This window comes from Roseinatronobacter bogoriensis DSM 18756, assembly GCF_004366635.1.
In the GTDB taxonomy this organism is placed as follows: Bacteria; Pseudomonadota; Alphaproteobacteria; order Rhodobacterales; family Rhodobacteraceae; genus Roseinatronobacter; species Roseinatronobacter bogoriensis.
Genome location: NZ_SORN01000005.1, coordinates 149,504 through 206,520, shown reverse-complemented (window position 1 = coordinate 206,520; position 57,017 = coordinate 149,504). Strand labels below are relative to the sequence as shown.

The window sequence follows — 57,017 nt, the reverse complement described above, 5'->3', positions numbered from 1 at the left end:
AATCGACCCTTTCAAAACTGCTTGCTGAAAAGCTGGCGGGTGCAGGCACTGTCACGCGCGCGGCGAAACTGCGCGTGGGCTATTTCGCCCAACATCAGGTTGACGAGTTAGAACTGGACGAAACACCGCTGCAACATTTGCAGCGCGCCCGCCCGGGAGAGGCACCCCCAAGGCTGCGTGCGCGACTTGCGGGTTTCGGGCTGATGGCTGAACAGGCAGAAACCGTGGTCGCGCGGCTTTCAGGTGGGCAGAAGGCGCGACTATCGCTGCTTCTGGCTACACTTGACGCACCGCATATGCTGATCCTTGATGAACCGACCAACCATCTCGACATCGAAAGCCGCGAAGCGCTGGTTGAGGCACTGACCGCCTATACCGGGGCGGTCGTTCTGGTCAGCCATGACATGCATCTTCTGTCGCTGGTCGCAGACAGGCTTTGGCTGGTATCCAACGGCAAGGTTACGCCCTATGACGGCGATCTGGAAAGCTATCGCAATTTTTTGCTGTCCAGCACCACAAAACCTGTGCGAGAGAAGCCTGCATCAAAACCCAAACCGCGCGCCACACGGGACGAGGTGAGCGCGCTGCGCAGTGAATTGCGAAAATGCGAGGGGCGCATCAGCAAGCTGGAGGATATGCGAGACAAGCTGGCCAAAAAGTTGGCCGACCCGTCGCTGTATGACGACTCTCGCCTGAGCGAGTTGCAAGTCTGGCAGGCCAAATATGCCGAAGTCATGGAAGGGCTGGACCGGGCCGAGGCACTCTGGATGAAAGCGCAAGCCGCGCTGGATGACGCACAGGCCGAGTGATCTGGTACTGTTACCTGTCGCCAACTGCTGCCATCAGTGACATCCTTGGTGTTTGCAACCTGACATAAGATACCCGATGACTGCTTGGAGGGCGTTGCGGACGGTGGATGGTTTCGACAAGCCGCGCAGCGACGGGCCGCGGTGTGGCGATCCACGGTTGAATCTGTAGCGCTTTATGCTGCCCAAGTCCTTGAGAGATCTGATCTGAGTGCTGGGGGCAGCCAAATCGCCGTGCCGTGGGGGCGGCCCTTTGAGTCGCGGCGGCCTTCGGCCTTGATTCCGCGCAACTGATGCCCGCAAAGTCCCGCATCGCCCCTCTCGCGAAAACATTACATAGGGCGCGGGAACCATTCCTCAGGCGTTACCCCCTAGCCAATCATCATCTGCGCATCCCCTTTGCGATTGTAGTAGCGGCATAGCCGCTGCAAGGCGATGCGCAGAACGATTTTACCTGATCGTGCAGACCATCCCATCGCCTGCTCTGCGGCCTCGACCCCTTCCAGACGACAGCAACAGCGCAGCGCCATATCCCCCAGCCCCGGCCCCAGATCCCGCAACACATCCAGAATACGCTGACGGGCGGCTTTGGTCCCCGAAGGCGCAATGTTCGGCCCCGGCACCTTGCGGCGTTCCAGCACATCCATGAGGCCCTGCGCATCTTGCAGCGTCAACCCATCCAGTTGCGCCAAAACGAAATCTTCGCGCAACCGCTCGGCGACCTGCACAAGGTCCTGCTCCAGAAAAGGTCGCCCATTCTTGTCCCGCCGCCGCGCGAGGACTGTCACAGGGCTTTCTACGCCCCCATATCGCACACGTCTTGCCGGTTGGTTCTCTGGCGTCACAGCAGGTTCGAATGCAAGGCCATTTCTGTCGCAGTAGCGACGCAAGGCCAAGCGTCCGGAAGGGTTTATGACATAACTGACTACCCGCCCCTGCTTGCGGCAGGTTATCCAGTCATTCAAGGCCATGACTTCGGCCACACATCTATTCATGACCGATATGCGTTGCGCAATTCCATCGTTATCTTCGCATGTGATGACCGCTTTGGGCAAATCAGTCGCCACGATCAACAACGCTCCCTCAAGTGTCAGATGCCGCAGGTTCAGCATCGCGTCCTGTTCCAGTTGCGCATGGTCATGCGGCGCATCATCGTCGCGTGAATGGGGACTCATTGCTGTGCTATCCTTTTCCGGTAAGCGATCGGGCATATCGCGCAGCGCATGGTCAAGCCGGCGCAGCGCATCGTCCACCAGCGGATCATCTCGACGGTTTTCCAGATGGCGGACCTGCCGCAACACCGTCGAGGCATGGCACCCGTGATCTTTACCAAGTGCGCGCAATGACTTTCCCGCAGCCACATGGGATAGATACAATCTGACACCAACCGGAACCAAGTCTGACAAACTCTGAACGTGGTTTCGAACAAGTTCCCCTTCACTAAGACTCTGCGCAGCCATCTACACGCGCACCCCCTCAAATACACAACCTTTGATTGCCAAGGTTACCAGTTTGTTAACCAGCCTTTTGACACTCCCAGAATGGTTACAAATTCCTAAATCCAGTTGAATCGACCGCGCGGTGCTTTTGTTTTTCGCGCAACACCCCGAATGTCGTGCGATACTCCGAGGGCTATTTATTAAGGAACAGATATATGCATTTTGCGATTTCGACCTTGGACACGCTTATCCGCCCTCGCCTTTTGATTGTAGCGGCACGCCATGCATTGGGTGACTACAACCGCACCACCCGCCTTGCCCGATTGCTTGGATTGCCAATGGCGCAACAGCTTCCGGCACCACGCGTCGTCATGACCCGGTTGCTGGAGCGTGAACGGGTTCTTGAACATGCACGCCGCGCCCATGACGCCAGTTGGAGTGCGGCAGAACATGTTGCGATCATCACAGCGCTCCTGCACGAAGCCCTGCTTGACACACAGCAACCGCCCGAACAGGTCTAGGGGTTTGTGCCTTGTCTATGTGATGGACTAGGCCCGAATGTCGCGCTCTATATTGTCGGGTGCGGCCTGTGCCATCGCCTCCAGCGCCATGTCGATGACCTCCAGCCCGGCGGTGCGACGATGGGCATTTTCCGACAGCACCCGCCGCCAGTGGCGGGCACCCGGCTTACCCGCAAACAAGCCAAGCATATGCCTTGTGATCGAGGCGAGTTTCGTCCCCTCTGACAGCTCTCGCGCGATATAGGGCCGCATCGCCTCCAAGGCAGTGTGAACTGTTGCAACAGCGGGTTGGCCATAAATCTCTTCGTCAGCGCCCAAAAGCAGATCGGCAGGGCGTTGATATGCCGCGCGCCCAATCATGACACCATCCAGCCCTTGGTCCAGAAATGCCCTCGCCTGCGAAAGGGACGTGACACCGCCATTCAAGCTGATCCGCATGTGGGGAAAGCGCGCCTTCATCGCCAGAACCAGAGGGTAGTCCAACGGCGGGATTTCACGGTTGTCCTTGGGCGACAAGCCCTGCAACCACGCTTTTCGCGCATGGATGATCACATCCGTTATGCCTGCATTCACCAGCACCTCCAGAAAGCGCGGAAGCGTTTCTGTGGGGTCCTGGTCATCCACCCCTATGCGACATTTTACTGAAATACACGCCGGGCTTGCCGCGATCATTGCGGCACAAATCTCGCCCACAAGTTCAGGCTGCGTCATCAGAACGGCCCCGAAACACCCTGACTGCACACGATCAGACGGGCAGCCACAATTCAGGTTCACCTCCTGATACCCTGCATCCCAGCCTATGCGCGTGGCCTGTGCCAGTTCCTGAGGGTCCGACCCGCCAAGCTGCAACACCAGCGGGTTTTCGGCCGGGTCATGGCTTAACAGATGCAATGCGCCACCGCGCACCAATGCAGGCGCAGTCACCATCTCGGTGTAAAGCTGCGTATGTCGTGACAACTGACGGTGAAAATACCGGCAGTGTCGATCTGTCCAATCCATCATCGGCGCAACAGACAGCAGCGCAGCATTGGTGGTCACGTGCAATGGCATCAACTGGTCCTTTCTGCGTTCCGATATGCGCACTGGGCCTGCAATGCAAACACTATCGAGGCGACATTTTTCGCCCCCCTCCCCCATGCAGCGAAAGCTGTGAATGGCCGCGATCGCGTCGCACCACGAGCAACGCGGATCTTTTCAGACGAAGTGTTTTAGCCCGGTGAGGCTAGCGCCGCTTCGATTGACTGCCACAATACCTCGACCGGCTCCACCCCGACTGACAGGCGGATGAAGCCATCCGCCACATCGTCGCCCCAGCGCGCACGGCGTTCGCCCGCACTGTGGACCCCGCCAAAACTGGTGGCCTGTTCGATCAGATTGCACCGCGCGAGGAAGCCTTCCGCCGTTGCGGCATCGGCCAGTTCAAAGCCGATCAGAAAGCCGCCATTGACCATCTGCCCCCCCACGGCCTTGTTCGAGGGATCACCCGGCAATCCCGGATAACGTACAGCGCGCACATCAGGATGCTTCGTCAGGCGTTCCGCGATGACTGCTGCCGAAGCACACATCCGGCTCAGGCGGACTTCGAGTGTTTCAAGCCCACGATGGACCAGATAGGCCTCGAACGGACCCGGAACTGACCCGGATAGCCGCCGCCAGTCCGCCACCCGCGCCATCAGCACTGTGTCCCGGCCCGCAACATGCCCGAATAGCGCATCAGAATGCCCTGCGGGGGCTTTGGTATCAGCGGCCACAACCAGATCGGCCCCAAGGTCCAACGGGCGCTGAAGGAGCGGGGTCATGGTGGTGTTGTCAACGATGACCCGCGCGCCTGCGGCATGGGCGCGGGTCGCAATGTTTGAAATGTCGATCGTGTCAAGCCCGGGGTTTGACGGGGTTTCAATATAGATGACATCGAAACCTGTAAAATCTGCGCTTTCCATGTCAAGGGTTGGGACAGGCACGACCTCTACCCCATAGACCTGCAACATGTCGCGGCCCAGAAGCCGTGTGACATAATAGCCATCCGAAGGGATCATCACACGCGCACCGGCCTTGAGGCAACACAGAAGCGCCGCCGTAATCGCAGCCATTCCCGACGGGAAGGAAACCACTTCGGCCCCCTCAAGGATCGCAAGCTGTGCCTCTACCGCGTCCCAGGTGGGCTGGCCTGCACGCCCGTAGGAATGCACGGCCCCCTGCGTTTGTGGCAGGTGGAACGTGGTCGCGACCGATATCGGGGGCACCACGGGTTCCCCTAATGCGAGGCCCGCTTTGCGGTGGTGAAGGAGATGTGCGATGCGCGCGTCGGTCTCGGCCGTCATTGTGCTTCCTGCGGGTTGTTCACTGAAAAAGAATGCCATTACCTGACAGTATGAATGGCTTTGCGGGTGCCTGCTGAACAAGTAGCGGCTTGCCTCGTGCCACTCAACCCTTTGTTTCAGCCCCATTTGCGGCGCAAAGCCAACGCCCGGTTGAAACATGAAATGCTTGATCTGCCGGATAATTTGGTGAACGTGTTACCAAATGACAGGCTTTGCGCGGGACTCTGCATTCGCCCCCCTGTTTTTGCAATCCGTCTGCTGGGGGCCATAGATGTCAGAACATCTGGTTTTTGATAGCCGCTATTCATGGGCACGGTTGGCTGTAACGCTGGCGATTGCAACCATCGGCAATGTTGGCATGTGGTCGGTCATTGTTATCATGCCGGCTGTCCAGGCAGAATTCGGGGTGTCACGTGCGGATTCGTCCTTGCCCTACACCCTGACCATGCTGGGCTTTGGGTTGGGCAATCTGCTCATTGGCCGCGCAGTTGACCGGTTTGGTATTTCCACCGCCCTGATCGGGGCGAGTCTGCTGTCGGGCATAGGGTATCTGGCCGCAGCGGTAAGCCCGTCCATTCTGATATTATCTGTCGTGCATTTCGTTATCGGGCTGGGGTCTGCTGCAAGTTTCGGGCCATTGATTGCCGATATTTCTCATTGGTTCCAGCGCCGCCGCGGCATCGCTGTCGCTGTGGCGGCCAGTGGAAATTACCTTTCAGGCGCAATCTGGCCGATGGCGCTGGCGGGGGTGATGTCAGACAGTGGCTGGCGCGCGGTATGTCTGGCGCTGGCGGTGATCGTGACTGTTTTGCTGATCCCGCTCGCCCTGCTGCTGCGCCGTCGGGTGCCGGAACTCAGCATGGCAGCGGCGTCGAATTTCTCGTTGGCGAACCGCGCGGCCTGTGGCCTGTCCCCCCGCGCGCTGGCTTGGCTGCTTGCCTTGGCAGGGCTGGGCTGCTGCGTGGCCATGTCCATGCCACAGGTGCATATCGTCGCGCTTTGTGTCGATCGGGGGTTTGGTCCTGCCGTGGGCGCCGAGATGCTGTCCCTTATGCTATTGGGCGGCGTCGTATCACGGCTGATATCGGGGCTGATTGCTGACCGGCTGGGGGGCGTGCTGACCTTGCTGATCGGATCGGTGCTGCAAATGCTGGCGCTGTTTCTTTATCTGCCGGCGGGCGGGCTTGCTTCTCTCTATGTGGTCAGTCTGGTGTTCGGACTGGCGCAGGGCGGCATCGTTCCCGCTTATGCGCTGATCGTGCGCGAATACATGCCAGCCCACGAAGCTGGCGCGCGTGTGGGCTTTGTCATCATGGCAACAATCCTTGGAATGGCCCTTGGCGGTTGGATGTCTGGCTGGATTCACGACATCACCGGGTCTTATCAGCTGGCATTCCTGAACGGGATTGTGTGGAATGCGCTGAATATTGCGATCATGCTTTTCATCCTGACCCGCACGCTGCGCCCGGGCCGCAACCTCTCTACTGCGGCGTGATGAAGAACGCTCTTTCCCTCCCCCGGGACAATGACGCACGGCGCAACGCCGTCCCTATATCGCTCCGGCGAAAAGAATGCCGGAGCGATATGGCAGGATCATGAAGGCACCGCTCTCAAAGGCTCAGAACAGAATGGACGGCAGCCAAAGCACCAATCCGGGGAAGATGAACAGCAGGGCTATCGCCACAATTTGCAAGCCGACAAAAGGAATCGCCCCCTTGTAGATCATCCCGGTACTGACAGAATTCGGGGCCACCCCGCGCAGATAGAACAACGAGAAACCAAATGGCGGCGTCAGGAAGGATGTCTGCAGGTTAACCCCGATCATAACCCCCAGCCAGACAGGATCGACACCCAGCAACAGCAATGTCGGCGCAGTAATTGGCAAGACAATGAAGATGATCTCGAATGTGTCCAAGATGAAGCCCAGCACGAACATGATCAGCATGACCACGATCATGGCCCCCATTGCGCCACCGGGCATCGAGGTCAGGAACTCGCGCACAAGATTATCACCGCCCATCTGCCGGAACACGATCGCAAAGACTGAGGCCCCGAAAAGGATGATAAAGATCATCGACGTGATGACCGCCGTGCGGCGCGCGACTTCGGTAAAGACCGCAATCGACAAGCGCCAGCGCAGCGCCGCCAACAAGGTCGCCCCGACAGCCCCGACCGAGGCTGCTTCAGTCGGGGTCGCAATACCACCAAGGATGGACCCCAGCACAGCCGTGATCAGCAACAAGGGCGGGACAAGAGCAAAGATGATCTCTTTCCACAGCCCCTTCTTCTCTTCTGGTGGAACGGGCGTTGCAGGGCAGCTTTCAGGATCGAAAATCGCTTTATAGACGATGTAGGAAATATATAGCGCGACCAGCAACAGGCCCGGAATCATTGCACCCGCAAACAGGTCACCCACTGACACAGTTTTTGGAGCGAAATTGCCAAGGCTCATCTGGACCTGCGAATTCATGCCCGCGATCATATCGCCCATGAAGATCAGCACAGTTGACGGCGGAATAATCTGGCCCAGCGTACCGCTTGCACAAATCGCCCCGCTGGCAAGCTTGGGGTCATACCCTGCACGCATCATCGCTGGAAGCGAGATCAGCCCCATCGTCACCACGGTCGCGCCCACCACCCCGGTCGAGGCCGCGAGCAATGCGCCCACAAGGATAACCGAGATCCCAAGCCCGCCGCGCATGTTGCCGAACAAACGCCCCATCGTGGATAGCAACTGTTCGGCGATATTGCTGCGCTCCAGCATGACGCCCATGAAAATGAACAAGGGCACTGCCACCAGCACCTCATTGATCATGTAGCCCGTATAGCGCCCTGCCAGCGCGCGCAGGTTCGACATGTCGAACACGCCGAAATACAGGCCAAGATAGGCAAACAGCACCGATGTGCCTGCCAAGGTGAAGGCCACTGGAAAGCCGATCAGCAAAAAGCCGATCACCGCAAAGAACATCAGCCCGGCAAGGATTTCGCCTATCAGCACAGGATCCATGTCAGACTGTCTCCGTATCGTATTTGTATTTGTAATCGTCCGGCACCAGATCGTAGCGACCGGCAATGATCAGGATCGACCGGATGGCCATAGCAATGCCCTGCAACGCAATGACGACGGCAAGAACCAGAATGAAGGTTTTCAGAACCCACAGGCCCGGCATCCCCCCCGGATTGGCCGATGCCTCTCCCAGCCGAATGGAGCGCTGCACGAAAACCAGCGAATAGCTCCAGACGACCCAGGCAAACGGCATAAGAAAGATGCACACGCCCAGCAGATCGAGCCACGCCTTGCGCAAGGTCGAGGCGGGGCGATAAAAGATATCCACGCGCACGTGATCGTTGCGATATAGCGCATATCCCGCAACGGCAGTGAACATCACCCCGTTCATCCACGGATACAGGTCTTGCATCCAAAGGCGCGTGTTCAGGAACACATAACGTTCAACCACCACCCAAAAGCACACCAGCACAATACCCACCGAAAGCCACATGAACACATTTCCTATGGCACGGTTCATCAGGTTTATCAGGCGCATCAGGTAGGAAAGCGCTGTCATGTCATCCTCCGGAAAGCGGGGTCTGTTGAACAACAGGCCCCGGATCACGTCCGGGGCCATGCCTTTTATATCCGGGTATCAGCTACAGCCGACAGGCCCGCCGATCAACCAAGATCTGAAACATCAAAATACTTCAGACGCGCCTGTGCGAATGTCAGGTCGGTATTTTCGGTGCGCGAGCGCAGCAGATTCAGGTTCTGGATAAAGCTTTCCGCCGTCGCCTTGGTCTTCGCATCAGAGCTGTCGAGTATCTCGACCAGCAATTCGCGCGATGCCGCCGCACCTGCTTCCAGAATGCTTTCTGGCCAGTCGTTGTGAACGATCACGCCGTGGTTCTCGACCATATCATTCAGTGCAATCGGGTCATTTGCATAGAATTCGGACGGAACCTGATCGTATTCGGCCTGACATGCATCACGGATGATCGCTTGCAGATTCGAAGGCAGTTCCTGATATTTCGCCTTGTCCACGACCAATTCGGTTGCAAGGCCCGGCTCGATGAAGGACGAGGTGTAGTAATGCTTGCGCACCTGATGGAAGCCCAGCGCGCGGTCATTATAGGGGCCCACGAATTCAGCCGCATCCAGCGCGCCCGACTGTAGCGCCGCAAAGATTTCGCCACCGGCAAGGTTGGTGACCGAGGCACCCATCTTCTGCCAGACCTGACCACCAAGGCCCGGTGTGCGGAACCGCATGCCCTGAATGTCATCAATCCCGCCAAGCTCGTCAGAGAACCAGCCGCCCGCCTGCGTGCCGGTGTCGCCTGACAGGAACGCTTGCAGACCAAAGTCGTCATAGATGTCGTCATACAGTTCCTGACCGCCCAGATAGCGCACCCAGGCCGCCAATTCGCGCGAGGTCATGCCAAACGGCACCCCTGTGAAGAACGACAGACCAACCGACTTGTTCTGCCAGTAATAGGCAGCGCCGTGGCTCATTTCTGCCGAGCCGTCGATCACGGCATCAAGGGATTGAAGCGCCGGAACCATTTCACCTGCGGCAAAGACTTCTACAGTCATCGCACCATCGGCAGCTTCGTTGATCCGGTCAGCAACACGCTGCGCGCCGGTTCCCAGACCGGGGAAGTTCCGCGGCCAGGTGGTGACCATGCGCCATGTGATGCGCCCCTGCGCAACTGCGGGTGCTGCCAGAGTGCTGGCCGCTGCCGCGCCGCCACCAAGCGCCGAGGTTTTCAAAAAAGAACGACGATCCATGTATTCCTCCCATGGGATGTTTTTTTACTTGTGCCCGACTGCGGGCCGGGATTTGATTAAAAGCACAGTGTGAGGGCAGAGTGAACCTTTTTTTCAGGCATTTTCATCAGGAAATTGCGCAAAATTCACACATTTCAAAGCGATAATTTCAAAACCCGTTCGAAACGCACTAAGTTGGCCGCTGGCGCATTTCCCGACCTCGAAGATTGACCCAATTGGCCAGCAGGATCACAGCCGCCCCCGCAAAAACCAGCGGCTCCAACGGCTCGGCATATAGCCAGACACCGACAAATGCGATAACCGGCAAACGTAGAAATTCCATCGGCGCGACTGTCGAGGCAGGCGCAAGCCCCAGCGCAGACGACAGCGCGTAATGCGCACTTAGCCCCGTAAGCCCGACCACCACCAACCAGCCCCATATCGCTGGCGAAGGCCATGTGAAACCGCCCCACTGGGCCAGAATAAACCCGAAGAAGGTTTGCGACAGCGTCATCCAGAACAAGACACAAATCACACTATCCGTGCGCATGATGCGTTTGGTCAGCATCATGTTCATGGCAAATCCGATTGCGCATAACATCCCCGCTAGATGACCACTCGTCAAAGGTTGAACGCCGGGCTGCGCAACGATCAGGATGCCCGCAAACCCCAGCAACGCCACGAAAAGGCGGCGCATCGTGAATCTCTCGCCCAGCACCAGCGGGGCAAGCAGCGCCACCCAGATCGGCATGGTGAATTCAAGCGCCACCAGTTGCGACAAGGGGATCACCATGATCCCGTAAAACCACAGGTTCTGACCTGCAAAATGAAACAGGTTGCGGGTCAGGTGCAGCACCGGGCTGGTCGGCTTAATGGCCTTTGCAAAGCCTTGATCGGTCTTGCGCAAGGTGATCAGGACAATTGAAAGCACAATCCCGAACCCGATAAGTGACCGCCAGAACATCAACTCGAATGAGTCCAGTTCCTGCTGGATCGCGCGCCCGGCAATGGCCATGGCCGTAAAAGATGCAATCGCACCGCACATCCATAGTGCGGCCAATGCGGGCTTTGCGTCGGGTGTTGCCTGTTCAGACTTCACGTTGTTTCGCTTTCAAACCCATAAATACGCGCCCTTTCCCCCAACATGGTGCTAGCGACTTTGACTCTCACTAGAGCGCACATGCCCTATTGATCTACCGCAACGCAATGCCGCCCTTCCCCATGGTATGATTTTTCACACGAAGAGAGGGGGGGATTTTTAGATGATCAATGAAAACGACATTCTGGACATGACATGTCTGACACGGGCGCAGATAGATGCGATCTCGGACCATGAACATATGGACACCGTCAGCGCCGCAGAACTGGGCGAGTACCTCATGCATATCCATCACGGCCCGCAAAAGGTTCAGAAAATGATCTGTGAAGATATCGCTGATGCCTTGCACGAAGGCAATCTGACCCAGGCAAGGCAACTCTACAAGGCGCTGAAAGAGTTTCTGGCCGATCACCCGGAAGCGTTGCGCGGCAATATTTAGTGTTCTGCACATGTCACGGGAAACCCCAAGACTGCTTGGAGTCCTGCGCCGATTTTGAGCAGCGCGGAGTCAAGGGCGCCAGCCCGCCGCGCATCGTCGGGCCGCACCCACGGCACGGCGATTTGGCTGCCCCCAGCGCAACAATCTGATCTTTCAGGGACTTGGCCAGCATAAAGCGCTACAGAGCAAGCCTTGGATCGCCGCACCGCGGCCCGACGCTGCGCGGCTTTGCGCCCGGTTTGGTTATGTCCCCTTTGTCCCGCAAAACCGACTTTCGCACAGGCATCGCATGTGGCACGCGAACCCTTCGTCAGGTGGCAAACACCAGCTGGCGCTGAAAATTCGGCGTCAACTTGGTTCGAGAGCGGTCGCGAAAGCAAATTGTGTCAAGGGCTTGCTTTTGGTGCTCTGCAATTTGGGCGATGATTGCATCCATTCAAGCAATCCTGCCGCGATGGTCCGGAAAACACATAAAAAGCCCGATGAAGCGCGCTGGTTTTCCCGAAATGGGATCAGTTGCCGGAGGCCACACTCTTTTCGTGGCAATCTTTTCGCGGCAATGTCGTGGCCAACGTAACGCGAACAGCCTTGCCCATCGGCGCGGTGCGGTCGCCAGCCGTGTAGAGTCACCGCATTTTAACTACAATCCAAATTACTTCCGCTAAAAAATGTAGCAGATTCACAAGAAGTTAAGAAGTCCATGGCATCAATCCCGATATCCTTTGGGGAGGAACTCTGCACTTGCCTAGCCACGATCTGTCCACCGGGATCGTCGCTGGTGATCAGAGAGATGCGGTGTGCTTCATTTCTGGCAATCGGATCTGATGAACCTGGCGGATACGTTGAGTAGCTTTTCAATTTGGAGATTCAAATTGCAGAATTTTCGCCTGGGTATAGGCGCCCGACTGGGCGCTGGCTTTGGTGTTATGGTCATCCTGATCGTCGCGATGACTGTTACCTATATCGGCAATGTGCACGGCTTGAATGCCGATCTCACGCAGATCAACGATGTGAACGCTGCAAAGCAGCGCTATGCGATCAATTTTCGAGGTTCGGTTCATGATCGAGCCATCGCGATCCGCGATGTCGCCATGCTTGAGTCGCGTGACCGGGCTGCGGCCGTCGATGAAATCGCTTCACTGGCAGATGATTACAGCCGCAGCGAGACTGCGCTAACCCAGATGATGCACAAGAGTGGCGGCGGCACTGCACTTGAGCGCGATATTCTGGAACGGATCGAGCGCATTCAGGCGCAGACAAATCCGCTTGTAGAGCGGATCATAGCGCTTCAGAGCGCAGGCGACACCGAAGCAGCCCTTGAGACACTTGCGCAGGTGCGTCCGCTTTTTGTGGCCTGGTTGTCGGCAATCAACGAATTCATCGACCTGCATGAGGCCGAGAACCAGCGCATCGGGGCAGAGGTGCGTGGCACGACTGAGGCATTTCGCTCTGTGGCACTGGCCAGTCTTGCGGTTGCCGTGGCGTTGGCTTTGATCACGGCATTCCTTGTCGGGCGGTCCATCCTGCGCCCGGTCGGGGGCCTGTCCGCGACCATGGCGCAGATGTCAAAAGGCGACTACACGCTCAAAGTGCCTTTCCTGACCCAACGCGACGAGATCGGTGACATGGCAAGGACGGTCGAGTTGTTCCGTCAGGCGCTGATCAAGTCCGAGGAGGTTCAGGCCAGCCAGCTTGCGATGCAGGAAGACGCCCGAAAAAAGGCCGAGAGCGAGGCCGCGCGGCAATCGCGCGTTGTGCGCGACATTTCCGCAGGTTTGACGCGACTGGCCGATGGCGATCTGACGACGCCCATCACCAGCCCTGCCGATGATCCTTTCCCTGCGGAATACGACGCCTTGCGCGCCGCTTATAATGAGGTGGTTGAGAGGCTCGCAGGGATTGTGTCGCGGATTGGGGCTGTCACAGTCTCGGTGAGGGCCGGGTCGGGCGAGATCAACGCCGCCGCGCAGGATCTGTCTGCGCGCGCTGAAACACAGGCCGCCACGCTGGAGCAATCCGCAGCTGCGCTTAACGAACTTGCCGAGAGTGTGCGCTCGACCGCGCAGCGCGCCTCGGACGCCGAGAAAGCAAGCCAGAACAATCGCAGCCATGCCGAAAGTGGTGCGCAGATCGTTCGTGACGCAATTGGCGCCATGCGCCGGATTGAGAAGAGCTCCGAACAGATCACGCGCATTATCGATGTCATAGATGATATCGCATTTCAGACCAATCTACTGGCGCTCAATGCCGGTGTTGAGGCTGCACGCGCAGGTGAAGCTGGGCGCGGCTTCGCCGTCGTCGCCTCTGAGGTGCGTGGTCTGGCGCAGAGGGCTTCGGACTCGGCACGCGAAATCAAGGGGCTGATTCAGGAAAGCGCCACTCAGGTCGAAGCAGGTTCCACCCTTGTGGAGCGGACCGGCGAAAGCCTCGAAGACATCCTGATGCGCGCGTCCGAAGTTTCCGAACTGGTCGCGGATATCGCCGGGGCCGCCTCGGAACAAGCGACAGGGCTGGCTGAAATCAACACAGGGGTAAACCAGCTTGATCAGGTGACGCAGCAAAACGCGGCTGTGGCTGAAGAAACCACCGCCGCCGCGACATCACTGCTGCAAAAAGCCGAAGACCTTACGCAAGAACTGTCCGGTTTTCGCACCGGCGGTCAACCCGGCATTCACTTCGCCGAAGTGATCGACATGCGCACACAGACCAAACGGCCGTCCGCCCGAAGCAGCAAAGACAAGCAAGCTGGCGACCCTAGCACCAAGACGGCGCTCAACAAGGGCCCATGGGAGGACTACTAAGACGGTTTGATTGATTTTCTGTCGTGAAGGTTTGTCACTACCGCGGCGGGGCGCGTTGAGCGTGCCCCGCCTGCATCTGTTCAAACAGGCGTTGTCCGTGCCTGCAGAACGATCAGTGTGTCCAGACCTGCCGCCTGTTTGTGGCAAAATTGTCGCCATAGCCACCGGGGCGCAGGTTTGCGCGGCGCGGCTTGGGGGCGATAACGTTATATTCTATGCCATGGGCGCGCGCATAGGCTTCGGCAGCCGCCTGATCGTCAAAGCGCAACTTGACTTGCGCATCCATGTCACCAGAACTTGTCCACCCCATCAACGGGTCGATCTGACGCGCCTGTGATGGCGAGAATTCCAACACCCATGATTTGGTCTTGGAATTCCCCGATTGCATGGCATTGCGGGCGGGCTTGTAAATACGTGCGCGCATCGGTGCTGCTCCTAGCGAATTCGGGGTCTTATGAAAAAAAATCATGTCAAAGGCAAGGGTGCAGACAGGAAAGGGTCGCCCGAAAGGAGGGAACGAGGAAAAAGTCTTCCGGGCTGCGGCCTTTTCCTGCCTGCCAACCAAAGCTAGGCCGCGCCCCAAAAGGCGACAAGTAGTTTCGCGGGCAAAACGCAACTTTCTGAACGGATTGCATTTTTCACAGACGATTGTGACTCTGAACGCAGTGTGAGCACATCCCTCGTAACCCAACATTCATTGCCTTCAGCCAAGCTCGTGTGACGGGATGACAGGGAAGAAGACGCCACCCGACCACAAGCCGAACCAGCTTTCACCCTGATGCATCTCATGAACGCATAACTCCACTAACCGGTAAAAACTTTTGCGATCTATCAACGCCTCCAGCCCCGCGCGGATCATGATATATGGCGACGGCTCGCCGCTCTCGGGGTCGCGCGTCACGCGGATGGGGTGCGCCTCGCCCGCCTCTGCCTCTTCGCCCAGATTGGTCACGAACACCAACTGCTGCGCGCGCCCCTCACCCTTTACTCGAAAATCAACCGCGACAAAGGGCGCATCATCGACGCGGATTCCCACCTTCTCGACCGGGGTGACCAGATAGAACTTCCCCTCTTCAAGCTTCAGGATGCTGGCAAACAGCTTGACCAGCGCTGGCCGCCCGATCGGCGTCCCCTCATAGAACCAGGTCCCGTCCCGTGCGATCCGCATGTCGATATCGCCACAGAATGGCGGGTTCCATAAATGCACAGGGGGCAGGCCCTTGCCTTTTGCAGCGGCACTTGCTGCCTGTGCCAGCGCATCGGGTGTCGGTGTCACGGTTTTTTGTTCACTCATGATTTTTGCCATTGGCTGCCTATGCGATATGTCTAATCTGACATATAAGCTGCAAATGCAGAAATTCACCCGATGAGGAGCGCGCATGAGCACCGAAACCGACCTGATCGCCGAGATCGAAGCCCTGGGCGAAAAACTGGCCCTTGCGCGCGCAAGCATCAACCGCCGCTTTATAGGTCAGAAAAACGTGGTTGACCTGACACTGACGGCCATGTTGTGCGGCGGTCATGGCTTGCTGATTGGCCTGCCGGGTTTGGGCAAGACGCGGCTTGTGGACACATTGTCCACAGTCATGGGCCTGAAGGGAAACCGCATCCAGTTCACGCCCGACCTAATGCCCGCCGATATTCTGGGCTCAGAGGTGCTGGATGTGGCCGATGATGGCAAACGCGCCTTCCGCTTTATCGAGGGGCCTATTTTTTGTCAGCTTCTGATGGCCGATGAGATCAACCGCGCCAGCCCGCGCACACAAGCCGCACTGTTGCAGGCCATGCAGGAAGGCGAAGTAACTGTCGCAGGCGATCATCACAAACTGGAACGCCCGTTTCATGTGCTTGCGACCCAGAACCCGATCGAGCAGGAAGGCACTTACCCGCTGCCCGAAGCACAGCTTGACCGCTTTCTGGTGCAGATCGACGTTGAATATCCAGACCGCGCCACCGAACGCGATATCCTGATTGCCACCACTGGCGAGGGCGAGGAGAGCGCGCATGAAGTGTTTACCGGCGCCGAACTGATGGCCGCCCAGTCGCTGTTACGCCGTATGCCTGTGGGGGAAAAAGTGGTTGAGGCCATTCTTGATCTGGTCCGCGCCTGCCGCCCGGATGAGCCAGAGGCGCATGACGCTGTGAAAGGGGCGGTCAGTTGGGGACCGGGGCCGCGTGCGGCGCAAGCGCTTATGCTGACGGTGCGCGCACGCGCACTGCTGGACGGGCGGCTTGCCCCATCGGTCGAAGATGTGGCCGCAATGGCCCGCCCGGTTCTGAGCCATCGCATGGCACTTGGGTTTGCGGCCCGCGCGCGGGGCGAAAACCTTGGCACGATCATTGACCGCGTCGCAGCAACCGCAACCCGGATGGAGGTGGCGGCTTGACGACACCCGCTGCCCTGCGCACCCAAGCCGAGGCGCTGGCCGCCCCCCTGCCCGCGCTGCTGGCGCAGGCAGAGCAACTTGCCGCGTCGGTCTTGCCCGGCGCACATGGGCGCAGGCGTGCGGGAACAGGTGACGAATTCTGGCAGTATCGTCAGGCGACATCGTCTGACGGCGGCGCGCGGATCGACTGGCGCCGCTCTGGCCGCGCGGATGTTCATTTCGTGCGCGAAACCGAATGGCAAGCGGCGCAATCCGTAACCTTGTGGGTTGACCGCTCGCAGGCAATGGGGTTCAGCGGCGACAAGTCCCGCCAACCAAAAGCGGCACGTGCACAACTTTTGGGTCTGGCCCTTTCCGTGCTGTTGCTGCGCAGCGGCGAGCGGGTGGGGCTGCTGCCGGATATGCCCCCGCGTTCCGGCCGCGCGCAGCTTGACCCATTGGCGCTGGCGCTGTCTGAAACCGACAGTGCAACCGATTACGGCGCGCCCCCCTTGTCGCCCCTGCCCGCGCATTCGCAAGCCGTTTTCCTGTCGGATTTTCTGGGCGATCCGGGCGCGGTGCAGGACGCGGTGGGACGCGCCGCAGATCGCGGAGTGAAGGGCGCATTGGTGCAAGTGCTGGACCCTGCTGAAGAGGAGTTTCCTTATCAGGGCCGGTCCATCTTTGAATCGATGGCAGGCGCGCTGCGCCACGAGACATTGCGCGCCAATGACCTGCAAGCGCGCTATCGCGCGCGACTGGCCGAGCGCAAGGACATGCTGGCCGGGCTGGCCCGCGTGACCGGCTGGCAAGTGCTGACCCATCACACGGATCAGCCTGCTGCCAATGCACTGATGTGGCTGTGGCAGGAACTTGATGCCGGACGGGGGCGCTGATGTTTACGCTTGGCCCTGTCGGTTTTGCCACACCTGCGCTATTGCTGGCGTTGGTCGCGCTGCCTGTGTTGTGGTGGCTGCTGCGTGCGGTGCCGCCTGCGCCAGTGATCCGGCGTTTTCCCGGTGTCGCGCTGCTGATCGGTCTGCGCGATGAAACCACGGAGACGGACAAAACCCCGTGGTGGCTGCTGCTTTTGCGCGCCATTGCCGTTGCAGCGCTGATTGTCGGCTTTTCTGGCCCTGTGCTGAACCCTCAGGCGGCGCGCGATGGCTCTGGCCCGCTACTGATTGCGCTGGATGCCAGTTGGGCCAGCGCGCATGACTGGCAGCGTCGGCAAGCGCGTGTCGAAGACCTGCTGGCAGAGGCACAGCGCGCAAGCCGCCCTGTTGCCGTGGTCGCGCTGACCGATCTTCCTTCGGGCGAGACGGCCTTTCGCGCAGCCGATTACTGGGTCGAGCGGGTGCCCGGCCTTGCCCCTGCCCCCTTTGTCGCGGATGGCGACAATCTCGATGCCTGGTTAGCGACATTACCGGACGCTTTCGACACATACTGGATTTCGGACGGGCTGGCGCATGACTACCGCGATGGTCTGATAGCCGCATTTCAGGCACGCGGCATTCTGACTGCGTTCGAGACATCACGCCCGCCCCTGGCGCTTGCCCCGCCCAGTTTGCGCGAAGGTGTCATCCACCTGACCGCCCATCGCCCCGAGGGGTTGCCTGCGCAAGAGATTGAAATCACCGCCACAGGCCGCGATCCGGCAGGTATTGAACGGATGCTGGCGCGTGGCACCACGAGTTTTGAGGCCGATGCCACCCAAGCCACGCTTGAATTCACCCTGCAACCCGAATTGCGCAACCGCATAACCCGCTTCCAGATCGCTGGGGAACGTAGCGCCGGGGCTGTCGCGCTGACCGATGATGCGCTGCAACGGCGCAAGGTGGCCCTACTGGCGGGCCGTGACGGCCGCGAAGGGCTGGACCTGCTGTCACCCTTTTTCTACCTGCGCCAGGCGCTGGAGCCTGTAGCGGAATTGATCGAAAGCCCTTCGGTCGATGATCTTTTGCTGACGGCCCCGGATGTTCTGATCCTTGTCGATGTCGCGCAGTTGGGAGAGCTGGAGACCGCGCAACTGCTTGATTTCGTCAATGATGGCGGGTTGCTGTTGCGCTTCGCAGGGCCACGCCTAGCAGCCAGTGATGTCGCGCGCTCGGAAGAAGATCCGCTCTTGCCCGTGCGCCTGCGTATTGGCGGGCGGACAGTGGGCGGCGCCATGAGTTGGGGAGAGCCGCGCCGCCTGCGTGAATTCGGGCAGGATTCCCCATTCGCGGGGCTGACCATTCCTGAAGAGGTGACCATCAGCGCACAGGTGCTGGCCCAACCCGACCCCATGCTGGGTGAACGCACCATCGCATCGCTGGCTGATGGCACGCCCTTGGTAACACGCAAGTTCTCTGGCGACGGGCAAGTGGTGCTGATCCACACAACCGCCAATGCGGAATGGTCGACACTGCCAATTTCAGGCCTTTTCGTGAACATGCTGGAACGTCTGGCCGTATCCACGCGCCCCGCCGCCCCCGCTGAAGACGCCTTGATCACTGCGCAATGGCAGCCTGAACGCGCCTTGGACGGGTTTGGGCAAGTCATCGACACCAGCACCCGTCCTGTCCTGCCCGGGGAAACGCTGGCCGAGGGACGTTTCGGGCCAGAGCTTCTGCCCGGCGTCTATCGCAGCGCTGTCGGCACACTGGCGCTGAATATCGGGCGCGAGGACATGGACCTACCTTCGAGCAGTTGGCCTGCATCTGTGGTGGTGGAACGCGACACTATACGACAGGAGCGAGATCTGACCGCCATCTTCCTGACTCTCGGACTAGGAGCACTCATGATAGATATTCTGGCCGCCCTTTGGGTTTCGGGCAGATTGCGTGGGGCAACTGCGGTGCTGGCCCTTGCTGCCTTTGCGCTGCAAACACCCCCGGCACAGGCACAAGACGACGACCGGCTGGCCTTGCAGGCGACATCAGATATGGTCCTTGGACATATCCTGACAGGGGATGCGCGTGTTGACGACATGGCGCGCGCGGGGCTTCTGGGGCTGGGGCGTACGCTGTTCTCGCGCACATCGGTTGAACCGGGGCCGCCTATCGGGGTTGACCTTGAACGTGACGAGCTGACCTTTTTTCCCTTCCTGTACTGGCCGATTACTGAGAATACGCCAATCCCCTCGGATGCAGCCTATGCCAAACTGAACCGCTACCTGCGCGGCGGCGGCATGATCATGTTCGACACCCGCGACGCAGAGCTTGCGGGGCTGACGCGCACAACGCCAGAGGCGCGCCGCCTTCAAGCGATCGCCCGCCCCCTCGACATTCCCCCGCTAGAGCCAGTGCCGGAAGATCATGTCCTGACCCGCACTTTCTATCTGCTACAGGAATTTCCCGGTCGTTTCACAGGTCGCGATGTCTGGGTCGAGGCCGCGCCCCCTGATGCCGAAATGACCGAAGGCATGCCCTTTCGCAACCTGAACGACGGGGTGACACCTGTCATTATTGGCGGGCATGACTGGGCCTCTGCCTGGGCGGTGGACGAAAGCGGGCGCCCGTTGGTGCGGCTGGGCATGGGCGTGTCTGGGGAACAGCAGCGCGAAATGGCCTATCGCTTTGGCGTGAACCTGATCACGCATGTGCTGACCGGCAATTACAAATCAGATCAGGTCCATGTGCCTGCGCTTCTGGAAAGGCTGGGCCAATGACGGGATGGGACGGGATTGTCTTTGCGCCCCGGCTTGACTGGCCGATCCTCTGGGCACTGATGGGACTAAGCGCGGTTATGGTGGGTCTTGCCCTGTGGCAGGGCCTGCGCGGCTGGTGGTTGCGCGGACTGGCCGCATTGGCACTGATTGCAGCCCTTACCAACCCGTCGCTGCAATCCGAAGACCGCGACAGCCTGTCAGATATTGCGCTGATCGTGGTGGATGATACAGCGTCAAACCGTCTGAGCGGGCGGGCCGAACAGACCAACGCCGCGCGCGCCCATCTGGAAACGGAGCTTGACCAACTGGGCGGGCTGGAAACCCGTGTTGTCACCTTGCCCGACGGCCCCCGCAACACCGGGACCGAGTTGAACACCGCCCTGGCCGAAGCTCTGTCAGACCTGCCGCGCGACCGTCTGGCAGGGATATTTGCCATCACTGATGGACAGGCCCATGATGATCCGCTGGACCTGTCGCTGCCAGCGCCGTTTCACCTTCTGCAAACAGGCGAGGCCGATGACTGGGACAGACGCCTGATCATCCGCAACGCGCCCGCCTTCGCCATTCTGGGGGAACCCATCACCCTTGGTCTGCGCGTCGAAGATCAGGGCGCGGTCCCGCCGGGGCAAAGCCGGTTTGCCACGCTGAACTACTCGATTGACGGCGAAGCGCCCAATACCGCGATGGTGCCGGTCGGCGAAGATATGGAAATCACTGTCACGCTGGATCGTGGCGGCATGAATGTCTTGCAGTTTGAGTTGGAAGAAGCCGAAGGTGAACTGACAACACGCAACAATTCCGCCATTGTCCAGATCAATGGCGTACGTGACCGTCTGAGCGTTCTGCTTGTCTCGGGCGAGCCGAATGCCGGGCAACGCACATGGCGCAACTTGCTGAAATCCGATCCGGCAGTGGACCTTGTGCATTTCACCATCCTGCGCCCGCCTGACCGTCATGACGGGGTGCCTGTGAATGAATTGTCGCTGATCGCCTTTCCCACGCGGGAGCTTTTCGTCGAGAAGATTGACGAATTCGACCTGATCATCTTCGACCGCTACCGGCGGCGTGGCATCCTGCCAAACAGCTATTTCAGCAATATTGCCCGCTATGTCGAAGAAGGCGGCGCACTTCTGGTGGTGGGCGGGCCGGAACTGGCCAGCGCGGACAGCATCTGGCGCTCACCCTTGGGCGATGTATTTCCAGCACGCCCGACCGCACGTGTGCTTGATGAGGGATTTCGCCCTGAAATCACCGAACTTGGCCAGCGCCATCCGGTCACCTCGGGGCTGGAAGCGCTTGTGCCTGCGCGCGAAGATGGGCCGGGTTGGGGGCGTTGGTTCCGCCAGATTGAAATGGAGCCGCTGCAAGGACAGACCGTCATGAGCGGTATTGATGGCCGGCCACTTCTGATGCTGGACCGTGTTGGACAAGGGCGGCTGGCGCTTCTGGCCTCGGACCACACATGGCTGTGGGATCGCGGCTTTGAAGGCGGTGGTCCCCAGTTGGAATTGTTGCGCCGACTGGCCCATTGGATGATGGGAGAGCCAGATCTGGAAGAAGAAACGCTGAGCGCAACAGCCGAAGGGCAACGCGTCACCATTCTGCGCCGCACCCTGCTGGATGACGTCGGCGCGGTTACTGTCACCGGCCCCGATGGCGAAAGCCAGACTGTCGATCTTGCGCAAGACAGTCCAGGCGAATACCGCGCCGAATTTGATGCACCCGAAATCGGGTTGTATCGCCTGTCCGAAGGCGATCTTGACGCGGTCGTAGCGCTTGGCCCGCAAGCGCCGCGCGAATTCGAGGAAACCATCGCCACCGCTGACAAGCTGCGCCCGCTGGTCACCTCGACACGTGGGGGCGTGCAGCGCGTGGAAGAGGGCCTGCCCGAATTGCGGTTGGTGCGCGAAGGGCGCGCAGCAGCGGGGCGCGGCTGGCTGGGCCTGACCCCGCGAGAGGCTTATGTAACGACCGAGTTGCGCACCGCAGCGCTGCTTCCGGGCTGGGTATGGCTATTGCTCGCAGCAGGGCTGGCGCTTGGGGCATGGCTGCGCGAAGGCCGGTAAGCACAGCATCAGTGGATTGGCCCGACGCGATTAAGAAACCGCGCCAATGCCTGCGCGGTCGCCTCTGCGGCGGTATCGGGAAAGAAATGCCCGCCCGGCACCGTCTGCGCCTCCATCTGTGCCAGCCTGTCGGCCCATGTGGCTGGCACATCAAAAGCGCGCGCCATCGCCCCGTCTGCCCCGTAAAGCACAAGCGCCGGGCATGTCACCTTGCGCCCCAGATCGGCGGCATCCAGCGCCAGATCATGGCTAAGGGCTGCGCGGTAATCCTGACACATACCAAAGATCGTAGCGGGATCACGCCATGCGCTGCGATAGGCCGCCAGATGATCTGGCGCGAAATCTGACAATTTGGCACCGCCCCAACCCAACAGGCAGCTTTCGAAAAAGTAATCCGGGTCCGGCGTGATCAAGCGCTCAGGAAACGGGTAGGGTTGCGCCAGAAAAAACCAGTGAAAATAGCTGCGTGCCACATCATGGGTCAAATCTGTCAACAACAGATGTGTAGGCACAATATCCATCACAGTGATGCTGGCCACCCGCGCGGGCGCATCCAGCGCCATTCTATGTGCGACCCGCCCGCCCCGATCATGGCCAACCAGATGAAACCGATCAAAGCCCAGCGCCGACATCAACGCAAACTGGTCACGCCCCATTTCCCGAAAGCAGTAAGCCGCGCAATCATTGGGGTTGTCGCCCCCCGGCTTGCCAGATGCGCCATAGCCACGCAAATCGGCGACTATGACCGTATGATCCTTTGCCAATACCTGCGCAATCTGGCCCCACATCGCACGCGTCTGAGGAAAACCATGAAGCAATAAAACCGGCGGCCCCTGACCCAGCACCGAATAGGCGATGTCCACGGCCTCGAGTGACAGTATTTCCGTTTTAAACGCCATCCCCATCATAGCCCCCGCCTTGGCAGTCTCAAACATGCGCGAAAGGTCACGCACGCGTCAACACGCCTGCGTGATTGTGCATCTTTTTCAATACTTTTACCGACGTTTGTTTGTCGGTCGCCCTGCGGCGTTCAAGCGCGCAGCGCCCTTGTGCCGAACCGTTTCAGCCCTTGTCTGTCTTACTGAACATATGATTTTTGCGAAGGCTGTCGTTACTGTGCTGCGTTGCGGCGTAAAGGCGTGGGATAGTGCGCCTGACATATGTGATTGCAAGGGAACGGAGGAGAGTACCAAGCAGAAAGGTCCATCTGATGTTGAAGGTATTTTCCGGGGTCTGGCCCCTGATGCTTGGCATCCTTCTGATCATGCTGGGCAATGGGATGCATTTCACGCTCATTGGTCTGCGCGGTGGGATCGAGGGGTTTTCTGCTGCAGAACTGGCGATTGTCACCTCTGCCTATTTCCTTGGCTTCCTGTCGGGTGCGCGGATCACGCCTGTCATGATCCGCAGCGTTGGCCATGTGCGGGTCTTCGCCGCGCTTGGCAGCTTCATGTCGGCCGGGCTGATTGCTTTTCCCATTCTGACCGAACCCTGGGCCTGGACGATCCTGCGCATTCTGATCGGGTTTTGCATGTCGGGCATTTATGTGGCTGCCGAAAGCTGGCTGAACAATGCGGCCACGAATGAGACGCGTGGTAAGGTTCTATCCGCCTATATGATCGCGCAGACATTGGGCATAATCGGCGCGCAGGGGCTTCTGACACTTGGTGATGCGGCCACTTCGGTGCTGTTCATCTGTGCCTCGATTCTGGTCTCGATTTCATTCGCGCCCATACTTTTGTCTGCAACTCCTGTGCCTGCTGCCGAAGTTGCGCGTGCAATGCCGCTGCGCAAGCTGTTCACGGAATCGCCACTGGGAACGGTGGGAATATTCCTGCTTGGCAGTGTCTATGCCACGCAATCCGGCATGGGGGCCGTCTTTGGCAGCCAGATCGGAATGACAGCCTCGCAGATTGCACTTTTTGTGGCGATGTTGTTCGCGGGCGCCTTGCTGTTGCAATACCCGATTGGATGGCTCTCTGATCGTATGGACCGCCGCAAACTAATTTTTGGCGCGTCTGTCGTGGGCATGGCGTTTTGTGCTTTGGGCTGGTTGACGGGCGGGGGCGTATATTTTCTGATGATCTCTGCATTCTTTGCGGGTGGCGTCACAACGCCTCTCTACGCGTTGTTTCTTGCCTATACCAACGACTCGCTGGCGAGCGAGGACATGCCAGCGGCGTCCGGCGGGCTTGTTTTCACCTTTGGGCTTGGCGCGATCCTGGGGCCACTGGTGACCGGCTGGGCGATGCAGGGGTTTGGCCCCTTCGCGTTCTGGCTGGTGCTCAGCGCGACATTTGCGGCCATTGCAGTATATGCACTCTACCGCATGACACAGCGCGCCAGCATTCCCGCGACCGAGACAGAGAGTTACCTTGGGGTTCTGCCGACATCGTCACCAGTCGCGGTTGAGGCTGCGGCTGTCTGGTCGGCAGAATATGCAGAGTCCGAGCGCGAAGATCATGCCGATAGCACCATTCGGACTTGATCTGACATTGCGCGCCCCGATGCGGGCGCGCCCTCACCCCAGCACCAATGCGCTTGTCCAGATACGGCGCATCAGATCGGTCTGACCGCCTAGCCCGGTCTTTGCGAATATCTGTTTGGAGTAGTAGCGCGCCGTCTCCAATGTCAGGCCAAGGCTTTGCGCGGCATCTTTCAGGCTTTCCCCTTGGGCCAAGGCGCGTACAAGGCGCGCTTCAGACAGGGTCAAGCTTAAAGCTTCGGCCAGGTATTCGGGCGCAGGCAAGGGCTGCCCGCCTGAGCGCAAAATCCCGCTGACAGTTCCGTCCGGCCCGCGTTGGCACAACAGGTCAAGGCCCGGCCCCAGCCTCAGAAGCGCCACACGCGACAGGTCGCGCGGCATGGTTGGCGCTGTTGCAAGCTGGGCCAACAAATCGGCAGCGACGGGATCACAGGGTTGCGGCTGTCCCCGCGCATCAAAGGTGACACGCCCAACACCCAGCCTACGCGCCACCCCTTCCGCCTGCCCTACACGTTGGGACAAAGATGCAATCTGCGCCGCTGTCTTGATGGCGTGTTCCAGATGCGGGGCAAGTGCATCAAGTGTGGCACTGTCGATTGCCCGAAACTCGCTGCGGCGGCGCTTGACCAGCAACCAAGCCGCGCCTTGCGGATTGCGCAGTCCGATTGCACGCCGATCACTTGTGTCATCATCAAGGGTTGGGGCGCGATCCGTCAGTTCCTCACCAGTATAAACGCGACCAAGGCGCAGTCCCGAAAGATGATCCAGCATTCCATGTGATATCGGCCCATTCTGATCCCATGCCTGCGATGGCGTCAGGAATTGCGCCTGATCTGCCTGCAAACGCTCTGCCAGCGCGCGCAGCATTGGCGGCCAGTTTCCTCCATCGGCACCGGCCTGCGCGATCGAGATCAGAAGTGCCGTTTCCTGCGCTGTAATCATGAAAACCCCGCCACCTCCCATATGGGAGGTGCGGCAAGATTAGCCGAGGGTTAAGCCCCTGCCAATAAAATTCCACACGAAACAGGCCCAAAATGTCCATTCATACGCTAACGCATTTGCAACGCCTAGAAGCAGAGGCGATCCACATCATGCGCGAGGTCGTCACACAGGCCGAAAACCCTGTGATGCTTTACTCTGTCGGCAAAGACAGCGCGGTCATGCTGCATCTGGCAAAGAAAGCATTCTACCCATCGCCCCCGCCATTTCCGCTTCTGCATGTGGATACGACATGGAAATTCCGCGATATGTACGCGCTGCGCGACCGCGCTGCGCGCAAGGCAGGCATGCAGCTTCTGGTCCATCAGAACCCCGATGCGGTGCGCCAGGGCATTAACCCGTTCGATCATGGCGGGCTGCACACGGATATGTGGAAGACCGAAGGGCTGAAGCAGGCACTTGATCTGCATGGCTTTGACGCAGCTTTTGGCGGCGCGCGGCGCGACGAGGAAAAAAGCCGCGCCAAGGAACGGATCTTCAGCTTTCGGACGTCCAGCCATCGCTGGGACCCCAAGAACCAGCGGCCAGAACTGTGGCGCACATATAACGCACGCAAAAACAAGGGCGAGTCGATGCGCGTGTTTCCCCTGTCAAACTGGACCGAGCTGGACATCTGGCAGTACATTCACCTAGAAAATATCGAGATTGTGCCGCTTTACTACGCGGCGGAACGCCCGACAGTCATTCGGGACGGGTTGATGCTGATGGTCGATGATGACCGCTTTCCACTGGCGGGGGAAACGCCGGTCATGCGCTCGATCCGCTTCCGCACACTGGGCTGCTACCCGTTGACCGGGGCGGTCGAAAGCCGCGCCACCACCCTGCCAGAGATTATTCAGGAAATGCTGCTGACCACCACATCGGAACGGCAAGGCCGCGCCATTGACCATGATCAGGCTGCCTCGATGGAGAAGAAGAAGCAGGAAGGATATTTCTGATGAACGAGATTTACAAAACAGACGCACTTATTGCCGAAAATATCGACGCTTATCTGGAAACCCATCAGCACAAGACAATGCTGCGCTTCATCACCTGCGGCTCGGTCGATGACGGCAAGTCCACGCTGATCGGACGGTTGCTTTATGACAGCAAGATGATCTTTGAAGACCAACTTGCCACGCTTGAGGCAGATTCGCGGCGCGTTGGCACCCAGGGGGAGGCGATTGACTTCGCGCTGCTGGTGGATGGATTGGCCGCCGAACGTGAACAGGGCATCACCATCGACGTGGCTTACCGTTTTTTTGCGACTGAAAAGCGCAAATTCATTGTCGCAGATACACCGGGGCATGAGCAATATACCCGCAACATGGTCACTGGCGCGTCAACGGCGGATCTGGCGGTGATCTTGATTGATGCGCGCAAAGGTGTGCTGACACAGACACGGCGTCACAGCTATCTGGCGCACCTGCTGGGCATTCGACACATCGTGCTGGCTGTGAACAAGATGGATCTGGTCGGCTATGATCATGCAGTATTCGACGCGATTGTTGCGGAGTACCGCGCCTTTTCCGAAAGCATCGGCATTGCTGAATTTACGCCTGTCCCGATTTCGGGCCTTGCGGGTGACAATATCACCACACGCAGCGACAAGACGCCCTGGTATGATGGCCCCGTTCTGCTGGAGCATCTGGAAACCGTCGAACTGGACCAGAGCGCCAACCAGCACAAACCCTTTCGTATGCCCGTGCAATGGGTCAACCGCCCCAATCTGGATTTCCGCGGCTTCTCGGGCACTATTGCGGCTGGCCAAGTGCGCCCGGGCGATGAAATTCGCGTGCTGCCCTCTGGCAAGACTTCGCGCATCTCTCGAATTGTGGCCTATGACGGTGATCTGGACTTGGCCGTTGCCGGACAGGCCGTGACGCTGTGCTTTGAAGACGAGATCGATTGTTCGCGCGGGCAGGTGATTACAGCGGCGAAATCGCCTGTTGAAGTCGCCGACCAGTTCGAAGCCAGTGTAATCTGGATGGATGAAGAAGAAATGGTGCCGGGCCGCGCCTATTGGCTGAAAGTCGGGCCGCAAACCGTCAGCGCCACAGTGGCGCACCCGAAATATCAGGTCAATGTTAACACGATGGAGCATCTGGCCGCCAAGACACTGGACCTGAATGCCATTGGGGTGGCCAATATTACCACAGACCGCGACATCCCATTCACCGCCTATGAGGAAAGCCGCGATCTGGGTGGTTTTATCCTGATCGACAAGATGACCAATCGCACTGTTGGCGCAGGGCTGATTCATTTTGCGCTGCGGCGGGCGCAGAATATCCACTGGCAGGCGACCGATATTGACCGCACGCATCATGCCAATCTGAAAAACCAGAAACCGATGGTCTTGTGGATGACAGGGCTTTCGGGGTCCGGCAAATCAACAATCGCCAATATTGTCGAGATGAAGCTGGCACGTATGAACCGGCATACATTTCTGCTCGATGGCGACAATGTGCGCCACGGTTTGAACAAGGATCTGGGCTTTACCGATGCTGACCGCGTCGAGAATATCCGCCGCGTGGGCGAGGTTGCCAGACTGATGACCGATGCCGGGCTGATTGTGATCACCGCCTTCATCTCGCCCTTCCGGTCTGAGCGTGAGATGGTGCGCGGCATGATGCAACCGGGCGAGTTTATGGAAGTCTTCATCGACACGCCACTGGAAGAAGCCGAGCGGCGCGATGTCAAAGGGCTGTATGCGAAAGCGCGTGCCGGTCAGCTGAAGAACTTCACCGGCATCGATTCCCCGTACGAGCCACCGGAGGCTCCTCAGATCCGCATCGACACAACCCGGATGACAGCGGAACAAGCCGCAGATCTGATTATTGAAAAACTGATCCCTTAACTGGCACAGGTGCCCGCCGATCTGGCGGGCACCAGCACTTTCCGGCAGGAACCTGCTCCTGCTGTTTCCTGTTTGCGCCAGCGCAAGGACAGGGCCAAACAGACCTGACATACTGCCCCAGTCACGGCTTGCTTTCGCAGGCCACACAAACCGGCACAGCGCCGGACCAGATTATGAAGGGGATGTCAGATGTTTGACTTCAAAGGAAAAACAGCCATTGTGACCGGTGCAGCATCGGGTATTGGCGAAGCCATCGCGCTTGAACTCGCCGCGAGTGGCGCATTCGTGATCGTTTCGGATTTGACAGAAGAAAGTTGCGCCAATCCCGTCGCAACCATTCTCGATCGTGGCGGAAAAGCGGCTGCTTTCGCGGCCGATGTTGCCGACCCGGAGGCGATGAAAGCACTCGTCGATTTTGCCGAGGCGCAAACCGGCGCGCTGCATCTTGCCGTAAACAATGCCGGGATCGGGGGCGGGCAGGCGCCCACAGGGGAATACCCGATTGATGCATGGCAGCAGGTGATCAATATCAACCTGAACGGCGTGTTCTACGGGATGCGCTATCAGTTACCAGCGCTGGAGCGCGCAGGCGGTGGCGCAATTGTAAATATGGCCTCTATCCTTGGGTCTGTGGGCTTTGCCAATTCATCCGCCTATGTCGCCTCAAAGCACGCGCTGCTGGGGCTGACAAAGACAGCGGCGATGGAATATGCGCAAAAGGGCATCCGCATCAATTCTGTCGGCCCCGCCTTTATCCAGACGCCACTGCTGACTTATAACCTGAGTCAGGACATGCTGGATGGTCTGGCAAGCCTGCATCCGATGGGGCGCATCGGTATCTCGGAAGAAGTGTCGGCACTGACCTGTTTTTTACTGTCGGATCGTGCAAGTTTCATCACTGGCAGCTATCATTTGGTAGATGGCGGTTATACGGCACAATAAGAACGGGACACAGAATTCATGGCGGCACCTTCTACCCCTTGGGCCAGTCCGGTCGATGAGGTTATGCAATCACTCGATGCCAGCCCCAAAGGGCTTGACCCCGATCAGATTGCTGCACGCCGCGCTGAATTCGGGGCAAACTCCTTGCCCCAGGCCCCGCGCCCCGGCCCCGTGGCGCGGTTGGCCCGCCAGTTCAACAACCTGCTGATCCTTGTGCTGATCGGCGCTGCGCTTATCACGGCGCTGCTGGGTCACTGGATCGACACAGGGGTGATCATGGCCGTGGTCATCATCAATGCCGTGATCGGATTTGTGCAGGAAGGCCGCGCAGAGGCCGCGCTAGAGGCCCTGCGCGACATGCTGGCCCCCAAGGCCAATGTCATCCGCGACGGGCAGCGCATGTCCGTTGCGGGTGCTGATCTGGTGCCCGGCGACATTGTGCTCCTAGAGGCAGGCGACAAAGTGCCTGCCGATCTGCGCCTGATCGAGGTGTCAGGCATGAGCGTTGAAGAAGCGATCCTGACAGGCGAGTCTGTGCCCGTGCGCAAGGCGCTTGACCCGGTAGATGCTGATGCCTCCTTGGGCGACCGCGCCCCCATGGCCTTTAGCGGCACGATGGTTGCCGAAGGCACTGGACGCGGCGTTGTGACAACGACCGGCGGACAGACAGAGATCGGGCGCATCAGCAAAATGATGTCGGATGTGCAGACATTGAAAACCCCTTTGATCCGCCAGATGGAGATATTCGCAAAATATCTGACCGGCTTCATCATGGTGGTGTCCGCTTCCATCTTGGCCTTCACCCTCATTCTGCGCGAGATGCCCTTTGCCGAAGCGTTCATGATCGTGGTCGGTCTGTTCGTTGCCGCAATTCCCGAAGGGTTGCCAGCAGTGCTGACGGTCACATTGGCGATTGGTGTGCAATCCATGGCACGGCGCAATGCGATCATCCGTCGCCTGCCCATTATCGAGACGCTTGGCGCTGTCTCGACCATCTGTTCGGACAAGACCGGCACCTTGACCCGTAATGAAATGATGGTCGCAAGTGTTGTGACCGCGCAAGAGCGGCTCGAAATTCCGGGAGAGGGTTATCGTCCGGAAGGTGAGATCAAGGGCGGCGACCCTGAAATTCTGTCCGCGATGGCGCAGGTTGCGGCGCTTTGCAATACTGCCGCACTTGTGCAAGACGACAAGGGCTGGCGTGTCGAGGGTGACCCGATGGAAGGGGCGCTTCTGGCCTTTGCGGGCAAATTGGGGGCGGAGTTCGACAACCGCCCAAGCCCCGCCGAAAGCATCCCCTTCGATGCCCGGTACCGCTACATGGCTGTTCTGCAAGACGGGCTTGCCCTGCTGAAAGGCGCGCCAGAACGCATTCTGGCGCATTGTGCCACCCAGATGGGCCAGAATGGCCCAGAGCCACTGGACAAGTCTTACTGGGACGAGGCTAGCCAGCAGATCGCGAATGATGGCCAGCGCGTTCTGGCATTTGCCCGAATGCCACTTGAAGGCCAGCCGCTGAGCCATGAAACTATCGCAGAGGGGTTGACCCTGCTGGGGCTTGTCGGCCTGATCGACCCGCCCCGGAGCGAGGCCATCGCCGCAGTCGCCGAATGTCATAGCGCTGGCATTTCGGTCAAGATGATCACGGGCGACCACGCTGGCACTGCCGCCGCGATTGGCCGTCAGATCGGCCTGAACCAGACCGACCAGCCCCTGACCGGCGCCGAGATTGACCGGATGGATGATGCCACGCTGGAAGCCGCGATCCGCCGCACAGATATTTTCGCCCGCACCAGCCCAGAACACAAACTGCGGCTGGTTCAGGCGCTACAGGCCCGCGGGCAGGTCGTCGCGATGACCGGGGACGGTGTGAACGACGCCCCTGCCCTGAAACGTGCCGATGCCGGGATTGCAATGGGCCAGAAAGGGTCCGAGGCAGCCCGCGAAGCTTCTGATTTCGTTCTGGCTGATGATAATTTTGCCTCTATTGCCGAGGCCGTCAAACAAGGCCGCACAGTCTATGCCAACCTCAAGAAAGTGATTACCTTTCTGCTCCCCGTCAATGGCGGCGAGTCGATCTCTCTGATCATTGCTGTGCTGTTCGGGCTGATGCTGCCGATCACACCGTTGCAGATACTCTGGGTCAATATGGTCAGTTCCGTTGCGCTGGCCATGTCACTGGCCTTTGAGCGCCCAGAGGCCGCAATCATGCGCCAGCCCCCGCGCCGCGCCAATGCACCAATCCTGTCGCGTTTTATCCTTTGGCGGGTTTTTCTGGTCTCGATCCTGTTTGCGATGGGCATTTTCGGACAGTTCGCCCTATCTCAAATGCAGGGTGCCGGACTGGATGAAGCCCGCACAATGGCGCTGAACACACTGGTGGCGATGGAAGTCTTTTACCTGTTTTCTGTTCGCTACCGCCACGGCTGGTCGATAAGCTGGCAGGGACTCAAGGGCACACCGGCCGTGTTGATCGCCGTTGTGCTTGTGATTGTGCTGCAAGCGGGATTTACCTATCTGCCCTTCATGCAAATGCTGTTTGACACGGTCGCGCTCGACCTTTGGCAATTGGCGCAATGCGTTGCTGCCGGGGTCATCCTGCTTGTGGTGCTGGAAATCGACAAACATGCTGCAAGCTTCTGGAAGCGTTTGGCAACGGACATGTCCGCAGCGCGCAGCTGATCGCTCAGGGCGCCAGCCCGGTCGCCTTGAGTGCTGCGACATAGCCCCGGCTGACAGGGACAGTTGAGCCGTCCTTCATGAACAGGCTCACCCGTCCCTGTTTGCGCCTGACCTCTCGAATGGCATCATGCGCGACCCAATGCGACCGGTGCACCCGTAGCCCAGTGCTGCCCAATTCCTGCTCGGCATCACTTATGCGCATCAGGATCAAGTCTGTGCCTTGGTCGGTGACAACTTTCAGGTAGTGATCCTGTGCCTCCAGCCGGATTAAATCGCCACGCATCTGGACTGGTAGGCGGGCCAGAAAATTTGTGTGCGCAGCGCGTTCCGGACGAGGCCGGAACCAGAGAAAAAGGGCATGAACGGCACCCGAAATCACCAGAATGATGAATACCAGCCAAAACCATTGCCCGACCCTGCCCCACCCGTCAAACAGATAGCTGTTCAGCACCCAGACCAGACTCGCCATAATGATTGCGTAGGTAAAAACCAGTCCCAAGTGCGTGGCCAGCCCTTGCCGAATGGCACGGCCCAGCCGCGAAAGCCCCCGGTCGAGCATTATCGCCACGGCGACAACGGTGCTCCAATATAGCGCGCGCGGCAAAAGCGGCAGCGCCTCCATTGTGCCAAAAGGTCCGGCGAGGGTTGCAACGATACTCAACCCCGCCCAGACCGCCAAAACTGCGCGCCATTCGCGATGCGTGGATTGCAAACCCCTGTCAAACGCAGTCATTCACGAAGCCCCTTGACCACTCACGTAGCCGATATTGCCGCGTGCATCTGCCATTGGCAAATCTCGGCGTACATTTTTCAAAAACCGTGAGAGGTAACTACCCAATGACACTCGCCCCCTTGGCACAAGCCAGTCTGGCCATTCAGGTCCATACAGCCGCCGCCTTGCTGGTGATCCTCGTGACAGTGCTGATCTTCATCCGCCCGCGCGGTACGCAAATACATCGGCGTCTGGGCTGGCTGTGGGTTGCGGCCATGCTGTGTGTGGCCGTCTCAAGCTTCTGGATAACACATGGCGGCCCGGTATTCGGGTATAGCTGGATTCACCTGCTCTCGCTCTATGTCATCGGCGGGATATTCTATGCGATATGGCAAATCCGACGCGGGGGCGTGGCGCCGCATCGGAATATGATGCTTGGCATGGTCTGGGGCGGGCTGGTCATTGCTGGTGGCTTTACCCTGATGCCCGGACGGATCATGCATGCTGTGCTGATTGGCAGTTAGGCCGTCAGCCCTTCTGGCTCTGGCAGTCCATGTGCGCGGCACGCAGCGGTCACCGTATTGGCCAGCAGGCAGGCAATGGTCATCGGCCCCACCCCACCTGGCACCGGGGTAATCGCGCCAGCGACCTGTGCAGCGCTATCGAAATGGACATCCCCCACCAGCCTTGTCTTGCCATCACGCTCGATCCGGTTGATGCCCACGTCAATGACCGTGGCACCGGGCCTGACCCAATCACCGGGAATCATTTCTGGCCGCCCGACAGCAGCCACCAGAATATCTGCGCCCTGGCAGATCGCTGGCAGGTCCTTGCTGCGCGAATGCGCAATGGTCACCGTGCAGCTATCGCCCAGCAGCAATTGCGCCATTGGCTTGCCCACAATGTTGGAACGCCCGACAACAACCGCATTCATGCCCGACAGGCTGCCATGATGGTCACGCAGCATCATCAGACAGCCAAGCGGCGTGCAGGGCACCATCGACTTCTGACCTGTCCCCAACATCCCCACATTCGAAATGTGAAAACCGTCAACATCCTTGGCGGGGTCAATTGCATTGATGACAAGGTCCGAATCCAGATGATCGGGCAAAGGCAATTGAACAAGAATCCCATGAACTTGCGGATCAGCATTCAACTTGGCAATCAAATCCAGAAGATCAGCCTCGGATGTATCCGCATTCAGCTTATGCTCGAACGAGGCCATGCCGACCTCGACCGTCTGCTTGCCTTTTGAACGGACATAAACCTGACTTGCCGGGTCTTCTCCCACCAGCACGACAGCCAGCCCCGGTGTCACTCCGTGCTGTTCTTTCAGCGCTGTGACATGTTCTGCAACTTTGGCACGCACCCGCGCAGCAAATTCTTTCCCGTCAATTATGCTCGCTGTCATCTCGTCACTTCCTATTTATCGCATCCCGTTGCAGCACTCGCAAGGGCGCATCTGTTCGTACTCTGCCTGCGTCCTAACCGGCCGATATGCAGCTTGCAATGCAGTGCCATTGCGGGACGGTGGGTGGGGCGATGCGCGCCAAGCGCGCGAGCGCCGTCCACCGTCCTGCCAGATCAGAACAGCCCTTCAATCAGGCCCTCGTCATTGAACCTGATCGACTGCGCGGCTGGCTTGCGCGGCAGGCCCGGCATGGTCATGATCTCACCGCAGATCACGACAATGAACCCTGCGCCAGCCGACAGACGGACCTCACGCACAGGAACCGAATGGTTGTCAGGCGCGCCGCGCAGATTGGGATCGGTCGAGAAGGAATATTGCGTTTTTGCCATGCAGATCGGCAATGATCCGTAGCCCGCCGCTTCCCATTCCTTCAACTGGTTGCGGATTTTCGCATCAGCCAGCACCTCGTCAGCGCGGTAGATGCGCCGTGCGATGGTTTCGATCTTCTCATACAAAGGCATATCATCGCCATAAAGCGGCGCGAATTGCGACCAGTCCCCATCTGCGAGTTCGGCCACACGCGTTGCCAGTTCGCTAATCCCCTTGGACCCTTCCGCCCAGTGACGGCACAAGATCGCCTCTGACCCAAGCGAGGCGACATAGTCCTTGACCGCCTGCACTTCGGCATCGGTATCGGAATGGAAATGATTGATTGCAACCACAACCGGCACGCCGAAAGATTTCACATTCTCGATATGGCGCCCCAGATTCGGGCAACCTTTCTGCACTGCACTGACATTTTCCGAACCAAGATCGGCTTTTACCACGCCACCATTCATCTTCATCGCGCGGACAGTTGCCACGATCACGGCGACAGCCGGTTTCAGGCCAGCTTTGCGGCACTTGATGTTGAAGAATTTTTCAGCGCCCAGATCGGCCCCAAAGCCAGCCTCGGTCACGACATAATCTGCCAGCCCCAGCGCCGTTTGCGTCGCCACGACCGAATTGCAGCCATGCGCGATATTGGCGAAGGGACCGCCATGCACGAAAGCAGGGTTGTTTTCCAGGGTCTGCACAAGATTTGGCTGCATCGCATCTTTCAGCAGAACGGTCATCGCGCCTTCGGCCCCGATATCGCGGCAATAGATCGGGGTCTTGTCGCGCTTATAGGCCACCACGATATCGCCAAGCCTGCGCTGCAAATCCTCCAGATCAGCCGCCAGACACAGGATCGCCATGACTTCCGAGGCAACCGTAATGTCAAACCCGGTCTGACGTGCAAACCCGTTCGACACACCGCCCAGACTGATGACCATATCGCGCAGGGCGCGGTCATTCATGTCCATCACACGGCGCCATGTGATGCGGCGCTCGTCAATCTCCAGTTCATTGCCCCAGTAGATGTGGTTGTCGATCATCGCCGACAACAGGTTATGCGCCGAAGTGATCGCATGAAAATCGCCAGTGAAATGAAGGTTCATATCCTCCATCGGCACAACCTGCGAATAACCCCCACCGGCAGCGCCACCTTTCATCCCGAAATTCGGCCCGAGTGAGGCTTCGCGGATACAAATCGCCGCGCGTTTGCCGATAGCGTTCAGCCCATCGCCCAGACCCACAGTTGTGGTGGTCTTGCCCTCACCCGCCGGGGTGGGGTTGATCGCGGTCACAAGGATCAGCTTGCCGCGTTTGCGTCCACGCGCATCGGCCACGAATTCCTGGCTAACCTTGGCCTTGTCATGGCCAAAAGGCAGCAGATGCTCGTTCGGAATGCCAAGTTTTGCACCGATCTCCTGGATCGGCTTTTTGTTTGCTTCGCGTGCGATTTCGATATCGGTCTTGAATGTCATGTCTCGTTCCCTGCGGCTTTGTGTCGCTCCAGCATCCGATATATCTGGACCGCCGGGCCGACACAGCCGCGATTGCGACATTTCGCGCGTCGGATGCGCCCCTGCCCTTTCCGATAGGAAACAGCCGTGCCGATCTGCGTCGTGGTGCCCTGAAACGCAAAGGGCGCGGGCTGTACAGCCCGCGCCCTTGTCATCCTTGCGAAAGGCAATCAGCCTTTCTTCAGGCACCGATTGCCCAGAACCTCGGCAATCTGGACTGCGTTCAAGGCAGCGCCCTTGCGCAGGTTATCCGACACACACCAAAGGTTCAGACCATTCTCAATTGTCGAATCCTGACGAATGCGGCTGATATAGGTCGCATATTCGCCTACACATTCGACCGGGGTGATGTATCCACCCGGTTCACGCTTGTCGATCACCAGAATGCCGGGGGACTCGCGCAGAATATCGCGCGCCTCTTCCTCATCCAGAAAATCTTCGAACTCGATATTGATGGATTCCGAATGCCCCACAAAGACCGGCACGCGCACGCAAGTCGCGGTCAATTTGATGGACGGATCCATGATTTTCTTGGTTTCTGCGACCATCTTCCATTCTTCCTTGGTCGAACCGTCTTCCATGAACACGTCGATATGGGGAATGACATTGAAGGCGATCTGCTTGGGATAGACCGAAGGGGCCACTTCCTGACCCGGCACATACAGCCCCTTGGTCTGGTTCCACAGCTCGTCAATCGCTTCCTTGCCCGAACCTGAAACGGATTGATAGGTGCTCACCACAACCCGCTTGATGCGCGCACGGTCATGCAGGGGCTTGAGCGCGACAACCATCTGCGCGGTCGAGCAGTTGGGGTTCGCGATGATGTTTTTCTTGGTATAGCCGTCCACGGCCTCGGCATTCACCTCTGGCACGACAAGCGGCACATCGGGATCGTAGCGATAGAGCGACGAATTGTCGATCACCACACAGCCCGCCTTTGCCGCAATCGGAGCGTATTGCTTGGTTGCATCTGATCCGATGGCAAACAGGGCAATGTCCCATCCGGTGAAATCGAACTGGTCAAGATCCTTGCATTTCAGCGTTGTGTCGCCAAAGCTGACCTCGGTTCCCATCGAGCGGCGCGAGGCAAGCGCCACGATCTCATCGACCGGGAATTCCCGTTCAGCCAGGATATTCAGCATTTCGCGGCCCACATTGCCCGTGGCACCGACGACGGCGATCTTGTAGCCCATATTGGCTTCTCCTTTGCAAACGTCGCCGGGGCATACCTTAATTGCGGCGAAAGGTGAAGAGGCGCTAATCGGTCCGATCTGTCGAGAATAGGTAAACAATGCAGCCTATCAGCAACAAAAGCCCAAAAAACAGAAACAGTGCCTGATAGGGCATTTCTGGCGGGTCTTGTGGTGCCAGTGCATGAACCCGCCCGCTCATAACCTGCAATACCCCGACCCCTCCGATGGAAAACAGATTCAGCAATGTCACCCCTCGCCCGGTCAGATGCGGTGGGATGAAACTGCGGCCATGCGCCATCATCATCGGGAATGACGCCCCGAAGAAACCGACAGCCGCAAACAGAAGTGCCGCCTGCCAGACCCCTGCCAATGGAAACAGCCACAGCAGGCCAAGACACGCCGCGCCAGCCATATTGCCCCCAAGAATGACCCATTTGCGTGTCCCCAGCAGCCGGTCCAGAGGGCCATATGCAAAATTGCCCGCGATCATCGCAATCGCCATGAGCAAGGTAACCTGACCAATCCCGGTCGCAGAAGCCGCGTAGACATCCGTGTAATAGGGGCCAACCCAAAGCCCGCGCAAACCTGCGGCAGGGGCATAATTGACAATCAGAAGCGGGATCAGGAACCAGATCGCCGGTATTCGCAACAGGTCCAGTACATTGCCTGCTTTTCCCTTTGGGGCCTCTGCCTTTGGCGGGTCTTGAATAACCACCCACAACACCACCGACACCAGCGCCGTGACCCCCGCTATGGCCAGAATTGAGGCCCGCCAGCCAAAGGCTTCTGCCGCCCATGCCATCGGCAGCGCCCCCAGAATATTGCCCAGCGACCCAAACCCGATCACTGCGCCCGCAAGCGTTGCGAAAATGGCCGGTGGAAAGCTGCGGGCAAAAATATAGTAGGACGCCATCAGCACCGGCGCACAGCCGATACCCAGTAGCGCCATAGCAAGGTGAAGATGCAACGCATTTTGGGCAACTGCGAATACGACAGCCCCGGTTGTGCCCCCAAATCCCAGCATGATGGCCGTTGTCCGGCGCGGCCCGAACCGGTCCAAAGCCCAACCGACCGGCAGTTGCATCGCAGCGAAGACCAGAAACCACAGACCGGATGACAAGGCCAGATCATCGGCAGTCACCCCGACATCAGCTTGCAGCAACCCTGCCAGCACCGCCAGGAATGAGCGGTAGAACTGGCTGAGCAGATAGCCGACTACCAGAAAAAAAAGCCCAAGCTTCATGCTGAATGCCCATTATTTTAGCACTTTGAGAAGTGCTTATTTCACTTGTGTAGCGGTTGCAATGGCACGAATGCGCAGCTTTCGGGTCGCGCAAAGCGACAGGCTGGTTTAGTTTTGGCACGAGATTGGAAGGGCCCCGCCATGAAAGATGCGTCTATGCAAGCAGAAAGCTATCATTACCATGTTATCGCCCGCGCGATTGCCCTGATTGACGCGCCCGGAGGCGCGCAACGCAGTCTGGCAGATCTGGCGCAAGACATGGGGATGAGCGCGGCGCATTTTCAACGCCTCTTCAGTCAATGGGCCGGGGTGTCCCCCAAGCGCTATCAGCAATATCTGACACTGGGCCATGCGCGCAAACTTCTGTCTGAAAGAATGTCAACGCTACAAACGGCCCATGCATTGGGCCTCTCGGGGCAAGCGCGGCTGCATGACCTGTTCTTGCGCTGGGAAGCCATGACACCGGGAGAGTATGCGCAGCGAGGCGCAGGGCTGACCATCCGCTATGGCTGGTTTGATACGCCTTTTGGCAAGGCGCTGGGGATGGCCAGCGCACGCGGTTTGTGCGGTCTGGCCTTTGCCGATCAGGGGCAGGAAGATGCGACCTTGTCCGACATGATGAAGCGCTGGCCAAACGCCATATACACCGCAGATGCAAGCGCCGCCGCGCCGTATGTTACGGCGGCATTTGCACAAACAGGCCACGCAGACCTGCACCTGATCGGAACCCCTTTTCAGATCAAGGTGTGGGAAGCGCTGTTACAGGTGCCGTCTGGAGAGGTGACGACTTATGGCGAATTGGGCAAGGCAATAGGCGCGGACCGCGCCGCACGTGCAGTCGGAACGGCTGTGGGGCGCAATCCGATCGGCTTCTTGTTGCCCTGCCACAGGTGTTTGCGCGGCGGGACCGGCGCGCTTGGCGGGTATCATTGGGGGCTGCCGCGCAAACGCGCCATGCTGGCATGGGAAGCCGCGCGACAGGATGCGACCACGCCTGTTGCGGCATATGAGCAGATTTCTGAACGATAAAGGGAACGTGAGGTGACCTTCTGTGTTATATAAGCGTATATCGCAGCCTTGACCTTTTGGAGGATAGCTTGATGAAGGTTTCCGTCTCAACCTTGTCGCTTGGTGCGGCAGTGATTGCACTGGCAGCATGTGCACCAGACCCTGAAAACACACAGAATCGCACCTTGGGTGGCGCACTGACAGGCGCGGCTGTGGGGGGTGTGATCGGTGCAGCAACAGGTGACGGGAGTGGCCGCCGCGCGGCTGCGGGCGCGCTGATTGGCGGCGCGACCGGGGCTTTGATCGGCCAGCAACTGGACCGTCAGGCCGCAGATCTGCGTCGGCAGCTTGGCGATAATGTGAATATCCGCAATACCGGGCAGGAATTGATCCTGACCCTGCCACAAGACCTGCTGTTTGCAACTGACAGCGCAACATTGCGCCCGGATCTGCAAAACGACCTTCGCGCCATTTCGACCAATCTGGTGAATTACCCGCGCAGCGACATTATTATTGTGGGGCATACCGACAATACAGGCAGCGCCGCCTATAACCAAAGCCTGTCAGAACGGCGCGCCGGGTCAGTGGCGCAGGTTTTGCGCAGCCAAGGGGTCGCGTCAAACCGTATCCAGACGCAGGGACGTGGCCTAACTCAGCCTGTTGCCAGCAATGCAACCCCTGCCGGTCGCGCGCAAAACCGCCGTGTCGAGATCTTCATCAGGCCGCATCAACCCGCCTGATCGACATGACATGAGATCAAGGGCCAGTCTGCGGACTGGCCTTTTTTATTGCGCAAAGGCTCAACCGGTCATATCTTTTTACCAATAACTGCATAAATTCCGTGCAATTCCCCTGTGCGGACCAAAAGCAAGGCGAAATCGCATGCCCTTTCAACGCATCCAAGCTGAGAAACTTTCGAGTAGCGTCGTCAGGCAATTGGAGATGCTGATCTTACGCGGCATCTTGCGTCCCGGGGAACGCCTGCCATCGGAAAGGGAACTTGCCGAGAAGATGGGCGTCTCGCGCCCATCGCTGCGCGAGGCTTTATCTGAAATGCAATCGCGTGGGTTGGTGACCACCAAAGCAGGCGCAGGCATATATGTGGCAGAACTACTTGATTCTGCCTTCTCGGATTCATTGGTCAGCCTGTTCGCGGGGCATGATGCGGCGCTGTTTGATTATATCAGCTTTCGTCGTGACCTGGAGGGGATGTCGGCAGAGCGCGCTGCGCGGCTTGGTTCAGAGATGGATCTGAAAGTCATCGACACGATCTACCAGAAAATGGAAGAGGCGCATCTCAAACGCGATCCGACTGAAGAAGCGCGCCTTGATGCGGAATTTCACCTGTCTATTGTGGAAGCATCGCACAACATCATCATGCTGCATATGATGCGCGCAATGTTCAACCTGCTGCATCAGGGCGTGTTCTATAATCGCCAGATGATCTTTCGCCAGCGCGGCACACGGGACGAATTACTGGATCAGCATCGCGCGATAAACGCCGCACTTCAGCAGCGCGACCCAGCGGGCGCGCGTGGCGCGGCACAAGCCCATCTGGATTATGTGAAGAAGCTGATGAGCGATCTGAAACGCAGCGAAGAGAACGAGGAGATTGCGCGCCTTCGCTTTGAGCATGCGCGCGCGATGTAAAAAACCCGGCGCGAAGCCGGGTTTTCATGTCAATTAGGTCACTGACCGGATTGCTTAGTGCAGATGTTCCTGCGCGGATGCAATCGCCTTCTGGACCAGTGCGTCATTGCCATCGGCATCCATTTGCTTCGCCATCATGTCGCCCGCAGCGGCGATGGCAATTGCCACAGCCTTGTTACGCACGTCACGGATAGCCGCCGCTTCGGCAGATGCGATCTGTTCCTCTGCGCCCTTCAGACGACGCGCGATTGAGGCTTCGATCTCGTCCTTTGCCTGTTTGGCCGCCAATTGGGCGTCGGCCTTGGCCTTCTCAACGATCCGCGCGGCATCGTCCTTGACCTCGGCATGGCGCCGCTCAAAGGATGCATGCAGCGCAAGGGCTTCTTCGCGCAAACGGCGTGCTTCGTCCAGTTCGGACTGAATCCCCACTGCGCGGCTGTCCAACAGGCCAGACACCTTTTCCGGCACCTTGAAGTATACAAGGATGCCAATAAAGATGATGAACGCCATCAACACGATCAAATCGGTGTTGTAGAGCGAGAAGAAAGGCTTACCCGCTGGCGCGGCCCATGCGGGGCTTGCCGCGATCATGGCAAGTGCTGAAAGTCTCAACATCATGCATCCCCTTTCAGTCGGGCATTCACCGCGGCCGTAACGCTACGCTTATCTGCCTTGGCACCGAAAACATCCAGGATGTCCGTCGTGACATCCTTGGAGACATCAGACACCATTTCCATCGCGCTATCGCGAATCTCGCGGATGCGCCGCTCGGATTCTGCCGCCTTGGCTGCAATCTCGGCATCGGCCTTGGCAATCTGGACATCCAGCTCTGCCTGCATTTCGGCTTTTGCCGCATCGACAATGCGTCCGGCCTCTGCGCGCGCTTCGGCCAAAGCCTTGTTATAGGCTTCTTCCGCCTGCTGCGCCTTCAGCTTGTATTCTTCAGCCGCAGCAATATCGCTGGTGATCGTCCCGCGACGGTCAGCCAAAACAGCCGCAATACGCGGCAGAGCCACGCGCGACATAACATAATATAGCACCACCAAAGTCACGATCAGCCAGAAAATCTGGTTCGAGAAGGTGGAAACGTCTAGTTGGGGCATACCTGACCCCGATGCGGCAGTTTCTGCCATGTCGTCCCCCTAAGCCCTGAATTCACCGAAGGGGCCACATGGCCCCCCCGGGCATAAGGATATAGTCGGGAAGCGCTTAGACAGCGAACATCAGCAGCAGCGCGACGAGGAACGAGAAGATCCCCAGAGCTTCTGCGAATGCGATGCCGATGAAGAGCATGGCAGTCTGACCAGCAGCAGCCGACGGGTTGCGCAATGCACCCGACAGGAAGTTGCCAGCAATGTTGCCCACACCGATTGCTGCGCCGCCCATACCAATGGCGGTCAGACCAACACCGATGTACTTGCCCATTTCTGCGATATCGCCTTCCATGTCATTTCTCCTTGAGTTGGAATTGGCTTGAGTTTGGTATTCGACCCGATACGCCCGTCAGTGCGAGGGGTGCAGTGCGTCCTTCAGGTACACACAGGTCAGAATGGTAAAGACGTAGGCCTGGATCACGGCGACCAGCAGCTCCAAAGCGTAGAGCGCGGTCACAGCCAGCACTGGCACGAAGAAGGCAGCACCCAGCGCGCCGGCAAAGCCAGCAAACACTTTCGCCACCGCATGTCCCGCCATCATCGCACCCGCAAGACGAATGGAATGGCTGATGGGGCGCGCGAAATAAGAGATCAATTCGATCAGGGCCAGCACAGGCCGCAAGGCAAGCGGCGCAGAGCTGACCCAGAACAGGCCCAGAAACTTGGTACCGTTCAGGATGAACCCCAATGCTGTCACAGACAAGAACACTGTGAAGGCCAGCACCGCTGTCACTGCGATATGTGACGTGGTCGTAAAGGCGAAGGGGATCAGGCCCAGCAAGTTCGCAAACAGCACAAACATGAACAAGGTAAACACATGCGGGAAGAAGCGCACTGCGTCATGCCCTGCTACATCCTTGACCATGTTATAGATGAACCCATAGGTCATTTCCGCCGCAGATTGCGCCCGGCTTGGGACCAGCGCACGACCGCGTGCGCCATAGATCATCAGGGCCGAAGCAGCGACAACCGTCAGCGCCATCCAGAGGGTGACGTTGGTTGGTGTGTACCAACTCACATCACCGCCGAACAGCGCCTTGACTTCAAACTGGTCCATCGGCCTGATTTCAAGGCCACCATTTTCACCCGCCACTGGTCTTGTCCCCTTGCTTTGCACCTGTTTGTGCAGGTGCCGCCCTGTCTGTTCCGGTCTCAAATTCGCGGGCGGAACGCATCATCGTCTTCACCCCGGCCGCGAAGCCCAATAATGTCAGCAGCACGAGAAAGATCGGCAAGGTGCCAAACAGCACATCAAGCCCGTATCCCATCGCCGCACCGATGCCCAAACCCGACACCAGTTCGATCACCATTCTCCAGCCGATCTGGGCCATCGAGTGGTGATCCTGCGCTGCCTTCGGCGGCTCTAGCGTGGCTTTCACCTTTGCGATCCGGTCTTCGAGAGCCTTGAGCTGCTCCATCTCTTCACGCTTGGTCATGCCCGCCACCTCCGGCTGCAAGTTGCACGGAAACTAGGCAGGCAAAGGTCTAGAGTCAAGGCAGATTAATCCAACAAAAATAGACCACAAGATATTGTTTTTATTATACTTTATCTTCATCGTGGTTTTACCACATCCTGCCTGACGTCACATTTCGCCGCTGCAGCATATTCAACCAAACAGTTGACCTTTGCCAGCCATCAGCCCAGAACACGCATATGGACCGCGAACATGCCCCCACGCTTGACCAGATTTTCATGGCACTGGCCGACCCAACGCGCCGGGCCATTCTTGCTATGCTGCTGGAAGATGATATGGCCGTCACCGATGTCGCCGACCCTTTTGAGATGTCGCTTGCGGCGATTTCAAAACATCTGGGCATTCTGGCCGCAGCCGGGCTGATCAGTCAGGAAAAACGCGGGCGCGTGAAATGGTGCAAGCTGGAACCGGATGCCTTGCGCGAGGCCAGCATCTGGATGCAAGCTTTCGGGCAGTTTGAAGCCATCAATCTGGATGCGTTCGAGCGGTTTCTGGCACAAGAACTGCCAGAAGGCACCAGCGACGATCACTTGATCTGAGTGAAAGCGTCGCGCAACGCCTGTGACCAGGCTGCCGACATCGCGGCAAATTCCTCGTCATTTGCCTCGATCCGGCGTTGTTCGTTGATACGCAGGGAATCGGCTTCGATCACCACCATATCCAGCGGCATTCCCACGCTGAGATTGGACCGCAGAGTTGAATCCATCGACAAAAGCACTGCCTTTCGGGCTTCTTCCAAAGGCGTATCAGCGGTAATCACGCGGTCCAGAATGGGTTTGCCATATTTATGCTCGCCAATCTGTAAATAGGGGGTGTCTTCGGTCGCCTCGATGAAATTACCCTCCGGGTAGACAAGGAAAAGCCGCATACGACCGCCCTTGCGCTGGCCCGCCACGATCATGGAGGCGCTGGCGCTCTGGTTCATCCGGTCCATGCGCGTCTTGGTTTCCGCAGTGACACGCGACAACATTTCGCCGACCTGTGTGGCCACATCGAGCATGTTCTCTGCCTTCATGATCGAGGTTTCATGCGTGGCTTCGGGATTGTTAATCTCTTCGGTCAACCGCGCGAGGGTCGTCTGAGTGACCGACAGATTGCCCGCAGTCATCATGACAATGACCCTCTCGCCCGGCTCTTCGAAGGTGAACATCTTGCGATAGGTGGAAATATTGTCCAGCCCCGCATTCGTGCGGGTGTCAGACAGCAAGACAAGCCCCGCATTCAGCAAAAGCCCGACGCAATAGGTCATCGCTCTATTTCCCTGGCAAGATTGGATAAGCTGTCGTAGCGCTGTCGCAGCGCGGGTGCAAGCGTCGTCACTGTTGCTGTGCCTCGATCACCACGGTTACATCCAGCGTTTCCGCCGCTCCGCCCAGAACCAATCCGCGGATGGGTGCGGCATCTTCCGCATCAAGGCCCGACCCAAGGCGAATGTAATGCTCATTGGGACAGCACTTGTTGGAAGCATCGAACCCGATCCAGCCCAAACCAGCGACATAGATTTCCGCCCAGGCATGGCTTGCTTCATGGGGCGTGCCGTCTTCGGTCGCGTTCAGATAGCCAGAGACATAGCGCGCTGGCATATCGGCAAGATGGGCACAGGCAATCAGAACCTGCGCATGGTCCTGACACACCCCTGCCCCTTCACTCATCGCCTCGGCTGCGGTGGTATGGGCATGGGTTGCGCCCGGCCTGTAAGGCAGTGCCTCGGCCACAGCGGCAGCAAGCAGATGCGCGCGCTCCAGTTCCGGGGCGTCTTGTTTGCCGTGCAAAGTCTCATCTACCAGATCGCGGATCGCGCGGTTCGGTTCGGTGCGCAACGTGTCGCGCATATAGGCGCGCGGGGGCACCCGCTCTCGATGACCGCGCAGAATGCCCGATGTATCTGTCGTCTCGACAATACCACGGACAGTCACTTCAATGCTGGTGACGGGCATGCGCAGCGAAACGGTCTGAATATAATCCCCTGCCCCGTCGCGGAACATTTCGCCCATAACGGCGCCGGGAACATCAACCTGCCACTCGATGATCTTCTGCGCCTCACATTTCGCAGGGGTCAGCCGATGGCTTTGCAAAATGCCCCCGACAGGGGACGCGAAATCATAGCTGGTCTTGTGATAAACAGTCAGAATCATCGCGCTTCTCCGGTCAGATATTGGTCACTGATACACTGACCAAGGCCTGCATTCTCGGATATCATGCGGGTCAGGAATTCGTGCAAACCTTCATCGAACACATCTTCGATACGCGCCTCCGCCAACTCTCCCAGCAGTTTGCGGGCCGCTTCCTGTGCCGGGCTGGAACGCCCGTAAATGCGCCCAAGATGGTCCAGATGCTCATTCGCCTCGATGGAGCAGGACAGAAGCGAGCGGGGAAACTTCGGGTTCAGGATAAGGAAATGCGCAATTTGCGCGGCGCTGAGTTCACCTCCATAGGCCCAGTTATAGGCCCTATGTGCCGACAGCGCACGCAACAGCGTCGTCCATTGATAGTTGTCCAACCCGGAACCGACATAGGCCACGGACGGCAACAGGACGTAATATTTCACGTCCAGCAGCCGCGCGGTGTTATCTGCACGCTCGACTGCGTAGCCAAGATTCATGAAACGGTAGCCGTCATTGCGCAATTGTGTGGTTTCAATCGCCCCGCGGATCAGGGCTGCGGTGCGCAAGGTCCAGTCAGTCAGTTCCGGGACCTCCAACGAAGAACGCTCGCGCCGGGTAAGGGCCTTCAGTTCCTGATAACTGACGTTGATCGCGTCCCAGACCTGACTGGTCAGCGCCGTGCGCACGATCCGCGCATTCTCACGCGCAGCAGTGATGCAACTGGCAACCGAAGAGGGGTTCTCCAGATCGAAGAAAAGAAAGCTTTCGGCATTGCGCTGCACCAGATCACCATATTTGTCGGTGAATTGTTGCAGCGTACCCTTGCTTTGCAGGATCGCGCTCCATTCATTGCGAAAGCCCCCGCCAGCATTGGGCAGCAATGCATTGCGAAAGCCCAGGTCCAACAGGCGGGCGGTTGTTTCAGAACGTTCCAGATAGCGAGCCATCCAGAACAGGTTCGCGGCTGTACGGCTTAGCATGTCATTCCTCCGCGATAACCCATGTATCCTTGACCCCCCCGCCCTGAGACGAGTTGACCACCAGCGACCCTTCGGTCAATGCCACGCGGGTCAGCCCGCCCGGCACCAGTTCGACATCGCGCCCGACCAGACAGTAGGGCCGCAAATCAACATGGCGCGGTGCAATCCCTTCTTCGACAAATGTCGGGCAGGTGGACAAGGCCAATGTGGGTTGTGCGATATAGTTTGAAGGATTGGCGGCCAGCTTGGCCGCAAATGTCTCTATCGTGGCTTTGTCGGCCTTTGGCCCAACAAGCATGCCATACCCGCCAGAGCCGTGGACTTCCTTGACCACAAGATCAGCAATATTTTCCTGCACATATTTCAGGTCATCGGGCTTGGCACATTGCCATGTCGGCACATTTTCCAGAATCGGCGCCTCGCCCAGATAGAAGCGAATCATCTCTGGCACATAGGTGTAGATCGCCTTGTCATCGGCAACGCCTGCGCCAGGGGCAGAGCAGATCGTCACCCCGCCAGAGCGGTAGACATTCATCAGGCCCGGCACACCAAGGGTGGAATCGGGGCGGAAGCACAGCGGATCAAGATAGGCGTCATCAATCCTGCGATAGATGACATCCACTTTCTTCGGCCCTTCCGTCGTGCGCATCCAGCAAAAGTCGCCATCGACGAACAGATCCTGCCCTTCGACCAGTTCGATCCCCATCAGATCGGCCAGAAAACTATGCTCGTAATAGGCTGAATTGAAATGCCCCGGCGTCAGCAGCACCACACATGGGTCGCGGTCGCATTTTGCAGGCGCAACAGAGGCCAGCGTCCGCTTCAGAAGCCTTGCATAGCCATCGACAGGGGCCACGCGGTTTTCCTGAAACAGATGCGGGAACATCCGCATCATGACCTCTCTGTTCTCCAGCATATAGGATACGCCAGAGGGGGTGCGGCAGTTATCTTCAAGAACGTAGAACTGGTCAGCCCCTGTGCGCACCAGATCAATACCGACAATATGGCTGAACACTCCAAGCGGCGGTCGAAACCCCGCAACTGCGATTTCGTAGGCATCGTTGCGATAAACCAGATCTGCCGGAATACGGCCCGCGCGAATAATCTCGCCCCGGTCATAGACATCGGACAAGAACGCATTGAGCGCACGCGCACGCTGCTTTATCCCGCGTTCCAGCCTGCGCCATTCATTGGCAGCAAAGACCCTTGGAAACATGTCAAATGGAATCAGGCGATCAGGGTCGCCACCTTCGCCATAGACTGCAAAGGTGATACCATAGCGGCGAAAAAGCCCCTCTGCCTCGGCCTGCTTTACGGCCCGAAACTCGGCCGGCATGTTCTGATACCAACCTTCAAGCATCCGATAGGGCACACGTAGCCCGTTCTGATCATACATCTCATTGAAGAAAGGGTCTGTCATAAATTCAAATGCTCCCTGTGTCATTCTCATCAAAGGCAGAAGCCAGAGGAATGTAAAGAGATCAGGCAAAAAACGCTCAAATTTTAAGCATCGCCGCAGATATTCGCCGCATGATAAAGTGTTGCGCGGCGAGTCACGCAGTGAACCACGCGCAGAGCGGCTGAATTATCCTTGAAACAGCACCGGCACCAGCGATGCCAGCAGCAGCGCCGCCATTGTGTAATTGAACACGCGCAAGGCCATAGGTTTTTGCAGGAACCGCCGCAACCCCAGCCCCAGCACAGTCCAAATAATGGTCGTTGTCCACCCTACGCATAAAAACCCGAACGCCACCCATGCAACCGCCCCCCATTCCTGTCCCGGTGCATACAGCGTGACGGCCGCCAGCGACATGATCCAGGCCTTGGGGTTGACCCACTGAAACGCCGCAGCCTGTATGAAAGAAAACGGGCGCCCTGCCCGCTGCGCCCCAGCAGGTGGCGCAGCATTCGCGATCTTCCATGCCAGCCACAGCATGTAGACCGCAGAGACAACCTTGAGCGCGAATTGCACAGGCGGGTAGCTGATGAACACCCCCATCAGGCCGACCCCGACAAGAAACACCATGAATGCATGCCCGACCGCAACACCGGCCATATGCGGGATCGTCCGGCGAAACCCGAAATTCACACCTGATGCCAGCAACATGACATTGTTGGGCCCCGGCGTGACCGAAGTGACAAATGCAAATGTAATCAAAGCCAGAAACAGGTCTATTGTCATTGGGGCGCCCTTTATGCTGCCCTCGGTTCTACGGCAAATGCTCAACCGATACATTGCAAAAACTGTGCAAGATGGACTAATGCTGCAATTAATGAGTGATATTGACAAAAAATCAGAAGAAATATTGCGCATCCTCTCACGCGAGGGGCGCCTGACCAATATTGAGTTGGCCGATCGCGTCGGGCTGTCGCCCTCTGCCTGTCTGCGCCGTGTTCAGGACCTGGAGCGCCAGCGCGTGATCACCGGATACCGCGCTGTCATAGACCCTGCTTTGACAGGCATCGGCTTTATCGCTTATGTGACTGTGGGCCTGTCGAAACACACGAAAGCCGCACAGGCCGAATTCGAGCGGCTCATGCGTGCCGCCCCTCAGGTGCGTGAGTGCCACAACATCACCGGAACCGTGGAATATTTGCTGCGGGTCGAGGCGCGCGATCTTGCCGCCTATAAACAGTTTCACACAGACTATATGGGCGCATTCCCCTTTCTTGACAGGATCACGACAATGGTGGTCATGGGCTCACCCAAGGATGAACGCGCCTGAAGTTTGCACGTGCATCCTGTGAAAATTCGTCTATGCTGCGTTGCAGCGAAGACAGGCGATCACGACGAAGGGTGCGGATCATGGCCAAGGGCAAGGTAATCACTATCGCGCAGCAAAAAGGTGGGTCAGGCAAGACAACACTTGCGGTCAATCTTGGGGTCATGCTGGCGCGGGCGGGTTACAATGTCGCGTTTCTGGATACAGATCCCCAAGGCTCTCTCGGGCGCTGGTTCATGACCCGCAATGAGGCCGATCGCACCGAGAATATGGAATTCTCCACCGCATCAGCCTGGGGTGTGGGGTATGAAGTTGGCAAACTACGCGACATGGCGGATTTCGTTATCATCGACACACCGCCAAAGGCCGATTCCGACCTGCGTCCTGCCTTGCGCGTGGCCGATCTGGTGCTGGTTCCGGTGGCCTCCAGCCATGTTGACCTCTGGGCGACAGATGGCGTTCTGGACCTGACGCGACGCGAAGGGCGCGAAGTGCTTGTCGTGCTGAACCGCGCACGTGCGGGCACACGTCTGGGCACAGAGGTTATGGAAGCCGCACAGGCGCTAAGTGCTGCATTGGCAAAAACCCAGATCGCCAACCGCGTGGCCTATGCCGAAACACTGGGCCTCGGGCTTGGCGGGATCGAAGGCGCGCGCAGCCCCGCAATGCGCGCCGAACTTGAAGCGCTCGCAAGCGAAGTCAGCGCCTTGCTGCAAGACGATTGACCCCACACGCTTTTGTAACGCGCAACAGCCATGGACGCCCAAGACGGGTTGCGCTATCAACCGGCGCAACTTCATCTGACCGAGAGGCACCCCATGTCCGGCCACGGCCCTGCATTTTCCATGACTGCCCATAAATCCGGCCCTCTCTCTGGTGTTGCCGAGGTGCCTGGCGACAAATCCATCTCGCATCGCGCGCTGATCCTCGGGGCCTTGTCCATCGGCAGGACGTCGATTACCGGGCTTCTGGAAGGGCAAGATGTTCTGGATACGGCCAAGGCCATGCAGGCCTTCGGCGCCGAAGTCACGCAGCACGGCCCCGGCGAATGGTCTGTGCATGGTGTGGGTGTTGGCGGCTTCGCAGAGCCCGAGCAAGTGATTGATTGCGGCAATTCCGGCACTGGTGTGCGCCTGATCATGGGCGCCATGGCAACTACGGATATAACTGCAACATTCACTGGCGATGCCAGCCTGAACAAGCGCCCGATGGGCCGTGTTACTGATCCGCTGGCCCTGTTCGGGGCGCAGTCCTATGCACGGCGCGGCGGCCGCCTGCCACTGACGCTTATCGGCGCGGCGCAACCAGTGCCTGTGCGCTACCGCGTGCCCATGCCCTCGGCTCAGGTCAAATCCGCGGTCTTGCTGGCCGGGTTGAATGCACCGGGCCAGACTGTTGTTGTTGAACAGGAACCCACCCGCGACCATACAGAACGGATGCTGCGGGGCTTCGGGGCGTCCATCACAGTCGAGGACACCGAAGATGGCCGCGTGATCACCCTGACCGGCCAGCCGGAACTGGAAGGCCAGAATGTTGCTGTCCCGCGCGACCCATCCTCTGCCGCTTTCCCGGTTTGCGCGGCGCTAATGGTACAGAATTCCAACATTCTAGTACCCGGAGTCAGCCAGAACCCGACCAGAAATGGCATTTTCCTGACATTGCAGGATATGGGCGCTGATCTTGTGATGGAAAACCCGCGTGAAGAAGGCGGCGAACCTGTGGCCGATCTGCGGGTGCGCTTTTCTGCGCTGAAAGGGATCGAAGTGCCCCCCGAACGCGCCGCCAGCATGATCGATGAATATCCCGTGCTTGCCGCGCTTGCCGCGACAGCCGAGGGTGTGACCGTCATGCGTGGCATCAAGGAATTGCGGGTCAAGGAATCCGACCGGATCGACGCGATGGCGCGCGGGTTGGAGGCCTGCGGTGTCCGCGTGGCGGAAACTGAGGACAGCCTGACAGTTTATGGCATGGGTCCCGATGGTGTGCCGGGGGATGCCACGGTGCAAACCCATCTCGACCACCGCATCGCCATGAGCTTCCTGTGCCTTGGCCTCGTGGCACGCGCCCCGATCACAGTCGATGATGCAGGCCCAATCGCCACATCCTTCCCGGTATTCGAGTCGCTGATGCAGGGGCTAGGCGCAGAAATCACGCGCGAGACGGCTTAGTCCTGCCCCTTGTCCGCGCGCCATTTGTCCCAAAGATCAGGACGGCGCGCGCGGGTCAGCGCTTCAGCCTGTTCCTGACGCCAGCGCGCAATCGCACCATGATTGCCGGACATCAGGACCGATGGGATATCGCGCCCGGCCCATTCCGCCGGACGCGTGTATTGCGGGTGCTCCAGCAACCCGTCCGAGAAACTCTCTTCCTCGATCGACTCGGCGTTGCCCAGCACATCGGGCAGCAGACGCACGGTCGCATCAATCATGGCCTGTGCGGCAATCTCGCCCCCGGTCAGGACAAAATCCCCAAGCGAGATTTCCTCAATCCCGTAATGGTCGATCACCCGCTGGTCCACACCCTCGAAACGCCCGCAAATCATGGTGATCCCACGCGCGCCTGCCCAGTGACGGGCCGTGTCTTGTGTAAACGGACGGCCCCGCGGGCTCAGGCAGACCAAAGGCCATGCGCCACGATCCTCAGGCACGCCGCGCATGGCAACCTCAACAGCACGCCCCAGAACATCCGCGCGCAACACCATCCCTGCCCCGCCACCGGCAGGCGTATCATCGACATTGCGGTGCTTGCCCAGCCCGAAAGGGCGCAGGTCAATCGCCTCCAACCCCCAGCGCCCCCCGTTCAGCGCGCGGCCTGTAAGCGACAGGCCCAGAATACCGGGAAAAGCTTCAGGAAACAGGGTGATGACGCGCGCCTGCCACGCCTTGGCCGGCGTGCCGCGTCGGTCCAGGTCGCGCGGTGTCAGTGACGGGGTTATCGCCAATCGTCCCGCGGCGCGGCGCGGCGGCGCGCTCACTCGATCAACCCTTCGGGCGGATCCGCGACGATACGCCGTGACGCCAGATCAACAGTCGGCACGATCGCCTGCGTGAATGGCAACAAGACGGCCCCCTTGCGGCCCGGCAGAACCAGTTCCAGCAGGTCAGATGCGCCGTGATTCAACACAGCCTTGACGCGCCCCAAACACACACCACCGGTATCGAACACGTCCAACCCGATCAGATCTGCGTGGTAGTATTCGTCATCCGGCAAGGCAGGCAAATTCTCTCGTTCCGCAAACAACCGAACCCCGCGCAACGCATCCGCTTGTTCACGGGTTATTACCCCACCGATACGCGCGGCAAACCCCTGCGCCACTGGCGCGCCCAAGGTAACAGAAAACTGGCGTGCGCCGTCCTCGGACCATAAAGGCCCGTACTCTGCAATCGCCCCGGGATCGGCACAAAAGCTTTTCAGCCGCACTTCGCCACGCACCCCATAGGCGCCTGCAATAGCTCCGACACAGATGCGCGATTTGCTCATGCTGACATTTTCTTGCGACAAATACTCTCGGGGGGTGAATTGCCCGGAACGGGCAAGAGGGGGGCAGACAGCCCCCCTTTCGCCGCTTTATTCCGCCGAGGCGGCTTCGGCTTTTGCGGCCTTCTCGGCGACACGCGCCTTGGCTTTCTTGCCAGGCTCAGCCTTCTTCATATTCGCACGAGTCGCGGCGGCACGTACGCCTGCGGCTTCCAGAAAGCGCGAAATCCGGTCTGTCGGCTGCGCGCCCTGATCCAGCCAGTGCTGCACACGCTCCATGTTCAGCTTTACGCGGTCTTCGCTGTCTTTTGCCAGAAGCGGGTTATAGGTGCCCAGCTTTTCCAGAAAGCGGCCATCGCGCGGCATGCGCGAATCCGCAACAACGATCGAATAATGCGGGCGCTTCTTGGCTCCACCACGGGCCAGACGGATCTTAACTGCCATATCATATTCTCCTTTGGATGGCGTCTTGCGCAACGTCGTGATTGCGCGTTTTCTTGCTGTCAGCGTTGCAACTTCTCATGGTGACGGATCACTTCCGAGATGATGAAATTCAGGAATTTCTTGGCAAATTCCGGGTCGAGATCGGCCTCTTTGGCCAACCATTCCAGCCGCTCTATCTGGCGCTCTTCGCGCGTAGGGTCGGACGGGGGAAGATCATGCTGCGCCTTCAATCGGCCCACAGCTTGCGTGTGTTTGAACCGCTCGCCCAGCGTATAGACAAGGATCGCATCCAGCCGGTCGATGCTGTCACGATGATCGGCCAGCAGCTCTGCGGCGCGTTGCGTCAGATCACTCATGCGCGACACCTTTGCTTGGCTGGTCAACCAGTTCTGACTGTTTTTCGGATGTGCTCATCATTTCTTTTTGAACATCCCTGACAGGCCACCGGGCAGACCGCCACCGCCGCCCATTCCTGGCATACCGCCCAGTTGGCGCGCGGCCTGCTGCATCAGTTTGGGGTCCATCTGGCTGGGGTCTGGCATGGCATCGGCGCCTTTGCCCTTGCCCATCATCCCTGCCATGGCCTGTTTCAGCATGCCCTTCTTGCCCATGGTTTTCATCATGTCGGCCATCTGGCGATGTTGCTTCAGCAATTTGTTCAGGTCGGACACTTCCAGCCCAGCCCCTGCCGCGATTCGTTTCTTGCGGCTGGCTTGCAGGATTGCGGGGTTGGCGCGTTCTTTCTTGGTCATCGAATTGATCAGCGCGATCTGACGGCGCAGCATGGAGTCGTCGAACCCAGCCGCTTCAGCCTGTTTCGACATTTTGCCCATGCCCGGCATCATGCCCATCACGCCTTGCATCCCGCCCATCTTGAGCATCTGCTCAAGCTGCATCTTCAGGTCATTGAGGTTGAACATCCCCTTCTGGAAGCGCTTCATCATGCGTTCGGCCTGCTCGACCTCCAGCACTTCCTGCGCTTTTTCCACAAGGGCCACGATGTCGCCCATGCCCAGAATGCGGCCTGCAACGCGCTTGGGGTCGAAAACCTCCAGCGCATCGGTCTTTTCACCCAGACCCACGAAGCGGATCGGCTTGCCGGTGACAGCACGCATCGACAGGGCCGCGCCGCCGCGCCCATCGCCATCCATCCGTGTAAGAACCACGCCAGTCACACCGACCTTGCCGTCAAATTCCGCCGCAACATTGACCGCGTCTTGCCCGGTCAGGCCATCGACAACCAACAATGTCTCGCGCGGGCTGACCGCATCGCGCACGGCCTGCACTTCGGCCATCAGCGCTTCATCAATATGCAACCGGCCGGCCGTATCCAGAAGATAGACGTCATATCCGCCCAAAGTCGCCTGCTGCTTGGCGCGCTTGGCAATCTGAACAGCATTCTGCCCGGCAACAATCGGCAGGGTGTCGACACCAATCTGCCCGCCCAGAATGGCCAATTGCTCCATCGCGGCGGGGCGGTTGGTGTCAAGCGAGGCCATCAGCACGCGCTTGCCCTCGCGTTCGGTCAGGCGGCGCGCGAGTTTTGCTGTGGTTGTTGTCTTGCCCGAACCCTGAAGCCCGACCATCAGCAAGGATGCGGGCGGGTTGTCGATCTTCAGCGCGCCGGGGTCCCCCTCGCCTTCAAGCGTGGCGATCAATTCATCATGTACGATCTTGACGACCTGCTGACCCGGCGTGATCGATTTCGTCACGCTGGCACCGGTCGCTTTCTTCTGTACCCGCTTGATGAATTCGCGCGTCACATCCAGCGAAACGTCAGCTTCCAGAAGCGCCACGCGCACTTCGCGCAGTGCGGCACGCACATCATCTTCCGAGAGCGCACCCTGCTTCGTCAGCCGGTCAAAGACTCCGGACAGGCGCTCAGAGAGGTTCTCGAACATATGCGTCACTCCTTGCCCTGCGAACAGAGCGTCAAACCAGTATTGCACCCACGGGCGCAACGCGCTGGCGGGTGGCGATCCTTGCCGCAGCAAAGGACCGGAAGCGCAAACCTCCGGTGATTGCGGCTCGCTTATGCCTGAACACGTCAGGAGTCAAGCTTGCAGATGGAACGGCTTCCAAATTCGTGAGTTGAGTTCTCAGTCTACAATCACATGTTTGAGTGTACACAAGACGGATTTGGAGGTTTCTCATGCGCTTATCAACAACAGCCCTGATCTCATTGGCGGCGGCGGGCCTTGCCATGCCTGCACAGGCTGAAAACGGGTATTCGATTGAGACGTTGGTAGAAGGGCTTGACCGGCCTTGGGGCATGGCCTTCCTGCCCGATCATAACGATATGATCCTGACGCTCCGGGGCGGCGACGTGGTGTTGTGGAACATGGATGACGGGGTCGTTCCAATCACAGGGGCACCAGATGTTGTTTCAGAAGGTCAGGGCGGCCTGCTGGATGTCGCAGTCGGTCCGAACTTTGACAGCGACGGTTGGGTGTATATGAGTTGGGTCGCTCCGGTCGAGGACGGCACCAGCACCCATATCGGCCGCGCGCAGCTTGACCGCGATGCACTGGCGCTTACCGATCTGGAGGTGCTTCACATCGTGCAGCCCGGCATCGATAGCGGCGCGCATTTCGGCTCGCGGATTGTGTTTCAGGACGGATACCTCTTTGCGGGCTTCGGTGATCGTGGCAGCAAGGACTTTTCGGACTCCCACATCTCGCAGGACCTGAGCAGCGAGAATGGCGCTGTGATCCGCCTGACACTCGATGGCGATATTCCAGAAGACAATCCCTTCGTCGGTGAAGATGGCGCTGCGGACGCGATCTGGTCTTACGGTCACCGCAATATTCAGGCCATGACGATTCACCCCGAGACAGATGCAGTCTGGCTGGCCGAACATGGCGAAGCCGGTGGTGACGAGGTCAATATCGTCGAGCGTGGCGCAAATTTCGGCTGGCCGCTGGCCTCGGAAGGGGTGACTTATAGCGGCGGCGAACAATTTGCCGAACCGCACCAGCCTGATGACGGCTTTGTCGCGCCAATACATGCCTGGCCCGCTGGCCGCGACAATCACAATCCGCCTTCAGGCATGGTGTTTTATGAGGGCGATGCCTTTGAAGACTGGCAGGGGCATCTGCTGATTGGCAACCTGTATCACCGTTATCTGGGGCTTTGGGCCGAAGAAGATGATGGCCTGAGCGAAGTTGCCAGATTGCTGGATGGCGAGGACTTGCGGATCCGTGATGTGGCGATCGGGCCAGAAGATGGCTTCATCTATGTTCTGGCAGATGGCGAGGATGCGCCTCTGCTGCGCCTGACGCCCGACAGCTAAGGGTCCGATTCGGTGGTGTCCGAACAGGACTACACCGAATTTCCGAAA

55 protein-coding genes (1 of these 55 cut by a window edge) are annotated in these 57,017 nt (G+C 58.8%); 23 read left to right on the top strand and 32 right to left on the bottom strand.

Annotated features, from left to right (window positions below; genetic code table 11):
- Positions 1-809: the 3' portion of an ABC-F family ATP-binding cassette domain-containing protein gene (locus EV660_RS12660; protein ID WP_071480346.1), read on the top strand. 1,042 nt of this gene lie to the left of the window's left edge; the window shows 809 of its 1,851 coding nt (coding positions 1,043-1,851); its start codon lies beyond the left edge, outside the window; it ends in the stop codon at positions 807-809.
- Positions 810-1,177: 368 nt separating this feature from the next.
- On the opposite strand, the gene EV660_RS12655 is transcribed toward EV660_RS12660, so the two are convergent.
- The gene (locus tag EV660_RS12655; protein ID WP_244927321.1) at positions 1,178-2,167 is read right to left on the bottom strand and encodes a DUF6456 domain-containing protein; all 990 of its coding nucleotides are present in this window, start codon (positions 2,165-2,167) and stop codon (positions 1,178-1,180) included.
- Between the two features lie 293 nt (positions 2,168-2,460).
- Here EV660_RS12655 and EV660_RS12650 point away from each other — a divergent pair, with 293 nt between their 5' ends.
- Positions 2,461-2,766: a DUF6477 family protein gene (locus EV660_RS12650; protein ID WP_071480344.1), complete on the top strand. Its 306-nt coding sequence runs from the start codon at positions 2,461-2,463 to the stop codon at positions 2,764-2,766.
- 27 nt (positions 2,767-2,793) lie between these two features.
- Here EV660_RS12650 and dusA read toward each other — a convergent pair whose 3' ends face one another.
- Positions 2,794-3,816, bottom strand: a complete 1,023-nt coding sequence (gene dusA, locus EV660_RS12645; protein ID WP_071482013.1) for a tRNA dihydrouridine(20/20a) synthase DusA — start codon at positions 3,814-3,816, stop codon at positions 2,794-2,796.
- 158 nt (positions 3,817-3,974) lie between these two features.
- The gene (locus EV660_RS12640) at positions 3,975-5,087 is read right to left on the bottom strand and encodes a cystathionine gamma-lyase (RefSeq protein WP_071482012.1); all 1,113 of its coding nucleotides are present in this window, start codon (positions 5,085-5,087) and stop codon (positions 3,975-3,977) included.
- Positions 5,088-5,358: 271 nt separating this feature from the next.
- On the opposite strand from EV660_RS12640, the gene EV660_RS12635 reads away from it, so the two are divergent.
- Complete coding sequence (locus EV660_RS12635) at positions 5,359-6,582, top strand: MFS transporter (protein ID WP_071480343.1); 1,224 nt, start codon at positions 5,359-5,361, stop codon at positions 6,580-6,582.
- 123 nt (positions 6,583-6,705) lie between these two features.
- Here the strand turns inward: EV660_RS12635 and EV660_RS12630 are convergent, their stop codons facing one another.
- The 4 genes from EV660_RS12630 to EV660_RS12615 form a co-directional block, all read right to left on the bottom strand.
- Complete coding sequence (locus EV660_RS12630) at positions 6,706-8,094, bottom strand: TRAP transporter large permease (RefSeq protein ID WP_071480342.1); 1,389 nt, start codon at positions 8,092-8,094, stop codon at positions 6,706-6,708.
- 1 nt (position 8,095) lies between these two features.
- Positions 8,096-8,713: a TRAP transporter small permease subunit gene (locus EV660_RS12625; protein ID WP_338069109.1), complete on the bottom strand. Its 618-nt coding sequence runs from the start codon at positions 8,711-8,713 to the stop codon at positions 8,096-8,098.
- A 44-nt stretch (positions 8,714-8,757) separates the two neighbouring features.
- Positions 8,758-9,867, bottom strand: coding sequence for a TRAP transporter substrate-binding protein (locus tag EV660_RS12620; RefSeq protein WP_071480341.1), 1,110 nt, complete (start codon positions 9,865-9,867; stop codon positions 8,758-8,760).
- A gap of 169 nt (positions 9,868-10,036) precedes the next feature.
- Positions 10,037-10,945, bottom strand: coding sequence for a DMT family transporter (locus EV660_RS12615; protein ID WP_232727388.1), 909 nt, complete (start codon positions 10,943-10,945; stop codon positions 10,037-10,039).
- A 163-nt stretch (positions 10,946-11,108) separates the two neighbouring features.
- Here EV660_RS12615 and EV660_RS12610 point away from each other — a divergent pair, with 163 nt between their 5' ends.
- Positions 11,109-11,384 (top strand): hypothetical protein, encoded by a 276-nt coding sequence (locus tag EV660_RS12610; RefSeq protein ID WP_071480340.1) that lies wholly within the window; start codon positions 11,109-11,111, stop codon positions 11,382-11,384.
- A 310-nt stretch (positions 11,385-11,694) separates the two neighbouring features.
- Here the strand turns inward: EV660_RS12610 and EV660_RS19025 are convergent, their stop codons facing one another.
- Positions 11,695-11,820 (bottom strand): hypothetical protein, encoded by a 126-nt coding sequence (locus tag EV660_RS19025; RefSeq protein WP_260162137.1) that lies wholly within the window; start codon positions 11,818-11,820, stop codon positions 11,695-11,697.
- Between the two features lie 436 nt (positions 11,821-12,256).
- On the opposite strand from EV660_RS19025, the gene EV660_RS12605 reads away from it, so the two are divergent.
- Entirely contained in the window at positions 12,257-14,185 is a 1,929-nt protein-coding gene (locus tag EV660_RS12605; RefSeq protein ID WP_168800305.1) for a HAMP domain-containing methyl-accepting chemotaxis protein, read from the top strand.
- A 112-nt stretch (positions 14,186-14,297) separates the two neighbouring features.
- On the opposite strand, the gene EV660_RS12600 is transcribed toward EV660_RS12605, so the two are convergent.
- Positions 14,298-14,609 (bottom strand): ETC complex I subunit, encoded by a 312-nt coding sequence (locus tag EV660_RS12600; protein ID WP_071480338.1) that lies wholly within the window; start codon positions 14,607-14,609, stop codon positions 14,298-14,300.
- A gap of 279 nt (positions 14,610-14,888) precedes the next feature.
- Complete coding sequence (locus EV660_RS12595) at positions 14,889-15,479, bottom strand: DUF1285 domain-containing protein (RefSeq protein WP_071482009.1); 591 nt, start codon at positions 15,477-15,479, stop codon at positions 14,889-14,891.
- Positions 15,480-15,564: 85 nt separating this feature from the next.
- On the opposite strand from EV660_RS12595, the gene EV660_RS12590 reads away from it, so the two are divergent.
- Genes EV660_RS12590 through EV660_RS12575 form a run of 4 tightly spaced genes read left to right on the top strand, consistent with a single transcriptional unit; the run spans position 15,565 to position 22,269 of the window.
- A complete protein-coding gene (locus EV660_RS12590; RefSeq protein ID WP_071480337.1) occupies positions 15,565-16,572 on the top strand; it encodes an AAA family ATPase in 1,008 nt (335 codons plus the stop codon).
- Positions 16,569-17,447, top strand: coding sequence for a DUF58 domain-containing protein (locus tag EV660_RS12585; RefSeq protein ID WP_071480336.1), 879 nt, complete (start codon positions 16,569-16,571; stop codon positions 17,445-17,447). Before EV660_RS12590 ends, EV660_RS12585 begins: the two co-directional genes overlap by 4 nt.
- A complete protein-coding gene (locus EV660_RS12580) occupies positions 17,447-20,203 on the top strand; it encodes a DUF4159 domain-containing protein (protein ID WP_071480335.1) in 2,757 nt (918 codons plus the stop codon). The genes EV660_RS12585 and EV660_RS12580 overlap by 1 nt, the downstream gene beginning before the upstream one ends.
- Positions 20,200-22,269 carry a hypothetical protein gene (locus tag EV660_RS12575; protein WP_071480334.1) on the top strand — a complete coding sequence of 690 codons (2,070 nt, stop codon included), beginning with the start codon at positions 20,200-20,202 and terminating at the stop codon, positions 22,267-22,269. Before EV660_RS12580 ends, EV660_RS12575 begins: the two co-directional genes overlap by 4 nt.
- Positions 22,270-22,277: 8 nt before the next feature.
- Here the strand turns inward: EV660_RS12575 and EV660_RS12570 are convergent, their stop codons facing one another.
- Positions 22,278-23,168, bottom strand: coding sequence for an alpha/beta fold hydrolase (locus tag EV660_RS12570; RefSeq protein ID WP_232727401.1), 891 nt, complete (start codon positions 23,166-23,168; stop codon positions 22,278-22,280).
- Between the two features lie 311 nt (positions 23,169-23,479).
- Between EV660_RS12570 and EV660_RS12565 the strand changes: the two genes are divergently transcribed.
- Positions 23,480-24,757: an MFS transporter gene (locus EV660_RS12565; RefSeq protein ID WP_071480333.1), complete on the top strand. Its 1,278-nt coding sequence runs from the start codon at positions 23,480-23,482 to the stop codon at positions 24,755-24,757.
- Between the two features lie 33 nt (positions 24,758-24,790).
- Here the strand turns inward: EV660_RS12565 and EV660_RS12560 are convergent, their stop codons facing one another.
- Positions 24,791-25,696 carry a helix-turn-helix transcriptional regulator gene (locus EV660_RS12560; protein WP_100319128.1) on the bottom strand — a complete coding sequence of 302 codons (906 nt, stop codon included), beginning with the start codon at positions 25,694-25,696 and terminating at the stop codon, positions 24,791-24,793.
- Positions 25,697-25,788: 92 nt separating this feature from the next.
- Between EV660_RS12560 and cysD the strand changes: the two genes are divergently transcribed.
- The 4 genes from cysD to EV660_RS12540 all read left to right on the top strand — a co-directional run bounded on the left by cysD (position 25,789) and on the right by EV660_RS12540 (position 32,213).
- Positions 25,789-26,691, top strand: a complete 903-nt coding sequence (gene cysD / locus EV660_RS12555; protein WP_071480331.1) for a sulfate adenylyltransferase subunit CysD — start codon at positions 25,789-25,791, stop codon at positions 26,689-26,691.
- Positions 26,691-28,589, top strand: coding sequence for a sulfate adenylyltransferase subunit CysN (gene cysN / locus EV660_RS12550; RefSeq protein WP_071480330.1), 1,899 nt, complete (start codon positions 26,691-26,693; stop codon positions 28,587-28,589). Before cysD ends, cysN begins: the two co-directional genes overlap by 1 nt.
- Before the next feature lie 189 nt (positions 28,590-28,778).
- Positions 28,779-29,531 (top strand): SDR family NAD(P)-dependent oxidoreductase, encoded by a 753-nt coding sequence (locus EV660_RS12545; protein WP_071480329.1) that lies wholly within the window; start codon positions 28,779-28,781, stop codon positions 29,529-29,531.
- Between the two features lie 18 nt (positions 29,532-29,549).
- Entirely contained in the window at positions 29,550-32,213 is a 2,664-nt protein-coding gene (locus EV660_RS12540; RefSeq protein ID WP_071480328.1) for a cation-translocating P-type ATPase, read from the top strand.
- Between the two features lie 4 nt (positions 32,214-32,217).
- Here EV660_RS12540 and EV660_RS12535 read toward each other — a convergent pair whose 3' ends face one another.
- Positions 32,218-32,946, bottom strand: coding sequence for a LytTR family DNA-binding domain-containing protein (locus tag EV660_RS12535; RefSeq protein ID WP_071480327.1), 729 nt, complete (start codon positions 32,944-32,946; stop codon positions 32,218-32,220).
- 104 nt (positions 32,947-33,050) lie between these two features.
- Here EV660_RS12535 and EV660_RS12530 point away from each other — a divergent pair, with 104 nt between their 5' ends.
- A complete protein-coding gene (locus tag EV660_RS12530) occupies positions 33,051-33,449 on the top strand; it encodes a DUF2306 domain-containing protein (RefSeq protein WP_071480326.1) in 399 nt (132 codons plus the stop codon).
- Here the strand turns inward: EV660_RS12530 and folD are convergent.
- The 4 genes from folD to EV660_RS12510 form a co-directional block, all read right to left on the bottom strand.
- On the bottom strand, positions 33,446-34,336 hold the full coding sequence (folD, locus tag EV660_RS12525; RefSeq protein ID WP_071480325.1) for a bifunctional methylenetetrahydrofolate dehydrogenase/methenyltetrahydrofolate cyclohydrolase FolD: 891 nt from the start codon (positions 34,334-34,336) through the stop codon (positions 33,446-33,448). The two genes, EV660_RS12530 and folD, sit on opposite strands and share 4 nt — an antisense overlap.
- A gap of 173 nt (positions 34,337-34,509) precedes the next feature.
- Positions 34,510-36,186, bottom strand: a complete 1,677-nt coding sequence (locus tag EV660_RS12520; RefSeq protein WP_071480324.1) for a formate--tetrahydrofolate ligase — start codon at positions 36,184-36,186, stop codon at positions 34,510-34,512.
- Between the two features lie 209 nt (positions 36,187-36,395).
- Positions 36,396-37,418, bottom strand: coding sequence for an aspartate-semialdehyde dehydrogenase (locus EV660_RS12515; protein ID WP_071480322.1), 1,023 nt, complete (start codon positions 37,416-37,418; stop codon positions 36,396-36,398).
- Between the two features lie 64 nt (positions 37,419-37,482).
- A complete protein-coding gene (locus EV660_RS12510; RefSeq protein WP_071480321.1) occupies positions 37,483-38,661 on the bottom strand; it encodes an MFS transporter in 1,179 nt (392 codons plus the stop codon).
- Positions 38,662-38,802: 141 nt separating this feature from the next.
- Here EV660_RS12510 and EV660_RS12505 point away from each other — a divergent pair, with 141 nt between their 5' ends.
- From EV660_RS12505 to EV660_RS12495, 3 genes are all read left to right on the top strand, one after another.
- On the top strand, positions 38,803-39,690 hold the full coding sequence (locus tag EV660_RS12505; protein ID WP_100319127.1) for a methylated-DNA--[protein]-cysteine S-methyltransferase: 888 nt from the start codon (positions 38,803-38,805) through the stop codon (positions 39,688-39,690).
- 71 nt (positions 39,691-39,761) lie between these two features.
- On the top strand, positions 39,762-40,409 hold the full coding sequence (locus EV660_RS12500; RefSeq protein ID WP_071480320.1) for a YiaD family glycine zipper/OmpA-like lipoprotein: 648 nt from the start codon (positions 39,762-39,764) through the stop codon (positions 40,407-40,409).
- Positions 40,410-40,551: 142 nt separating this feature from the next.
- Positions 40,552-41,319 (top strand): FadR/GntR family transcriptional regulator, encoded by a 768-nt coding sequence (locus tag EV660_RS12495; protein ID WP_071480319.1) that lies wholly within the window; start codon positions 40,552-40,554, stop codon positions 41,317-41,319.
- A gap of 54 nt (positions 41,320-41,373) precedes the next feature.
- Here EV660_RS12495 and EV660_RS12490 read toward each other — a convergent pair whose 3' ends face one another.
- The 5 genes from EV660_RS12490 to EV660_RS12470 form a co-directional block, all read right to left on the bottom strand.
- Complete coding sequence (locus tag EV660_RS12490; RefSeq protein WP_071480318.1) at positions 41,374-41,937, bottom strand: F0F1 ATP synthase subunit B family protein; 564 nt, start codon at positions 41,935-41,937, stop codon at positions 41,374-41,376.
- The gene (locus tag EV660_RS12485) at positions 41,934-42,452 is read right to left on the bottom strand and encodes a F0F1 ATP synthase subunit B' (protein ID WP_071480317.1); all 519 of its coding nucleotides are present in this window, start codon (positions 42,450-42,452) and stop codon (positions 41,934-41,936) included. The genes EV660_RS12490 and EV660_RS12485 overlap by 4 nt, the downstream gene beginning before the upstream one ends.
- A 76-nt stretch (positions 42,453-42,528) precedes the next feature.
- Positions 42,529-42,765, bottom strand: coding sequence for a F0F1 ATP synthase subunit C (locus EV660_RS12480; protein WP_071470100.1), 237 nt, complete (start codon positions 42,763-42,765; stop codon positions 42,529-42,531).
- Positions 42,766-42,822: 57 nt separating this feature from the next.
- On the bottom strand, positions 42,823-43,530 hold the full coding sequence (locus EV660_RS12475) for a F0F1 ATP synthase subunit A (protein WP_084635088.1): 708 nt from the start codon (positions 43,528-43,530) through the stop codon (positions 42,823-42,825).
- 25 nt (positions 43,531-43,555) lie between these two features.
- Positions 43,556-43,909: an AtpZ/AtpI family protein gene (locus EV660_RS12470; RefSeq protein WP_071480316.1), complete on the bottom strand. Its 354-nt coding sequence runs from the start codon at positions 43,907-43,909 to the stop codon at positions 43,556-43,558.
- 218 nt (positions 43,910-44,127) lie between these two features.
- Here EV660_RS12470 and EV660_RS12465 point away from each other — a divergent pair, with 218 nt between their 5' ends.
- Positions 44,128-44,487 carry an ArsR/SmtB family transcription factor gene (locus tag EV660_RS12465; RefSeq protein WP_071480315.1) on the top strand — a complete coding sequence of 120 codons (360 nt, stop codon included), beginning with the start codon at positions 44,128-44,130 and terminating at the stop codon, positions 44,485-44,487.
- Here EV660_RS12465 and EV660_RS12460 read toward each other — a convergent pair.
- From EV660_RS12460 to EV660_RS12440, 5 genes are all read right to left on the bottom strand, one after another.
- On the bottom strand, positions 44,475-45,197 hold the full coding sequence (locus tag EV660_RS12460; RefSeq protein ID WP_071480314.1) for a proteasome-type protease: 723 nt from the start codon (positions 45,195-45,197) through the stop codon (positions 44,475-44,477). The genes EV660_RS12465 and EV660_RS12460 overlap by 13 nt on opposite strands.
- 67 nt (positions 45,198-45,264) lie before the next feature.
- Complete coding sequence (locus EV660_RS12455; protein ID WP_071480313.1) at positions 45,265-46,083, bottom strand: transglutaminase family protein; 819 nt, start codon at positions 46,081-46,083, stop codon at positions 45,265-45,267.
- On the bottom strand, positions 46,080-47,033 hold the full coding sequence (locus tag EV660_RS12450) for an alpha-E domain-containing protein (RefSeq protein WP_071480312.1): 954 nt from the start codon (positions 47,031-47,033) through the stop codon (positions 46,080-46,082). Before EV660_RS12450 ends, EV660_RS12455 begins: the two co-directional genes overlap by 4 nt.
- A gap of 1 nt (position 47,034) precedes the next feature.
- A complete protein-coding gene (locus tag EV660_RS12445) occupies positions 47,035-48,453 on the bottom strand; it encodes a circularly permuted type 2 ATP-grasp protein (RefSeq protein ID WP_071482005.1) in 1,419 nt (472 codons plus the stop codon).
- Positions 48,454-48,618: 165 nt separating this feature from the next.
- The gene (locus tag EV660_RS12440; RefSeq protein WP_071480311.1) at positions 48,619-49,215 is read right to left on the bottom strand and encodes a LysE family translocator; all 597 of its coding nucleotides are present in this window, start codon (positions 49,213-49,215) and stop codon (positions 48,619-48,621) included.
- Between the two features lie 91 nt (positions 49,216-49,306).
- Between EV660_RS12440 and EV660_RS12435 the strand changes: the two genes are divergently transcribed.
- From EV660_RS12435 to aroA, 3 genes are all read left to right on the top strand, one after another.
- Entirely contained in the window at positions 49,307-49,759 is a 453-nt protein-coding gene (locus EV660_RS12435; protein ID WP_071480310.1) for an Lrp/AsnC family transcriptional regulator, read from the top strand.
- Between the two features lie 80 nt (positions 49,760-49,839).
- On the top strand, positions 49,840-50,481 hold the full coding sequence (parA, locus tag EV660_RS12430; protein WP_071482004.1) for a ParA family partition ATPase: 642 nt from the start codon (positions 49,840-49,842) through the stop codon (positions 50,479-50,481).
- A 93-nt stretch (positions 50,482-50,574) separates the two neighbouring features.
- A complete protein-coding gene (aroA, locus tag EV660_RS12425) occupies positions 50,575-51,924 on the top strand; it encodes a 3-phosphoshikimate 1-carboxyvinyltransferase (RefSeq protein WP_071482003.1) in 1,350 nt (449 codons plus the stop codon).
- On the opposite strand, the gene trmD is transcribed toward aroA, so the two are convergent.
- The 5 genes from trmD to ffh all read right to left on the bottom strand — a co-directional run bounded on the left by trmD (position 51,921) and on the right by ffh (position 55,578).
- Positions 51,921-52,730, bottom strand: coding sequence for a tRNA (guanosine(37)-N1)-methyltransferase TrmD (trmD, locus tag EV660_RS12420; RefSeq protein ID WP_071480309.1), 810 nt, complete (start codon positions 52,728-52,730; stop codon positions 51,921-51,923). The genes aroA and trmD overlap by 4 nt on opposite strands.
- Entirely contained in the window at positions 52,727-53,236 is a 510-nt protein-coding gene (rimM, locus tag EV660_RS12415; RefSeq protein ID WP_071480308.1) for a ribosome maturation factor RimM, read from the bottom strand. Before rimM ends, trmD begins: the two co-directional genes overlap by 4 nt.
- 87 nt (positions 53,237-53,323) lie before the next feature.
- Positions 53,324-53,677, bottom strand: a complete 354-nt coding sequence (gene rpsP / locus EV660_RS12410) for a 30S ribosomal protein S16 (protein ID WP_071480307.1) — start codon at positions 53,675-53,677, stop codon at positions 53,324-53,326.
- A 59-nt stretch (positions 53,678-53,736) separates the two neighbouring features.
- Positions 53,737-54,033 (bottom strand): chorismate mutase, encoded by a 297-nt coding sequence (locus EV660_RS12405; RefSeq protein ID WP_134047591.1) that lies wholly within the window; start codon positions 54,031-54,033, stop codon positions 53,737-53,739.
- Positions 54,034-54,090: 57 nt separating this feature from the next.
- Positions 54,091-55,578 (bottom strand): signal recognition particle protein, encoded by a 1,488-nt coding sequence (gene ffh, locus EV660_RS12400; RefSeq protein WP_071480305.1) that lies wholly within the window; start codon positions 55,576-55,578, stop codon positions 54,091-54,093.
- A gap of 251 nt (positions 55,579-55,829) precedes the next feature.
- Here ffh and EV660_RS12395 point away from each other — a divergent pair, with 251 nt between their 5' ends.
- Entirely contained in the window at positions 55,830-56,969 is a 1,140-nt protein-coding gene (locus EV660_RS12395; RefSeq protein ID WP_071480304.1) for a PQQ-dependent sugar dehydrogenase, read from the top strand.
- Positions 56,970-57,017 lie beyond the last annotated feature (48 nt).

Bases quoted from the DNA above. Each gene is read 5' to 3' on its own strand.
- EV660_RS12580 (WP_071480335.1), top strand. From the start codon at position 17,447: ATGTTTACGCTTGGCCCTGTCGGTTTTGCCACACCTGCGCTATTGCTG.
- EV660_RS12590 (WP_071480337.1), top strand. From the start codon at position 15,565: ATGAGCACCGAAACCGACCTGATCGCCGAGATCGAAGCCCTGGGCGAA.
- EV660_RS12505 (WP_100319127.1), top strand. From the start codon at position 38,803: ATGAAAGATGCGTCTATGCAAGCAGAAAGCTATCATTACCATGTTATC.
- EV660_RS12395 (WP_071480304.1), top strand. From the start codon at position 55,830: ATGCGCTTATCAACAACAGCCCTGATCTCATTGGCGGCGGCGGGCCTT.
- EV660_RS12435 (WP_071480310.1), top strand. From the start codon at position 49,307: ATGAGTGATATTGACAAAAAATCAGAAGAAATATTGCGCATCCTCTCA.
- EV660_RS12575 (WP_071480334.1), top strand. From the start codon at position 20,200: ATGACGGGATGGGACGGGATTGTCTTTGCGCCCCGGCTTGACTGGCCG.
- EV660_RS12510 (WP_071480321.1), bottom strand. From the start codon at position 38,661: ATGAAGCTTGGGCTTTTTTTTCTGGTAGTCGGCTATCTGCTCAGCCAG.
- ffh (WP_071480305.1), bottom strand. From the start codon at position 55,578: ATGTTCGAGAACCTCTCTGAGCGCCTGTCCGGAGTCTTTGACCGGCTG.
- EV660_RS12520 (WP_071480324.1), bottom strand. From the start codon at position 36,186: ATGACATTCAAGACCGATATCGAAATCGCACGCGAAGCAAACAAAAAG.
- EV660_RS12455 (WP_071480313.1), bottom strand. From the start codon at position 46,083: ATGATTCTGACTGTTTATCACAAGACCAGCTATGATTTCGCGTCCCCT.
- EV660_RS12635 (WP_071480343.1), top strand. From the start codon at position 5,359: ATGTCAGAACATCTGGTTTTTGATAGCCGCTATTCATGGGCACGGTTG.
- EV660_RS12515 (WP_071480322.1), bottom strand. From the start codon at position 37,418: ATGGGCTACAAGATCGCCGTCGTCGGTGCCACGGGCAATGTGGGCCGC.
- parA (WP_071482004.1), top strand. From the start codon at position 49,840: ATGGCCAAGGGCAAGGTAATCACTATCGCGCAGCAAAAAGGTGGGTCA.
- EV660_RS12610 (WP_071480340.1), top strand. From the start codon at position 11,109: ATGATCAATGAAAACGACATTCTGGACATGACATGTCTGACACGGGCG.
- EV660_RS12540 (WP_071480328.1), top strand. From the start codon at position 29,550: ATGGCGGCACCTTCTACCCCTTGGGCCAGTCCGGTCGATGAGGTTATG.
- EV660_RS12620 (WP_071480341.1), bottom strand. From the start codon at position 9,867: ATGGATCGTCGTTCTTTTTTGAAAACCTCGGCGCTTGGTGGCGGCGCG.
- EV660_RS12565 (WP_071480333.1), top strand. From the start codon at position 23,480: ATGTTGAAGGTATTTTCCGGGGTCTGGCCCCTGATGCTTGGCATCCTT.
- EV660_RS12560 (WP_100319128.1), bottom strand. From the start codon at position 25,696: ATGATTACAGCGCAGGAAACGGCACTTCTGATCTCGATCGCGCAGGCC.
- rimM (WP_071480308.1), bottom strand. From the start codon at position 53,236: ATGAGCAAATCGCGCATCTGTGTCGGAGCTATTGCAGGCGCCTATGGG.
- EV660_RS12485 (WP_071480317.1), bottom strand. From the start codon at position 42,452: ATGGCAGAAACTGCCGCATCGGGGTCAGGTATGCCCCAACTAGACGTT.
- rpsP (WP_071480307.1), bottom strand. From the start codon at position 53,677: ATGGCAGTTAAGATCCGTCTGGCCCGTGGTGGAGCCAAGAAGCGCCCG.
- aroA (WP_071482003.1), top strand. From the start codon at position 50,575: ATGTCCGGCCACGGCCCTGCATTTTCCATGACTGCCCATAAATCCGGC.
- EV660_RS12470 (WP_071480316.1), bottom strand. From the start codon at position 43,909: ATGACCAAGCGTGAAGAGATGGAGCAGCTCAAGGCTCTCGAAGACCGG.
- EV660_RS12630 (WP_071480342.1), bottom strand. From the start codon at position 8,094: ATGGATCCTGTGCTGATAGGCGAAATCCTTGCCGGGCTGATGTTCTTT.
- EV660_RS12530 (WP_071480326.1), top strand. From the start codon at position 33,051: ATGACACTCGCCCCCTTGGCACAAGCCAGTCTGGCCATTCAGGTCCAT.
- EV660_RS12480 (WP_071470100.1), bottom strand. From the start codon at position 42,765: ATGGAAGGCGATATCGCAGAAATGGGCAAGTACATCGGTGTTGGTCTG.
- EV660_RS12640 (WP_071482012.1), bottom strand. From the start codon at position 5,087: ATGACGGCCGAGACCGACGCGCGCATCGCACATCTCCTTCACCACCGC.
- cysN (WP_071480330.1), top strand. From the start codon at position 26,691: ATGAACGAGATTTACAAAACAGACGCACTTATTGCCGAAAATATCGAC.
- EV660_RS12460 (WP_071480314.1), bottom strand. From the start codon at position 45,197: ATGACCTATTGCGTCGGGCTTTTGCTGAATGCGGGGCTTGTCTTGCTG.
- EV660_RS12465 (WP_071480315.1), top strand. From the start codon at position 44,128: ATGGACCGCGAACATGCCCCCACGCTTGACCAGATTTTCATGGCACTG.
- EV660_RS12535 (WP_071480327.1), bottom strand. From the start codon at position 32,946: ATGACTGCGTTTGACAGGGGTTTGCAATCCACGCATCGCGAATGGCGC.
- EV660_RS12650 (WP_071480344.1), top strand. From the start codon at position 2,461: ATGCATTTTGCGATTTCGACCTTGGACACGCTTATCCGCCCTCGCCTT.
- EV660_RS12475 (WP_084635088.1), bottom strand. From the start codon at position 43,530: ATGGACCAGTTTGAAGTCAAGGCGCTGTTCGGCGGTGATGTGAGTTGG.
- EV660_RS19025 (WP_260162137.1), bottom strand. From the start codon at position 11,820: ATGGATGCAATCATCGCCCAAATTGCAGAGCACCAAAAGCAAGCCCTT.
- EV660_RS12405 (WP_134047591.1), bottom strand. From the start codon at position 54,033: ATGAGTGATCTGACGCAACGCGCCGCAGAGCTGCTGGCCGATCATCGT.
- EV660_RS12625 (WP_338069109.1), bottom strand. From the start codon at position 8,713: ATGGCCCCGGACGTGATCCGGGGCCTGTTGTTCAACAGACCCCGCTTT.
- folD (WP_071480325.1), bottom strand. From the start codon at position 34,336: ATGACAGCGAGCATAATTGACGGGAAAGAATTTGCTGCGCGGGTGCGT.
- dusA (WP_071482013.1), bottom strand. From the start codon at position 3,816: ATGCCATTGCACGTGACCACCAATGCTGCGCTGCTGTCTGTTGCGCCG.
- EV660_RS12495 (WP_071480319.1), top strand. From the start codon at position 40,552: ATGCCCTTTCAACGCATCCAAGCTGAGAAACTTTCGAGTAGCGTCGTC.
- EV660_RS12545 (WP_071480329.1), top strand. From the start codon at position 28,779: ATGTTTGACTTCAAAGGAAAAACAGCCATTGTGACCGGTGCAGCATCG.
- EV660_RS12600 (WP_071480338.1), bottom strand. From the start codon at position 14,609: ATGCGCGCACGTATTTACAAGCCCGCCCGCAATGCCATGCAATCGGGG.
- EV660_RS12570 (WP_232727401.1), bottom strand. From the start codon at position 23,168: ATGGCGTTTAAAACGGAAATACTGTCACTCGAGGCCGTGGACATCGCC.
- EV660_RS12445 (WP_071482005.1), bottom strand. From the start codon at position 48,453: ATGACAGACCCTTTCTTCAATGAGATGTATGATCAGAACGGGCTACGT.
- cysD (WP_071480331.1), top strand. From the start codon at position 25,789: ATGTCCATTCATACGCTAACGCATTTGCAACGCCTAGAAGCAGAGGCG.
- EV660_RS12500 (WP_071480320.1), top strand. From the start codon at position 39,762: ATGAAGGTTTCCGTCTCAACCTTGTCGCTTGGTGCGGCAGTGATTGCA.
- EV660_RS12595 (WP_071482009.1), bottom strand. From the start codon at position 15,479: ATGAGTGAACAAAAAACCGTGACACCGACACCCGATGCGCTGGCACAG.
- EV660_RS12450 (WP_071480312.1), bottom strand. From the start codon at position 47,033: ATGCTAAGCCGTACAGCCGCGAACCTGTTCTGGATGGCTCGCTATCTG.
- EV660_RS12440 (WP_071480311.1), bottom strand. From the start codon at position 49,215: ATGACAATAGACCTGTTTCTGGCTTTGATTACATTTGCATTTGTCACT.
- EV660_RS12490 (WP_071480318.1), bottom strand. From the start codon at position 41,937: ATGATGTTGAGACTTTCAGCACTTGCCATGATCGCGGCAAGCCCCGCA.